The organism is Actinoplanes sp. NPDC051494 (assembly GCF_044454705.1).
GTDB lineage: Bacteria > Actinomycetota > Actinomycetes > Mycobacteriales > Micromonosporaceae > Actinoplanes.
In genome coordinates this window covers 1-55,409 of record NZ_JBITDZ010000013.1, presented here as the reverse complement: position 1 = coordinate 55,409, position 55,409 = coordinate 1, and the positions used below count along the sequence as shown (strand labels likewise).

Here is a 55,409-nt window from a genome sequence, read left to right as displayed (position 1 = left end):
CGGCCACTGCTACGAGGGCGGGTTCATCGCCGCCGGCACGGTGCTGCAGAACCGCACCAGCACGCGTACGGGCACGCTGCTCAACAGCAGTGGCGCGGCGCTCGGCCGGGTCCGCGCGGACCGGGTGCTCTACGCGACGATGACCGGCACCGACGTCACGCTGTACCGGCTGACCTCCACGTACGCGGCGCTGACCAATTCGTACGGCGTGACCGCGCTGACGATCTCCGGCAGTCACCCGGTCAGCGGCAGCGCCATGGCGATCCCGTCCAGCTACTGGAAGGAGATCTGGAACTGCTCGATCAACGGTTTCGTGCCGACGCTGCGCGAGGACGAGTGGACCTGGAAGGACTCGATCCGGTACAGCACCGGCTGCGACACGATCCCGGGCACGTCCGGGTCACCGATCGTCGACACCGCGTCGGGTCAGGTTGTCGGCATCAACAACACCGGTAACGAGAGCGGCGAGATGTGCACGCTCGACAACCCGTGCGAGGTGGCCGCGGACGGCACCACGACCGTGATCGAGGGACAGAGTTACGGCCAGGAGACGTACTGGTTCACCACCTGCCTGACCTCGGCGAGGGTGATCGATCTGACAATCTCCGGGTGCCTGCTGCCCAAGCCGTGACGCTTTAGGGGGAATCGTGGGGTGCCTTCGGGCACCCCATTTTCGTGTTCCGGGGATCGTCTGTCACGCTGGCCCGCACAAAGATCAACATCATGACGTCCGGTGATTCCCGGATCACCGGATGGATAATGCATCACGGAGGACACCACCATGGCTGACATCGACGGCGCGCTCAAGGAAGCCATGACGATCGCGGGGGCCATCGGTGTCGCCCTCGTCGACTACTCCAGCGGCCTCACCCTCGGCGCCCTCGGCGGCAGCCCCACGCTGGACATGCAGGTCGCCGCCGCCGGCAACACCGACGTGGTCCGTGCCCAGCTGCGCACCCAGGAGATGATCGGGCTCGTCGACGCGGTCGAGGACATCCTCATCACGCTCGGCGGCGAGTACCACCTGATCCGCATGCTCCAGCCGCGCCGGTCCGGCGACTCGTTCTTCCTCTACCTGGCGCTGGACAAGAACCGTGCCAACCTCGGCCTCGCCCGCTTCCAGCTGCGCCGCATCGACGCCGACCTGACCATCTGAACGGTCAGGCCCGCCCGGGCACCGTCCACGCGAAGGTGAAGTCGCAGCCCACCATCGTCAGGTGGTGGTCCTCGGGCCGCGGCGCGAACTCGTCGGGGATCACCAGGCAGAGGCCGGTCTCCGGGCTGACGATCGACCCGTCCTCGCGATAGTGGTACTGCTGGGTGTCCGACTCGTTGCAGAGGAAGATCCGGGTCGTGTTCTCCCCGGGGACCGCCTTGTTCGGGCCCATGTCCAGACACAGGTCGCCCTGCTGAAATCCGTCCCACGAGGTACGCACCCACCGCTGCGCCGGCGAACCGTCACAGGCCGCGACCTTTGCCTCGGCCAGCAGCTCCCCGCCGTCCGGCATCGCGATGCACAGGCTGCCACTCCGGTCACTGATCGCCCCACCTGCGTTCCCGTCTCCTGCGGTCCCGTCCTCCGCGGCCCCGTCCTCCGCCGCATCGTTCTCCGCCGCATCGTTCTCCGCAGCCCCGTTCTCCGCAGTCCCGTCCTCGGTGGCCGGTTCTGTCCCCGGCTCCGTTTCCGGCGCGGGCGGGGGTGCGGCGGCCTCAGGTCCGGTGCCGGCCTCAGGCCCAGTTCCGGCCTCGGTGCCGGTGCCGGCGGCTGTGGCGGCGGTGGTCGTGGCGGTCGGGCCGGTCGGGCCGGTCGCCGCCGGTGTGGCATCGTCGTCCCCGGCGAACGCCTGGGTGATCACCACCACGAGCAAGCCGATGATCAACAGTCCGGCCCCGCCGAGCAACGCCAGGACCCGGCCGCTGAGCCCCGCCGGACCACGCCCGCCCGCCGCCGAAGGGCCAGAAGGTATAGGCGAGGGCGGTCCCACCGCGAACTGCGTGGCCGCCGCCCCGGTGGCGCCCGGCCCGTAAGCGCCCGGCCCTGTGGTGCCCGGCCCATAGGCGGTCGGCCCGCCATGGCCCGCGGCCGGGCCGAACGTCGTCGTCTCCAGCGAAGGCTTCGAAACGGCGGCCTCGCCCAAGCCGGACTGCGCGGCGCCGGGGGCTGGTTGGACGGCCGGGATCAGGCTTGTTGCCTCTGCGGCGTCGGCGTCGGCGGCGGTGGCTGGGGTCGGGGGTGGGGTGCCGGGGGACTGGCGCAGACAGGTGTCGATGATCGCGTCCGGGTCCGGTCGCTGTGCGGGGTCGACGGCGACGCACGAACGGATCAGCGTGGCCAGGCCCGGGTCTACCCCGGCGAGGTCGATCTCGCCGGTCATGGCGCGCATGGTGATGGCGGTGAACGTGCCGGTTCCGTACGGGGCCCGCGCGGTCGCCACGAACGCCACGGTCACGCCGAGCGCGAACACGTCCGACGCCGGGCCCACCTGGTTTGCCGTGAGCACCTCGGGTGCGGTGTATCCGGCCGTGCCGACCGCGTGCCCGGTCCGGGTGAGGCCGGTCTGCTCCTCGCCGCGGGCGATGCCGAAGTCGATGAGGCGTGGCCCGGTCGCCGACATGATCACGTTCTGCGGCTTGAGGTCACGGTGGCAGACGCCGCGGGTGTGGATGTCGGTGAGGCCCTCGGCCAGGGCGGCGAACAGCGCGTAGCAGGCGGCGGTCGAGAACGCGCCGTTGTCGCCGACGGCCCGGTGCAGCGTGGGGCCGGGCAGGAACTCGGTGGCCACCCAGTACGGCGCCTTCTGCGTCTCGCTGTCGATGAGCGCCGCGGTGTACGCGCTGTGGACCGTGCGCAGCGTCTCCACCTCGCGGCGGAACCGGGCCAGCGCCTCGGGGTGGTGCTGGAAGCTCTCGTGGACGACCTTGATCGCGGCGGGCCGCCCGCCAGGGGAGAGGCCCAGGTAGACGCTGCCCATCCCGCCGGCCCCGAGTCGTCCGGTGAGGCGGTAGCGACCGATGGTCGCCGGGTCGGACGGCTGAAGCGACTCCACGGAACGGTTCCCTGTCACGAGGCGGGCGGGACGACGCGCACATGCTGTCATAGCCGCCTATGGCGTGAAGTAGGCTCCCCACGCTCTGCTGTGGATCACGCGAGGGGAACAATGGACGACGACCGTACGGACCGGACCCTGGAGATGTTCCTGCCCGCCGTGGTCTCGGGCCCGGTGCCGCAGCACGGCGGTGCCGAGGTGGTCGAGGTCGCCGCGTACCGGGGCGCCACGTCGGTCGGCCGTGAGGTGGTCGAGAAGATCGCGTCCGCCGCGGCCCGTTCGGTGCCCGGGGTGGCGGAGCTCGGCGGGGACGTCGCCCGGTTCTTCAACGCGGTGCTGGACAAGGTCGGTCTCGACGAGGTCGGTGACGCGACCCGCGGGGTGTCGGCCCGGGTCGAGGGCACCACCGCCGCGATCACCGTGGTGCTCGTGATCGCGGCGGGCGAGGTGGTCTCGGACGTGACGGCGGACGTGCGTACCAAGGTCATCGAGGCCGTGGAGAACTACGGCGTGCAGGTCACCGGCGTCGACGTGAAGGTCGACGACATCCGGATCTGATCAGCCGGTGACCGAGAACGAGTTGGTGACGAAGTCCTTGCCGCCGGCCGACGAGGTGATCTCGTAGCCGAGCTGGACGTCGCCGATCGTCACGTCACCGAACCAGCCCTGGGCGCGGATCCACTGGGCGATCGCCCGGATGTCGACCGTGCCGGAGCTGGTGTTGATGGTGCGCACGAACGAGTACACCTGGTTGGAGCCGTTGGAACCGCGGTGGATCGCCCACGTGTGGCCGCCGACCGAGGTCGTCGTCTGCAGCGTGCCCAGCGGCCCGACCGCGCCGTACTTGTTCATCCAGAGCATGATCTCGTGCGCGTGGTCCGAGCTCCAGATGTCGTACGCGGTGGTGAACGCGACGCCGCTGGTCGGCACCGTGACGTTGAAGCTGCTGGTCGTGGTGCCCAGCGCGCTGACCTTCTTGCCGATGTACTTCGTGGCGTTGGGGTACGACTTGATGCCCCCGGTGTTCGGGTGGTTGGCCCAGACACCCCAGTTGGAGGCCGAGTTGGCCCAGATCGTCTGCGGCCCGTAGCCGGAGCCCCACACGTTGTTGTAGAGCGTGTACCCGTTGCTGGTCCAGGTGCCCCAGCGGTCGGTGGACGACCAGACGGCGGCCTCGGCGGGCGCGGCGACGGTCATCAACGATGCCGCGGCGACCACGACGGCGGTGAGGATGCGGACGGCGATCTTCATGAGGGGTCCTCTCGTCACTGGACGGGGTTCCAGCCGTCGGATCCGGCCAGGTACTTCTGCGCGGTGTAGTTCGCCGCGGTCGAAGCGCTCATCTGCGGCCGGTCGCCGGTGCCGGTGGAGGCACCCGCGCCGGTGTTCGCGTACTCGGTGAAACGGCACGTCTTCCACGAGAACCCGCTCATGTCCTGCCACGCCCCGGCCTGGCGGATGTGCCCGCCGAGGATGGACTCGCGCACGAGCACCTGGCCGATCGCGTCCGCCGCACCGCCGGCGTGCCAGCACCGGCCCAGCGCCACGGTCTGCGCCGCGGACGGCCCCTGCAGCGTCGAGCGGGTGATGAGGATGCCGTACGGGTTCGAGGAGTGGGTCGCGGCCGCGGTGATGTAGCCGTTGTTGCTGCTGCCCCGGTCGAGCGACTTGATCGTCGTCGAGTCGATGACCACCGCGCCGTTGCCGTAGATGAAGTCGACGGCACCCTCGATGTAGCTCTTGTAGACGTACTGCCGGATCTGGGAGCTGCCGGTGCCGCCCCACGACAGGAACGTGTCCTGGTACCCCTTCATCTGCACGTTGCGGTACGTCTGGCGGTCGCCGGCGGCGTACAGCGCGAGCGCCTGGCTGCCCTCGCCGTACGTGTTCTGCATGGTCAGGCCCTTGATGGTGGTGTTCGCCGCGAGGTTGTAGACCGTGGCGCTGCCGGCCGTACCCGCGGTGGACTGGGGTTTGTTGCCGGTGATGACGATGTCGCCGGAGGTGCCGGTCGAGCCCTGGATGGTGATGCCGGACTTGCTCGCCGGGATCTGCACCTGGCCCTGGTAGATGCCGGGCTTGACGGTGATGACCGTGCCGGTGGTCGCGGCGGCGACGGCGGCCTGGATGGTGGTGTAGTTGCCGCTGCCGTCGGCGGCCACGGTGATCGCGGTCGCCGCGAACGCGGGGGCACTCAGCAGCGGAGCGGTCAGGGCGGCTGCTGCTGCCACCAGTCCTGCCCGCCGGACGTGGGATGGGGACATGCGCCGAACCTCCCGTACGTATTTATGAGCTTCGATATTTTTGGCATGTTAACGGTCACTTCCTCCGAGGTGCAAGACGGCGTGCAGAAGCCGGGAATTCGCTATGACTTCAGTCACCCGGACAACCTTCCGGGCTGCTCCGGCCACTAGTGGGGCGTGACCGCGTGCGGCGGTGACAATGCACTTATCAGGAGGAACCCGACGTGGAACGCAGCGCCGCTGGTGCCGGATGCGAGTGATCGATCCGGCCGCCGGTTTCCCGTATCCTGCGGCCCACGTGACGACACGCCCCCACCCCGGATCCGTCCGGAGCGGGGCCCGGGTCGCTCAGGGTGCCCACCGATCCGTACCAGTCAGAAGGGTGTCGATGCGCGACACCGCCTTCCGTGCCTATTTCGACGTTCACCATGCCTCGTTCGCCCGCCTGGCGTACCTCATGACCGGTGACGCGTCGACCGCCGACGACCTCGCCGGGGACGCGTTCGCCGAGATCTGGCGACGCTGGGAGCACGCCTCCCGGGAACGCGACCCCGCCGGGTACGGACGGGCGGTCGTGCTCGGCCTCGCCCGCCGGCGCGTACCCCGGGGATTGCTCCGGCTGCTGCGTCGCGGGCCGGCCGCCGACGTGCCCGGGGCCCTGCTCCGGCTGCCGCACCGGCGCCGGGCCTGCGTGGTCCTGCGGTACGCGTTCGACCTGTCCGAGCGGGAGATCGCCGGGATCCTCGGCACCTCCGTGACGGCGGTGCGCGCCGAGATCACCCGCGGTGCCCGGCAGCTGGGCGACCTGCTCGGCGGCGACCTGACCGCCGTCGACGGCTGGGGGACGGCGCGATGAGGCTCACCGAGGAGACGGTCCGCGCGGCGGTGCGCGCCGAGGCCACCGGGTACCGGCCGGACCGCGACGCGATGCTCGACCGGGTGACCCGGACGGTGCTGCGCGACGAGGTGGCCGGGAAGCGGTCACCCGTACGGCTGCGGATGGCCGGCGCGGCGGTGGCGATGACGGCCCTGCTCGGCGGCGGTGGCATCGCGCAATGGGCGCTGGCCGCGGACGGTGACGGGCAGCCCGTGCCACCACCACCGGTGGTGACCGCATCGCCATCGCCGACGGTCACCGCGCCGGTCGTTCCGGACACCAGCAGCCCGGCCCCGGACACCACGTCGTCGTCGACACCCCGCCCGTCGCGGACCACCTCGCCGTCCTTGTCGCCCCCGGCGGCCACGACCGGTCAGGCAACCCCGGCCGGACCCGCGCCGATCACCGCGGACGGCTCGGTCGACCCCACCAACGGCGATACCCAGGGCAACAGCGTCGTGACGTTCACGACCACCGAACGGCTGACCGCTTTCCAGGTGGAGATCAAGGTGACGCGTACGCCGGAGCTCGCGTCCCGCGGCGGCAGCCGCCAGGTCCCGGGCGCCAGCGTCACCACCTCGGTGTCCGAGGAGCCGGACGCGCTGATCTACCGCTTCGAGATGTCGTCCGGCGACTCGGTCGGTCCCGGCACGTACACGTTCTTCGCCCGGTACACCTACGCCTCCGGCGGACGGGACGCGACCGGGGACGCGTACGCGATCACGGCCGTCACCGAGAGCGGGGCCCGGGTGAACGTACCGGGGGATTTCGAATGAAGGCCGCGGTCAGAGCAGTGAGAGTGCGCTGACCGCGCCCTTGCGTGACGCTTTCTGCGTGAACGTGACCGTCTCGTCCGGGGCGGTCACGGACACCACGACCCAGCCCGCCTCGATGACGAGCGTGGTGACCGACCCGCTCGGGTCGACGCAGCTCGTGGCGTAACCGACGCCGTCCAGCGGGGCGGCCATCTCGGTCGAGCAGCCGCCACTGCGCGCCTTGGCGTCCGTGAGAAACTTCTCCGGGGTGTCGGCCGGCCAGTCCGGCCGGTAGAGCACAACCCGCAACGTCGCGCCCGGGGCCTGGGCCTCGCACCGGCGCTCGCCCGGCTGGGTCTCGTCGCCCACGCCGGCCGGCTTGACCCATGCGATGCCGGTCGCCCGGGCGATGGCCCTGGCCACCTCCGCACAGGTCTTCCCCGGCGGCAGCCCATCCACGGTCCCGTCATCCGAGCCGCTCGCGGTCCCGCCTCCCGCGTCGGTCGCGCTCCCGCCTCCCGCGTCGGTCGCGCTCCCGCCTTGCGCGTCGGTCGCGCTCCCGCCTTCCGCGTCCGAGCTGGCTCCAGCGGCCGCGCTGACTCCGGTTTCCGGGGCGGCTGTCGCCCCCGCGGCGCTCGCCCCCGCGGCGCCGGTGTCCGTGTTCCTGGCGGGGGCCCCGCCACCGCAACCGGCGGCGGCGATCATCGCTCCGGCCAGGACCGCCGCCAGCCGTACGCCCGTTCCCGTCGTGTATGCCGCCTTCGTGTCGATGACGCAAGACGGTACTTCACGCACCTACCTACCGCCGGTAGGTACCGCTACTCATGATGATCGTCCGGCATTCGCGCAGGCTGGACCCCGTGCCCCGCACCGTGCGGGCCGTCACCACCCCCGGAGAGTCCCATGGCGAACCACCCGTCGTCCTCGACCAGGCCCACCCCCGCTTTCGTCGGCGCGTCCTGGGCCGTGCTCGTCCTCGGCTTCGTCTCCTACGCGGTGGGCCTGTGGAACGCCGAGATGACCAAGAGCGAGAAGGGCTTCTACGCCGCCGTGCTGCTGCTGGGCGTGTTCGCGGCGGTGTCGCTGCAGAAGTCGGTCCGGGACAAGGCCGAGGGCCTGCCGGTGTCGGCGCTGTACCTCGGCCTGTCCTGGTCGGTGGTCGCGCTCGGCGCCCTGATGCTGGTGATCGGCCTGATCAACAGCGGCATGGCGGCCAGCGAGAAGGGCTTCTACGGCCTCGCGTTCACCATGACGCTGTTCGCCGCGGTCGCGGTGCAGAAGAACGTCCGCGACACCCTGCAGTACCGGATGCCCGCCCCGGCCCCCGTCCCGGCGATGCCGCCGATGTACTCCCACGAGCAGATCATCGGCTGACGACGCGCACCGCGACGCCGGCCCGGGCGGTGAACGTGCACCGGTCCGCCTCGACCGTGTGCGCGACGTCCATCCGGTAGTGGCCCTCGAACAGCGGGCTGCGCACCGTCACCTCGCCGGTGTGCCCGGCCAGCAGCGTGATCTCCCGGGCCGTCCCGCCGGACCAGGTGATCCCCACGGTCAGGTCGCCGCGGGCGCGCAGCCCGGTGACCCGCCCCCGGGGCCAGGCCGACGGCAGGGCGGGCAGGATGTGCACCTCGCCGGCGTGGCTCTGCAGCAGCATCTCGGTGATCCCGGCGGTGGCCCCGAAATTGCCGTCGATCTGGAACGGTGGATGGGTGTCCCACAGGTTCGCCAGGGTGCTGGTCCGCAACTGTTCGCTGAGCATCAGGTAGGCGTGGTCGCCGTCTTGCAGCCGGGCCCAGAAGTTGATTTTCCAGGCCTTGCTCCACCCGGTACCGCCGTCACCGCGGGCCCGCAGCGACACCTCGGCCGCCCGGGCCAGCTCCGGCGTCGCGGCCGGGGTGATCTGCCGGCCCGGGTGCAGCGCGAACAGGTGCGACACGTGCCGGTGATCGTCGGCCGGGTCGTCCCAGTCGCCCTTCCACTCCTGGAGCTGCCCCCACGAACCGATCCGGGTGCCCGGGTCGAGCCGGGCCAGCGCGGCGGTGACCTCGCGGCCCAGCCCGCGGTCGCCGATCAGGGCCGCGGCCTCGGCCACATTGACGAAGAGGTCCCAGACGATCTGTTGCGACATCGACGCCCCGGCCGAGAAATCGCCGTGCTCGGGCGAATAGCTGGGCGAGACGACCAGGCGCCCGTCCCGCGGATCGACATGCAGCTCGTCGAGCCAGAAACGGGCCACCTCGCGCAGCACCGGCCACGCCCTCGTGCGCAGGAATTCCCGGTCGAGGGTGAAAAGATAATGGTCGTACAGGTGCCGCGCGATCCATGCCGCGGCCTCCGGGAACCAGAACGCGGTCGGCCAGTCGTGCACCCCGGTGAACGCGAACGCATTGGTCTCGTTGTGCACGACCCAGCCACCCGCACCGAACATCTCCCGCGCGGTGACGGCACCCGGGCGCCGCAGCGCGTCCACGAAATCCACCAGCGGCGCGACGGTTTCGCCGAGGTTGGTCGCGTCCGCCGGCCAGTAGTTCATCTGCAGATTGATGTTCACGTGATAATCGGCGGACCACGGCGCCGACGGATAGGGATTCCAGATGCCCTGCAGATTGGCGGGCAGGGGAGTGCCGGAACGCGAGGACGCGATCAGCAGGTACCGCCCGTACTGGAAGAACAGCTCCTCCAGTGCGGCCGGATCACTCGCAGGACCTCGTCGGTCGGCCGATCCGGCAACCGCCGCCCGAGATCCAGCTCGACCCGGCCGAAAAGCGCGCGGTGGTCGCGCACGTGCGCCGCTTTCAGCTTTTCCTGGGTACGGCCGGAAGCGCGCTCGACCGTCTCGGTGACCCGGGCGTGGGGATCGGTGCCCCGATACGCCGGATAACGGTCGGCGTAATCGGTGCCGGCGGCCACCACGATCGTCGCACTGTCGGCACCGCTGACGGTTACTGATCCGTCCGCATTGTCCGTACGAGAGCCGCCCCTGGTGTTGATCTGGGCCTGGGCCTCGTATTTTAGGCCGTTGTCGGCGAGCGCGCCGGCGAGGGTGATCCGGCCCCGTGCCGAGGTGGCATTGCCCAGGCTCGCCGTGAAAGCGACCTGGCCGGGCCGGTCGGCGCTGATCCGCACGACGACGACCCGGTCCGGGTGGCTGACAAAATACTCCCGGGAATGGTGCACCCCGTCCGCGACATAATCGACCCGGGCGATGGCCTGCTCGATATCCAGTTCGCGGCGATAGTGTTCGACATCGGTGGTCACGTCGGTCGTGAGCGTGAGGGTGCCGAGCGGCTGATAGCTGCCGTACCCGTTGCGGGCCTGCCCCAGCGCGGCGGCGACCTCCTCGGGGGCCAGCCGCTCCCGCTCGTCGATCGCCCGCTGCACCCCGGCGATCGCGCCCGGCCGGTGCCAGTTCCCGAAGTTGTATCCGGGCGACCCCGGCCCACCGGTCCACAGCGTCTTCTCGTTGAGCAGGATCCCGTCGTCGGCCACGCCCCCGAGGATCGAGGCGCCGAGAATCCCGTTCCCGATCGGCAGCGCCCGGCTCTCCCAGTCCGTCGCGGGCTCGTCGTACCAGAGAATCAGCTTGCCGGCCGCGGTGCGCTCGCCTCTTCCCGGTGTCGCTGTGGTTTCCGGCCCGGCCAGCGGCACCACCGTGGCCGCCCCCATCCCGGCAAGCACCGTCCGACGATCCACGACATCCCCCAATGATCGACAAGCATCGATAGACTCTGGGACCGTACGGCCGCCACCCACCTCCAAGCAAGCGCTTACCTTGATGGTGATCGCTAAGGTGACGCCGTGAAATCGGTACATGTCCGGCTGGCCGGCGTCCTGGCCGTCGGTCTCATCCTGGCCACCGCCCTGGGCATCCGGCTCCTGGCCGGCGACAACGGTGTCCTCGACAGCTCCGGCCCGCTGGCCCAGTACTCCGGAACCGCCCTCTACGCCTCGATGATCTACGCCGGCGTCTACGTCCTGGCCCCGGCGACCCGCCCCTGGCCGGCCGGAGCGGTAGCCGTGGTCTTCTGCTGGGCGGTCGAATGCTTCCAGCTCACCGGCCTGCCCGCCCGCTGGTCGGCCCACAGCGCCCTCTCCCGCCTGGCTCTGGGCGTCCAGTTCGACGCTGGCGACCTGGCCTGGTACACCGTAGGAGTCCTCCCGCTGGTGGCGCTGCACACCCTGGTGCGGTGGCGAGCCCGCACCCGGGAACCCTCATCCTGAACGACCGGCTGCCGATGGCAGGACATGCGGCCGGCCTCCCGCGCACTGGGCCGAACCGCGGTTCCGCACCCCTCGGTCCAGTGAGCTCCGCCCAGGAGACGCACCATGCCCCACCAGCCGCCCCCCGCACCCCAGCCCTCCTCCTCCTCCTCCTCCTCCTCCTCCTCCTCCTCCGCAGACTGGCCCCTCGCCGAACAGCAGCTCGCCGGCCAGCCCATTGCCGGTCGCCCTGTGGCCGGTCACCCCGTGGCCGGCCGGTCGCAGCCGGCGCTCTTTCGCCAGGCGCCGCCCTTCCCGCTGCCACCGGCGTTCCCCCAGCCGCTCCCGGTCCAGGAAGCCGACGCTTTCCCGGTCGAGCGTGCCGATCTGTTCCCGCAGGCCTCGCCGTTCGATCCGGCTGATTCGTCCGCCCGCCCCGGACCGGTTCGGCAACCTCAGCTCTTCTCCCCGGCCGCACCGTCACCGGACGAGGCCGCCGTCGTCCAACGCGGACCGACGGAAGCGATACAGCCGCCGCTCTTCCCGCAGGCCATGCCGTTCCCGCAGGCCTTGCCTTTCGCCCCGGCCGACTTCGCGTCACAGGCCGGGTCCTTCCCGCGACCAGAGCCATTTCCGCAGGCCCAGTCGTTCTCTCAGGCCGAGTCGTTCTCTCAGGCCGAGTCGTACTCTCAGGCCCAGTCGCACTCTCAGGCCGAGTCGTTTTCGCGGGCCCAGTCGTTTTCGCGGGCCGAGTCGTACTCTCAGGCCGAGTCGTTCTCGCGGGCCGAGTCGTTCCCGTCGGTGGAGCTGTTTCCGCTGTCACCGCAGGTCGATGCGTTTCCGCGGGCCTTCTCCGAACCCCTCGCGCAGGATTTCGGGGGGTGGAATTCGGTGCGGTTGCCCGGGCCGGAGTCGACGGAGCTGGACGAGTCCGGAGGTGCCGGGGGCGGGGAGTGGCCGGGGGCCGGGGTGCAGGGGGCCGGGGTGCAGGGGGCCGGGGTGCAGGGGGCCGGGGTGCAGGGGGCCGGGCCGGTGGTGGAGCCGGTCGGCCTGGGTCTGTCCCGGGCGTCATCCGGGCCGGCGTCGGCCGGTTCCTGGGTGCTGCTGATCGCCGGGGGTGCCGGGATCCTCGGGTCCTTTCTGCCGTGGGCGACGTTCAGTACGCAGGATGGGCGGGAAAGTGTGTCCGGGATCGTTCCCGGTCCGTTCGGATGGGTGAGTGCCGGTCTCGGACTGGTTCTGGTTCTCTGCTCGGTGCTGGGATTATGGGGCCGGCCGCGGGCTGCCGGCGTGGTCTCGGCCGGTGGTTCGGTGGGGTTGATCGGACTCGCGGCCTGGAAGATCACCGCGCTGGTGAGGTCGGGATCGGACCTGGCGGAAACGGGTGCCGGCGCTATCCGGCTCGGGGTCGGCGCGGGGCTCTGGATGATCGCCGCCGCCGGTCTTGCCGCAGCGGTCGCCGCAGTCGCCACGCTGACTCGCGCCCGGTGGCGCTGACCCGTGCTTGGTGGCGCTGACCCGTGCTTGGTGGCGCTGACTCGCGCCCGGTGGCGCTGACTCGCGCCCGGTGGCAGTGGTCGGAATCAGCGCGGCGGCGGGCCGGAATCAGCGCGGCGGTGGCCGGGACTAGCGCGGCGGCGGGCCGGGATAGGCGGCGGGGCTGGGATCGGGGGCGGGGCTGGGATCAGTGGGGAGGTGGTCGGTGGGGAGGGTTCGGTCGCCGGGGGTGGTGGGGAAGTGGGGGATGGGGCCCGGTAGCGCGGTCACCAGGTGTGTTGCGCCGGCGTCGGCGGCTTCTAGCTGGGCGCGTACCACCAGGTGGGCGGCCAGCTCGGCGGGGGCTCCCGGGACCGTGCCCAGGGCGGTGAGGCGGGCGGTGTGCGGGTGGTCCGGTTCCCGGGTGACCACGGCGTGGCCGAGGGTCCGGGCGTCGGTGGTGTGCTCGACGGCTCGGAGCCATGCCAGGAGGTGGCCGTTCCACGATGCCCGCCGGCCGGCTGCGATGTCCAGGCCTTGCAGGGTGAGCCGGATGCCGGCGCCGAGGCCGGGTGGGAGGTCGGTGACGGAGAACCCGGACGGTTCGGCGGGTGGCGGGTGGTTCAGTTCCACGTAGCCGTCCCGCGGGGTCCGCAACCCCCAGCGTACGAGCCCGTTGGACAGTTCCTCGGACAGGAAGCCGCCCCATTCTGCGACCCATTCCTCGGCGGAGTCCATGGGGAGGCCGGTCCAGGGGCCCTCCGGTGTGTCGTCGGGCCACGGCGACCGTACGGCGAAACGGGTCGGGTTCTGTCGCCAGTTGAAGATCACCGGGAGGTGGTCGTCGTCGGCCTCGATCGCGACCACCTGGCCGTTCTCGATGCGGAGCCGGGTGCGGGCGAGGTCGGCCAGTGTCGATGCCGGCCATGGTGAGGGCACCCGCCGAGTGTGGCAGGTGGTGGAATCCTCGGGTGACATTGCTGCGGATGCTGACCCTGAACGCGCTCATGAAGGATGACGTCCGGGCCCGGTTGCGCCTGCTCGGACCGATCCTGGAGGCCGCCGATCATGACGTGGTGTGTCTGCAGGAGGTCATGTATCGCGCGAACGCCGGGCTGATCGGCAGTCTGGCTCGCTCGCACGGATATCGCGCCCACACCGGCGCGGTCGTGCTGGCCGGTGGCCTCGTGACGTTGTCGCGGCTGCCGGTCAGCGGGGTGCGGTTCGAACGGTATCCGGTCGGCGGGCCGGTGCGGCCGGAGCTGATCATGCGCAAGGGGGCTCAGGTGCTGGTCGTCGGGACGGCCGGCGGGCCGGTGGCGGTGGTCAACACGCATCTGTCGGCGAACCGGGACGACGACTGGTCGGCGGGCAACCGGTACACCCGGGTCCAGCGGGCCGAACTGCGCCATCTCGCCGGCATCGTGACGGCGATCGATCCGGCGCTCCCGGTCGTGGTGGCCGGGGACCTCAACGTGCCGCGGTCGTCGCCGGTCCTGGCCGAGTTCCTGGCCGCGGCCGGGTTGCTCGACACCCGGGCCGGTGACCCCGAGCCGACCTACCGGCCGACGGAGCAATGGCCGTCGCCGCCGGCTTTCGATCACGTTCTGGTACGCCCGGGACTTGCCGCGCGTACCCGGCTGGTGTTGCGGGACGCGGTGATCCGGCCCGGCGGCGAGCCGGTGTTCCTGTCCGACCACTACGGCATCGAAGCGCGCCTGGACGTCAGTCGAAAGTGACGAGGTGGCGCTAGCGGGCGTGGGTCAGGTGCAGGCGCATGGCCGACTCGGCGCGGTCCGGGTCGTGGTCGTGGATCGCGGCGGCGAGGTCCTGGTGCTCGTCGTTGGTCACGGCGGTCTGCGCGTACGGGAAATAGCGCCGATGAAGGTGCAGCTGCGCGTGCAACCGGGTGATGCTGTCGTGCAGCAGCAGCGGGCTGGCTGACGCCGCCGCGACCAGGTCGTGCAGCTGGGCGTCCAGGGCGGTGAACGCGGCGTGCCAGGTGGGGTCGTCGCCGCCCTCGATCGTGCGCGCGGCGACGTGCACCAGCTGGTCGCGTTGTTCGTCGGTGGCCCGGGCGGCGGCCCAGCGGGCGGCGGCGCACTCCAGCAGCAGGCGCATGTCGAACATGTCGTTGAACTCGGCCCGGGTGAGCAGTGGGCTGACCGGGTAACCGGCGAGGGGGCGTTTGCGGACCAGCCCCTCGGACTTCATGCGGGCCAGTGCCTCGCGGACGGGTGTGGGGGAGACCGCCAGCTCACGGGCCACGGAGTCGATGTTGACCCGGTCGCCCGACGGGGCGAGCGTGTGCTCGAGCGCGCGGCGGCCCGGGTGGCGGCCGAGTTCGGCGGCATCGACATCCTCGTCAACAACGCCGGGATCAGCGCGGTCGGCACGGTCGAGGCCAACGACGACGCCGAATGGCAGCGCGTCCTCGACGTCAACGTGATCGGTGTCGCCCGGACCACCGCGGCGGTGCTGCCCTACCTGCGGCGCAGCGACCACGCGGCGATCGTCACCATCTCCTCGATCGCGGCCACCGCGGGGCTGGTGCAGCGCGCGCTGTACTCCGCCTCCAAGGGAGCGGTCCACGCCCTGACCCTCGCCATGGCCGCGGACCTGGTCGGCGACGGCATCCGGGTCAACTGCGTGGCACCGGGCACGGTCGACACACCGTGGGTGGCCCGGCTGCTCGCCCGTACCGGCGATCCCGAGGGTGAGAAGACCCGGCTCGCCGCCCGCCGGCCGACCGGCCGCCTGGTCACCGCGCGGGAGGTGGCGACGGCCGTCGCGTACCTGGCCTGTCCGGACAGCTCCGCGACCACCGGCATGTCCCTCGCCGTGGACGGCGGCATGTCCGGCCTGCGCCTGCCCCCGCGCTGCGCCTGCCCCCGCGCTGCGCCTGCCCCCGCGCTGAGCCTCCCCCCGCGCTGAGCCTGCCCGTTTCGTTTTCCGGCGGTGAGTCAGTCGCGGTTCCAGGGTGACGCCGCCTGCCAGGCCCGGATCTCATCGATGAACCGCCAGATCAGGCCGCCCAGCACGGCGGCGACGAGCAGGCCCCCGAGCACCCACGGCCAGGCCCGGGGCCCGATCGGGAACGGCGGACTGCCGTCGCGGGTGATCCCGGACGCGATCGCCAGATCGGCGACGTCGAGGCCGGTGATCTCGTCCGGGACCTCGAACGCCTCGGACGCCGTCGGCGCCCCGGGGGCCAGCAGCAGAGCCCGGGGCGGGGCGCTCGCCTGCGGGTTCTCGTAGGTGGGGTAGCCGTAGACGAACACCAGCGCGGTGCCGTTCGGGCGCCACCCGAGGATCCCGCCGCCGGTCACCGTGCCGGTGACAGCGGGCAGCACCGGGCCGGTCACCTCCTGACCGGTGGTGGCGTCGAACCAGCGCAGGGACCAGGCCGTGGAGTCCGTCGGGACCGTCGCGAACGCGCTCCCGTCCGGCAGCCAGGCGCCCTTGCCGGCCAGCGCCGAGGTGCCGGGCCGGGTGAACGACACCAGCTGGGTGCCCGCTTCGTCGACGACCTGGACCCGGCCGGACCGTACGAATGCCAGCCGCCGCCCGTCGGGTGACCAGGCCGCCGAGATCGACCGGTCCGGGACGCCGAGGTCGACCGAGGTGCCCGGTCCGACCGAAATGCCATGGTCCAGGTCGGCGATGGCCAGCCGGTCACCCGCGGTCAGCAGCTTCCGGCCGTCCGGTGACCAGGCGATCGGCGTACCCGGTGACGGCGTGGAGTCCCCGGTGCGCAGATCGACCAGGCTTTCCGAGGTCGCGACGACGGTGCCGTCCGGCGACAGCAGCGCCGGCCCGTCGGTGGTGTCGGCCCGCAGCGTGCGGTACTCGTCGGAGGACGAGCCCACCAGCGCGTACCGGTCGGTGTCGCCCAGGCCGCCGGCAAAACGCATGCCACCACCGGTGAACAGCATCGACGCGGCGCCCAGGAACGGTTTCGCGGTGGCGTCGGCGGACCCGAACGCGGGCACCCCGACCCGGTCCGGCAACGACCAGGTCACCCCGTCGGCCGGGACGACCGGCTGCGCGCTCGGGTGCGGCAGGAACGGCACGGCCAGCGCGAAGGCCGCGACCACGGCCGCCCAGGACACCGCCGTACGGCGACGGGTGCGCCGTGCGGTGGCGAGGCTACGTTCGTACACGTCGTAGGTCTTGGCCGCGCCGGCCTCGCGTCGCAGCTGTTCGCGCAGTCCAGCGGTCATCGCGCGGTCCTTTCCCCGTCGTCGAGCAGATCCGGTGCGATGTCGCGCAGCCGGCGCAGAGCGTCATGGGCGTGCCGTTTCACGGTGCCGATGCGGCAGCCGAGCACGTCCGCCGCCTGCGCCTCGGTCAGGTCGTCGTAGAACCGCAGCACGATCACCGCCCGCTGTTTCGCGGTCAGCTGTCCCAGCGCCTGGGCTATACTCAGCCGCAGCGCCGTCGCGTCCGAGGGGTCGGCCTGCGGGGCCTGCCGCGGCGCCGCGAACAACTGCTCCCGTACGCGTTTCCGTCGCCACCAACTGATGTGCTGGTGATACATGGCCTGCCGCAGGTACCCCTCGGGATTGGTGTCCCGGACCCGCCGCCAATGCCGGTATGTGCTCGCCAGTGCGCTCTGCAACAGGTCCTCAGCGAGCTGATGGTCTCCGGTCAGCATGTACGCGTGGCGGGACAGCGCTGGGGTACGTTCCCGGACAAACTCTCGGAAATCGTCATGATCAGCCATCCGCCACCTCCCTCGACGCTTAAGGACGCCGGGGTTGCCGAGAATGGTTGAGGCCGGGCCGCACAAATTTTACGGCGCGCGGCAACAGCGGTGTGTCCAGGAGCAGGACCCCGGCCGCCCCGATCACGAAACGTGCCCCGCTGACCGCGGCCGGCACCCCCGGGAAGCCTCGAAACGTTCGATGGCGAGCAACGCGTCGAAGGCGCCCCCGCACGCGATGATGCCCAGCTCGACCACGATCACCAAACCCACCCCGACGACCACCGGCCCGCCTGGCCACCACCGGCTCGCCTGGCCACCACCGGCTCGCCTGGCCACCACCGGCTCGCCTGGCCACCACCGGCTCGCCTGGCGAACCGAGCAGACCACCCCGAACGCAAGGCCGTACCGTCAAGCCAAGTTCCCCCGACGCCAGCACGGCGAGCAGAGGCACCGTAGCCATGGAACCGCAACGGTGTTCCAGAACAACGGCCGCGGTACCCGGCCCACCCCGCCGACCCGGTCGACCCGGCCCCGTCGGGGAGCGGCCGCCTCGGCATGGTCAATCCGCCCGACCGCCACCGCCGATAAATGGAACCCCGCGGCGTTGGCGACAGCGGTGACCACCGGACCGAGCCCCGTCATGGCCGCACCACCCGACGTCGTCCCGATCATGGTGGTCGACTCGGTGCGCACGTTTCCCTCCAGCAGCCGGTCAACCGAAAGCCCGACTCGCCGACCGGAACGTGGTCCCGGCCGCCGAGCTGACCCACCGAGACGTACGCGACAGGAATCTCATCAGTGCGAGAAGGCGCACAACATCGGTGACGACTATGACCGCTTCTCGGCCCGGCCGCCCACCCCAAGGCTCCAGCGGAAGCGCGACCAGCGCCCCACCGGCACCCCAGCCGAGGCCAGGACTGACATGGCCGCCGGTCCACTGCCGAGCACCCGGATCGCGATCAACGGAAATGCCCGGATCCCAGCCACGTCCCCACCGTCGAGGCCGCGAACGCCACCCACGACCATCGAAACCTCCGCCCCGCACCGCGCTACCTCCGCGAAGCGACGGAAGGACAGCACCGCCGCTCGCCCCGGCACCAACGACCGCCCACCCGGCTGAGACTGGGCGTTGTGGCTGCGGGACGGACAAGAACTGGTGGTGGTTCGCCGGGCGATCACTCTCCCGGCACCCAGCAACGGATGGCGACCCCTCACTCACAGCGACGCCGTTCAGTCGTGGGCCGGTAAAGCGAACGGTGTAGCTCCTGATCAAGGAGCGATGCCCTGACAATGACAATGGCAGCCGTGGATGCTCCAGCGGGGTGGGCGCTCAACTGGCCGCCCGGTTGGTCGAGCAGGCCGGTGCCGCGGGCCTACGTCTGGCCGCGATGTCGATCTGCTGCAACACCTGACCACATGCGTGATCGAGCATGCCCCGGGCGGCGGGATCACCGGTCACCTCGTCCATGACAAGGGCGACCCAGCCGGCAGCAACGGTGACAATTTCCGAAACGGCGCCCGGGGCAAGACGGTGCTGACCTTCGAGGGCCGCCTCACGGAGACCCGCTTATGGACCTCAACACCCACAGCTACACCGCTCGTTTGACAGTCCCGTGCGCGGTGCGCGGTGCGGGGTGCGGCGGTGCGGGGTGCGGCGGTGCGCGGTGCGGGGTGCGGGGTGCCGGGGTGCGGCGGTTCGGGGGGTGCGGCGGTGCGGGGTGCGGGGGTGCCGGGGTGCCGGGGTGCGGCGGTTCGGGGGTTCGGCGGTGCGGGGGTTCGGGGTGCGGGGGCACAGGGGCGCGAGCGCAGCGTGCGGAGGTGTGAGCTGCGTGGCGTGGCTGTCTCTTGTCGGGAGCGCGGGCATCGCGCGTGGTCGCGGCGCACGGTGTTGTGGCACGCGATGACGTCTGGGATTGCGTGCTTTCGTTTACGCCCAATTCGTGCGGGTGGTCAGATGCGCAGGTGGTAGAGGTTGCGGCGGGGTTGCTGGGTCGGGTCGATCGTGTACGGGGGAACGAATTCGGGAAAGCTGTCGGGGCTGAGTCGGATGGTCCAGTCGGCGGTGGGGTGGTGGATGAGTCGGTGGTGGTGCCTGCAGAGCAGGACCATGTTGTCCAGACTCGTGCTGCCTCCGTCGATCCAGTGCTTGATGTGATGCGCGTCCGTCCACCGTGGCGGCCGATCACAGCCGGGGAAAGCACAACCACGATCACGCAGGTGCAGGGCGCGGCGCACAGCTGTGCCGGCTGTTCGGCTGCGTCGGCCCATGTCGAGGATCTGCCCAGCACTGCCGAGGATGGTGGGCAGGATCCGGGCATCGCAGGCCAGCCTGCGGGCAGTCGCGGCGGACACGCGCTCACCGGTGTCAGTGGTAGCCGTGCCCAAGGCGCACGTGAGCGGGTGGTAGGCGACGGTGATGGCGAGTTGTGGGGGTTCGCCGCCGTCGTCGGGTAGCTCGGTGGTGCGTAGGGCGAGGGCGCAGACACTGATCAGGGCGTCGGCGCGGCGTTGGGCGGGGGTGCGGGTGTCATCGTGGACGGGTTTGCACAACGGGTGCAGGGCGGCGTTGATGGTGGCGGCTTCTTCGGCACCGAGCAGGCCGGAGACCCGGACAAGGCCCTGCACCGGCAGGGAGAGGGTCAGACCGCGGCGGCGGTGGTTGCGGGCTTCCTGCCGGATCAGGGCGGCTTCGTCGGTTTGGTCGGCGAGGTGGGGGGCGGCGTGGGCGAGGATACGTTCCCCGATACGGCGTAGCTGGTAGGCGGGGAACTGCCCGGCATGCGTGAGCATGATGGTCTCGGCGTCCTGCACGACCTTCGGAACATTCACGGCACCGGGGATGGCGGCGAGGTCGTCGGGGATGGCCTGCACGGTGGTGGTGATCACCGCGGCTTGGCGCATGTTGAGGTGGCCGTCCAGGACGGCCTGCTCGATCACCGGGGTCGCTTGGGTGGCGAGTTCACGCGCTTGGTGCGGGTCCAGCAGCAGGATGTGTCGTAGCCATCCACTGAGGGAACGAGCGCCCTGCGTCTGGGGCAGCTTACGGATGTCGGCCTCGTGGGCCAGGCGGGTCTGTAGGACGATCGCGACCTGCTCCAGGTGATGCGCCGCGCGGAGCAGGCCGACGATCTCGTGGTCCAGCGGTGAGCACAGCGGGGCCGCGGCGAGTTCCGCCGCTTGTTTGACCAGCTGTTGCACGTCGACCATCACGGGAACAACTTAGAACAGGTGTACGAGAGCCTGGAAATTGATCAAGGGCTGCAGAGATCCATGTTCACCATCTGAAACCGGATGCGGTGCCGGCCGTGACCGTGCTGGGGTTCCCCGGGGCCGAGTGGGGCGTCAGTGGACGGGGGTCTTGCTGCGGCCGGCTGCGGGGGCCAGGACCGCGGCTGCCGCGAGCAGGATGAGGACGACGACCATGGCTCCGCGCAGGCCGTAGTGTTCGCCCAGGAAGCCCAGTGCGGGCGGGCCGACCAGGAACGCGACGTAACCTACCGTCGCGACCAGCGACACCCGGGCCGCCGCGTTGTCGCCGGATTCACCTGCTGCGGAGAGGGCCACCGGGAAACCCAGGGCAGCTCCGAGGCCCCACAACAATACTGCCGCGCCCGCGACGATCTGGTTGTCGATGGCGATGACTGCGGCCAGGCCGATGCCGCCGATGATGGCGCCGCCGCGCAGGACCGTTCCTCGGCTCCAGCGGGCCAGGAACCAGCCGCCGGCGAAGCGTCCGATCGTCATCGCCGCGGCGAACACCGCGTAGACCGCCGAGCCCAGGGCCGGGTCGAGGTCGTGGCCGTCGACCATGAGCAGCGGCAGCCAGTCGTTGGCCGCGCCCTCGGCCAGGGCCATGGCCAGGACCAGGACGCCGATCAGGAGCAGGCGGGTGTCGCGCCAGACCTGGGTGCCGGCCGACGTGCTTTTTTCCGTACGGGCGGAGCGCCCGACCCCGGACGGCAGGAACCGCATCGCCGTGCCCGAGGCGACCAGCGAGATCGCGCCGACGATGAGCAGGTGCCAGGTCACGTTGAAGTCGATGACCGTCAGGGCCATGCCCGCGAGGGCTCCCGCGACGGTGCCGAGGCTGAAGAAGCCGTGCAGCGTGGGCAGCACCGGGCGGCTGATGAGGCGTTCGACGTCGGCGCCCTCGATGTTCATGGCGACCTCGCCACCGCCCATGCCGGCCCCGAACAGTGCCAGACCGGCCGCCACCACCAGGCTCTGGGACAGAGCGGCGCCGATGCCGATCGCCGGCATGCTCGCCACGATGCAGGTGGTTCCGGCCATGACCACCGGTTTGGTGCCGAACCGGGCTACGAGCGCACCCGAGCAGAGGATGCCGGCCATGGATCCGGCGCTGAGCCCGAACAGCACCAGGCCCATCTCGGCGGTCGACGCGCCCAGCATGTCCCGGATGGCGGGGGTTCGGGTCACCCAGGACGATATGCCCAGGCCGGGGACGAAGAACAGCACGAACAGCGCCGTACGGCGGTGTCTGGTTTCAAGATCCATGGTGGGACCAACGTACCTGCCATGGATCGTGCGGGTTTGCCGCTATCGACCGGGACGTTTGAACACGAATACGCCGATCGCGATGAGAACGGCGCCCAGGATGCCGCCGAAGAGGTCGGCCCGGAAGATGCCGGCGACGAGCATCAGCACGCCCAGGATGATCGCCAGACCGGCCAGGAGCTCGACGACGTACATGAGGACCGACTTAGCTTTGACATCCACCATGGACGGTGGCATACCCGGTGCGCCGAAGCCGCAAACGACGTGCGCCGACAGCCATCGAAACGTCGGCGGTTATCATTTCTCCCGTTTGCCGTGCCGGGACCCGGCCCGGGACCTGGGGAAGAAGGCTTCGCACGGTGGCTCAGCTGCACTATCGGCACGCGGCGATGAACAGTGGCAAGAGCACCATGGTGCTGCAATACCGGCACACGTACGCGTCGTGCGGTCGTAACGGTCTGTTGATGACCCGGCTCGACCGGGCCGGCACCGGGATCGTGTCGTCGCGGATCGGGCTGGCCGCCGACGCGCTGGAGATCGGGGCGTCGACCGACCTGATCGACCTGGTGCTGTCGCAGCCCGGCCCGCGGGTGGACCACGTCATCCTCGACGAGGCTCAGTTCCTCGCGCCGGAGCAGGTCGACCAGCTCGCCGCGCTCGTCGACGACCACGACATCGACGTGTTCACGTTCGGCCTGCTGTCGGACTTCCGGGGGCTGCAGTTCCCCGGTTCGGCGCGGCTGGTCGTGCTCGCCGACATCGTCGAGGCGCTCCAGGTGTACCCGATGTGCTGGTGCGGTCAGCCGGCCCGGATGAACGCCCGGGTCGCCGGCGGCTCCATGGTGCGCGACGGGGACACGGTCGTGCTCGGTGACACCGGTGCCGACGTCGGTTACGTGGTGCTCTGCCGGCGGCATCACCGGGCCGGTCAGCCGTACTCCCCGGTTCTTGAGGCCGCCGCCTAGAGTGGGCTGATGTTCGTGAAGCGAGTGGGCCTCGTGCTGGCCGGTGCGCTGGCCCTGACCGGTGTCTCCGCCTGCGGGAAAGAGGCGGAGCCGGCGACCGTCGCGGTGCCGCCCGCGATCGCCGCGACCGGCAGTGCCCCGATCACCGGCAGTGCCCCGGTCACCAGCGATGCCCCGATCGCCAGCGATGCCGCCGGGCACGCGGTCCAGGTGGACGGCCGCACCATCGGCGGGGTCGCTCCCGGGCTCGACCTGCCGCCGGGCAGCAAGGTGTCCGACGCGTTCGCCGCCGGTGCGGGGGCGACGGTCATCCTCACCGAGCCGGAGCCGAAGGCGGTGCTCAGCTACTACCGCGAGAGCGGTCCGTCGGCGGACTACCGGGCGGTCACCGACACGAGCGGGCTCCTGCTGCTCGAGGGCGAGACCTGGTCGGTGACCGTTGTCGCCCAGTCCGGCGACTCGACCCTCACGTTCCAGCCGCTGGCCGCCGCGAGCAGCGAATCCCCGGCGGCGGTCGCCGGGCCGGAGGCGCTCACGCCGGTCGAGGTCGGTGTCCGGTATGTGCCGGCGAACTTCCGGTTCCCCCCGAACGCCGAGGTGAGCGACCGTGACGACAAGCCCACCGGAGCGTCGTTCGTGCTGACCGCGCCGGATTCGCGGACCACGGTCGCGTTCTACCGCAAGTGGCTCCCGATCGGGTTCTTCACCGTCGTCGGTGACCGTGACGAGGGCGGCGCCACGACGATCGCGTTCACCGACGACAGCGGCTGGGCGGGCACGATCTTCGCGACCAGGAACCGGGTCGCGGTGACCTTCAAGCACTCCTGACCGTGCCGGCGAGGTTGGCCACCAGCAGGTGGGCCGTCGCCTCGAGGTGGGTGCGCATGGCGGCCTCGGCGGCGGGGCCGTCGTGGGCCAGGACAGCCGTGACGATCGGTTCGTGCTCGGCGTGGATCTCGGCCAGTGTGCGGCCGCTGGCCGTGGTGGGCGGGCCGAGCAGCGCGGTGGTGCCGCGCAGCCGTTCGATGATGACCGCGGTGCGGGGCCGGCCCGAGGCGCGCAGCAACAGGTCGTGCAGGGACCGGTCGGCGGCCCAGAACGACGCCTCGTCCCCGCGGGCGGCCGCCGCGGCCATGGTGCCCAGCGCCGAGGAGATGGTGGCGTGCTGCTCGGGGGTGCCCAGCTCGGCGGCCCGGCGGGCGGCGGGTGCCTCGAGCGCGAGCCGGATGCCGATGATCTCCTCGATGTCGTCCGCGCGCGGGGGCAGGACCCGGAAACCGCGGTTGCGCAGGATCTCGACGAGCCCCGCCTCGGCCAGGCGCAGCAGGCCCTCGCGGACCGGGCTGCGGGAGACGCCGAGCAGGTCGGCCAGCTGATACACCGAGTACGTGGTGCCGGGCGCCAGCTCGCCGGCCGCGACCCCGGTGCGGACCGCCTCGACGACGGCGTCGGCGAGGGAATCCGCCTCCTGCGGCAGCACAAGCTCAGGCATGCGTAACATGTTACCCATGACCGAGCAGCTCAGCACCGAGCAGGCCAGCAGCCAGCAGGGCAGCACCGTGGTGTCCGCCCTGGAGAAGGCCGGGCTCGAGGTGCGCTCCGATGCCGGCACCCGCGGCATGTACGCCTCCGACGCCTCGCTGTACCGGATCCCGCCGCTGGCCGTGGTGCGCCCGCGGCACGTCGACGAGGTGGCCGCGGCCCTCGCCGTCGCGCGCGAGACCGGGGTGCCGATCACGTCCCGGGGCGCCGGCACGTCGGTGGCTGGCAACGCCGTCGGGCGGGGCATCGTGCTGGACTTCTCCCGCCACCTCAACCGGGTGCTCGAGATCGACCCCGGGGCGCGCACCGCGGTGGTCGAGCCCGGCACCGTGCACGCGGTCCTGCAGAAGGCCGCCCTGCCGCACGGCGTCCGCTTCGGGCCGGACCCGTCCACCCACCCGCGCTGCACGATCGGCGGGATGATCGGCAACAACGCCTGCGGCTCGCGCTCCCTGGCGTACGGCCGGACCTCCGACAACGTGGCCGGCCTGGAGCTGCTGACCGCGGCCGGGGAGACGCTCACCACCGGCCCGGACGGCGTGACCGGGGGCGACGGAGTGCTCGACGAGCTGCGTACCGTCATCGGGGGTCATCTCGCGACGGCCCGGACCGAGTTCGATCGCTTCGGCCGGCAGGTGTCCGGCTATGCCGTGCAGCATCTGCTGCCGGAGCGCTTCGACCTGACCCGGGCGCTGGTCGGCTCGGAGGGCACGCTCGCGGTCATCACCCGGGCGAGGGTGAAGCTGGTCGTCGACTCCCCGGTGCGGGTGGTCGTGGTGCTCGGCTTCCCGGACATCGTCGCGGCCGGCGAGGCGGCCCCGGCCGTGGTCGCGCACGGCCCGACGTCCTGTGAGGGGCTCGACTCCCGGCTGCTCGACGTGCTACGCGCGCGGCGGGGCCCGGACGCCGTACCCCCGCTGCCGCGTGGGGGTGCCTGGCTCTTCGTCGAGCTCGCGGGCGACGACAAGGGTGAGGTCACCGAGCGGGCGCGGCGGCTCGCCGCCGACGGTATCGCCCTGGACGCGCTGGTCGTCACCGATCCCGGCATCCAGGCCCGGCTCTGGCGGATCCGCGAGGACGGCGCGGGGCTGGCCGGCCGGGCGCCGTCGGACAAGCCCGCGTGGCCGGGCTGGGAGGACGCCGCGGTCCCGCCCGAGAAGCTCGGCGCCTACCTGGCCCGCTTCGACGAGCTCGTCGCCTCGTACGACATGACCTCCGCGCCGTTCGGGCACTTCGGTGACGGTTGCATGCACGTACGTCTCGATCTGCCCTTGGACCAGCCCGGCGGCACGAAGATCATGCGGGATTTCCTCACCGACGCGGCCCGTCTCGTCGGTGAGTTCGGCGGGTCGCTGTCAGGGGAGCACGGCGACGGCCGGGCCCGTTCGGAGCTGCTGCCGCACATGTACTCCCCGGACGCGATCGCGCTGTTCGGCGGGATCAAGCGCGCGTTCGACCCGGGCAACCTGCTCAACCCGGGCGTGCTGGTCGACCCGGACCCGATCGATGCCGACGTGCGCCCGGCCGGCCGGTTCCCGATCAAGCACCTGGCCATGGCCTACCCGCACGACGGCGGCGACCTCGGCCAGGCCGTGCACCGCTGCACCGGGGTCGGCAAGTGCCGCGCCGACAACTCCGCCGCCGGTGGCGTGATGTGCCCGTCGTACCTGGCCACCCGCGAGGAGAAGGACTCCACCCGCGGTCGGGCCCGGGTGCTGCAGGAGGTCGTCCGCGGCGAGCTCGCGTTCTCGGACCCGTCGGTGCACGACGCCATGGACCTGTGCCTGTCCTGCAAGGGCTGCGCCTCCGACTGCCCGACCGGCATCGACATGGCCACGTACAAGTCCGAGGTGCTGCACCAGAGCTACCAGGGCAAACTGCGCCCGCGCTCGCATTACACGCTGGGCAAACTGCCGCTGTGGGCGCGCCTGGCCGGCTGGACCCCGCGGCTGGCGAACCTCGCCACCCGGCTGCCCGGCATCCAGGGACTGGCGTTGTGGCTGGCCGGCGTCGACAAGCGCCGCTCGGTCCCGGCGTTCGCCCGGCGCCCGTTCCATCGCGGCTTCGTGCCAGAGACGGTCACGACCCGCACACCCGTGGTGCTCTTCGCCGATTCCTTCTCCGACGCGTTCTCACCCGAGGTCGCCGACGCCACCGTACGGGTCCTGCGCGCGGCCGGCTACGAACCGCGCCTGCCGTCCGGGTCGGTCTGCTGCGGCCTGACCTGGATCACCACCGGACAGCTCGACAGTGCCAAGAAGATCCTTTCCCGTACGGTCGCAGCGCTCGCCGCCGACGCCCGGGCCGGGATCCCGATCGTCGGTATCGAACCGTCCTGCACCGCGGTGCTGCGCTCGGACGTCCAGGAGCTGCTCCCCGGTGACGCGGACGCGGTGGCGGTCTCCGGTGCGGTGCACACCCTCGCCGAACTGCTCGCGAAGACCCCCGGCTGGACCCCGCCCGACCTGTCCGGCGTCGAGGTCGTCGCCCAGCCGCACTGCCACCATCACGCGGTCCTCGGCTGGCAGGCCGATGCCGACCTGCTGGCCTCGACCGGCGCCCAGGTGAAGCGGCTGGCCGGCTGCTGCGGCCTGGCCGGCAACTTCGGTGTCGAGCTGGGCCACTACGAGGTCTCGGTGGCGGTCGCCGGACAGAACCTGCTGCCCGCCCTCGACGCCGCGCCGGACGCGCTGGTGCTGGCCGACGGCTTCTCCTGCCGCACCCAGGTCGCCGACCTGCGCGACCGCCCCGCCGTCCACCTGGCCCAGCTCCTCGACCGCTGAACGCCGCGCGGTCTGCCCTTCCGGATGCCCTTGCGGCCCTTGCCCGCGCGGCCCGGCCGAGTGATCGTAGAAGCGTTTTCTGTTCATGACGGGGAGGGAGTCGGGCATTGCGGTCGCACAGCCAGGACAGCCGGCAGACCGGAGCTCCCGGGAGGGGCGGTTCGGGCACGACGCCCGCCCGTGGCCGGCCGCTCGGCATGCTGGAGCTGCAACGGCTCGTCGGCAACGCCGCCGTCACCTCCCAGGTCGCCCAGCGCAGCCCACTCGGCGAGGCCGTCATGCGCGCGCCCTCTGAGTCCGCGCAGACGCTCCTGCACGGTGCTGGCGCCTCGGCCCAGCAGGGCCCGGTCGTGCAGCGCGCCACCAGCTCCGCCAAGATCGGTTTCGAGTTCCAGCAGTTGAACAGCGACGTCAGGGTCACCAGTCCGGCGCCGGCCCGATCGCAGAGCGGATCGGACGACGGCTTCACGTTCGGTAACGACTCCGAGTCCTCCAGCTCCTCGTCCAGCTCGGACGGTGAGTATTACGACCTGCGCGGACGGTTTCCGCACTACGGCCCCAACGGCTGGTGGGTCGTGCAGGACGGCCGCAACCTGGAGTTCGTGACGTCGCCTATCGCCACCGGGGGCGACGTGGCGGCCATCATGGGTGAGATCAGGAGTGCCGCGAATTTCTTCCGTGCGAAGTTCGCGGAGGACCGGGAAGGATCGGACAGCGAGGAGTTCACCGAGTTCCGCATCGGCACGGACCGCCTCGTTGTCCTCCGACCGGACGACCGGGGGCAGCCACAGGTCAACCCGGACATCCCACTCGACGCGCTGACCACGCTCTATCAGCAGTCGGCGGGGGACTTCGACACCTACCACAGCGCCGACAACGCCACGACCGGCGGCTTCTGGGAGCAGGACGCGACCCGGCAGGAACTCGCGACGGGCGCCGCGGTCGCCGGGCGGGTCGGCACCCTCGCGGAAACCGAGCTGCGGAAGGCCTTCAAGATGCCCGAGACCGCGACCGCCGCACAGGTCGCCGACGTCCGGGGACTGCTGCAGGCGATCGCGGCGGGCATCGTGCACAAGGTCGCGCACCCGACCGGGCTGCCCAAGGACATGCCCATCCTGCTCAAGACAAGCTTCCCCCGGCTTATGAGGAGCCTGCTGGAGGCGGAAGCGATCGCGGCCGGCATCAAGCTGGACGACGTGGTCGACCTGGTCGCAGAGGTCTGGCCCGATCTCCTCGACGACGAGCGGGGCCGGGCCAAAGCCAAGAACTTCGTCGGTGAGATCCTGCGCGGCCAGGACCCGGTCTGGGGCAGCACCAAGGACCCGGTCGACATCGGAACGGGCGAGAACGAGGAGGAGCGTAAGCAGATCCTCATCGAGCTGCGGCGCAACCCGGTCATCCCGATCGCACAGTGGCCCGGCTTCGCCCAGGGCGCGTTCCAGAAGTTCATCGGTGACCCCGACGGCACGTACAGCTGAGCGGTTGCTGTGCCACTGATGGGCCGCGCTTGTGCCCGCCTTCGACGACGATGGTCCGATGCCGAGAATCCTGGTCGCTTCCTTACCGTTCGCCGGGCACGTCACGGTGCTGTCCGCTGTCGCGGTCGAGCTGGCCCTCCGGGGGCACGACGTGGTCGCCTACACAGGGGCGAAATATGCCGGCCGGTTCGCCGGGGCTGCCTGGTTACCGTGGGAGCGGGCAACCGATTTCGATGACGCGGATCTGTCGGCGACCTTCCCCGCGGTCGGCGACGGCAAAGGCCTGCGGGGCGGCCGGGCCAACGTCGAACACGTCCTGCTGGGCACCGCCGCGGGGCAGGCCGCCGACATCCTCACCGCAAACACCGGTCAGCCCTTCGACGCGGTGGTCGGCGACCAGCTGGCATTCGGTGCCGCGACCGCCGCGGAAGCCCTGAAGATACCGTGGGTGACGGTGGCGGTGACCCCGTTGCAGCTGTCCAGCCGGGACCTGCCGCCGCCGGGAATGCCGTGGCCGGTGGGGACCGGGCCGGTCGGCCGGTTCCGGGACGCGACGGTGCGCCGGATCGTGTCCGGGGTGTCCCGGCGGGTCCTGGACCCCCGGCTGAACGCGATCCGGCGCACCGCGGGGCTCGGCCCGGTCCCGCCCGGCGCCTTCTTCGACGCCCTGCACTCACCACAGCTCGTCCTGGCGCAGGGGGTGCCCGGCCTCGAGTACGTCCGCGGCGACCTGCCGGAGCACGTGCACTTCGTGGGCCGGATGGCGGCGGCCGGGCCGGTCGGGGAGCTGCCGGGGTGGTGGGCGGACCTGGACGGCGGGCTGCCGGTGGTGCACGTGACCCAGGGGACACTCGACACCGACGCGGACGATCTGCTCCGGCCGGCACTCGAAGCACTGGCGGACGAGCCGGTGCTGGTCGTCGCGACCACCGGTGGGCCGGCGCTCGCCGGGGCGGTGCCGGCCAACGCCCGGGTGGCCGCATTCGTGCCGCACGACCGGTTGCTGCCGCGGGTGGACGTCATGGTGACCAACGGCGGGTGGAACGGGGTGCTGGCCGCGGTGGCCGCCGGGGTGCCGCTGGTGGTCGCGGGCGGGTCGCTCGACAAGCCCGAGGTCGCGCGGCGGGTGGCCCGGTCGGGGGCCGGGATCGACCTGCGGACCCCGAAGCCGTCGCCGGAGCGGATCCGCCGGGCCGTGCGTACCGTGCTGGACCATCCGGGGATGACGGCTCGCGCCGCCGAACTGGGCTCGGCCATGGCCGCGGCGGGCGGCACCGCGGCCGGCGTCGACCTCATCGAGAACCTGCTAGTCCGATGAATCCCCGTCGCCGGCCGATGACGCGGTGGCAGGTGGGGCGGTGGCAGGTGGGGCGGCGGCAGGTGGGGCGGTGGCGGCGGGTTGAGCGGATGGCGTCGCGGGCCCAGCGGCTGCTCCGACTGCGGCTGCTCCGGCTGCGGGGGCCGGGGTCGCGGGGTCGGCTGCGGGGTCCACATCGGACTGGTCGGGGTCCGTGGACGGTTCGGGGTCGTCGGGGGCGGGGCCGACCGCGGCGGCGATGAGGGCCGAGTTCGGGATGTTCAGCGGGCCGTCCTCGGTCTCCAGCACGCTGTAGAGCAGGCCGGCCGAGACGATGGTGCCGGTCAGCGGGCCGTTGAGGGCGCCGGACATGACCCGGACCCGCTGGCCGGGCACGTAGGGGCGGGCGAACAGCAGGACCAGGCCGGCGAAGAGGTTGCTCAGCACCGGCTGGGCGGCCAGGCCGAGGATGACGCCGGTGACCGCGCTGCCGACCAGCAGGTGCTCGAGTCCGAGGCCGATCAGGTCGAACACCGAGAACGCGCAGATCAGGTAGCCGCCGAGCAGTGTCAGCAGGCGCAACGGGGTGGCCGCGGCGGTGCCGGCCCGGGAGATCGTGACGCGGTGCACCTCACGGGCGGCGGTCCGGCTGGCGGCCACCCCGAGGATCGCGGTGAGCAGGGCACACCCGTACGCGATGAGGCTGCGCTTGAGCCCGTCGTGCGGGTCGCCCAGCTCGGAGCCGGCGATCAGCGTGACGAGGGCGAGCAGCCCGAACACCACCGCCTTGCGGAAGTCGGCCTTGAAGTGTTCCTCGATCAGCCGTGTGCGCCGCCACATCGTGGTCGTACCTTCCCCGAGTCGATCATCTGGGGCGAGAGGTTACCGTGGCGGTATGACCATCGCGGACGGGCCGGGCTGCGCGGTGACCGTGTGCCGGGAGTGCGTGCCGGTCGGGCGCCGGCGGGTGGATCCCGGGCGGCAGATCGAGCGGCTGCGGGCGGCCGGGCACCGGGCTCGCGGGAGCCGGTGCCTCGACGTGTGTTCGCAGGCCACCGTGATGGTGGTGCATCCGGCTCCGGCGGCCCGCCGGGGTGGTGCGCGACCGGTGTGGCTGGGGCTGGTGCTCGACGACGACATCGTGGACGACATCGCCGGGTGGGTGGCCGCCGGTGGTCCCGGCGTCGCATCCCTCCCGGCGATGCTGGAGCTCTGCGAGATACCGCCCGGCGTCAGGAAGCTCTGACGCCGGGGGCTTCACCAGCCGTTCCCGATCCGTACGGGCAGTGCGGCGCTGTATCCCCGCTTCGACTGCCCGGGATACAGCAGCAGGTACCCGTTGGCGTCCCGGGCGACGACGTCCTGGTGGCCGTCGCGGTCCCAGTCGGCGACGTCGGCGAAGGTGAAGGGCCCCCAGCCGTTGCCGATCCTGACCGGCGTCGCGGAGCTGTAGCCCCGCTTCGACTGCCCCGGGTACAACCAGAGGTCACCGTTCCCGCCCCGGGCGACGATGTCCTGGTGGCGGTCCTTGTCCCAGTCCGTCACCCCGGCGAACGTGAAAGGACCCCAGCCGTTGCCGATCTGTACGGGCGAGGCCGAGCTGTAGCCCCGCTTCGACTGCCCCGGGTACAACAGCACGTTGCGGTTGGCGTTGCGGGCGACGATGTCCTGGTGTCCGTCGCGGTCCCAGTCGGCGACGTCGGCGAAGGTGAAGGGCCCCCAGCCGTTGCCGATCTTCACCGGTGTGGCGGAGCTGTAGCCGCGTTTGGACTGACCGGGGTACAGCCACAGGTTTCCGTCGTTGTTGTTGCGGGCGATGATGTCCTGGTGGCCGTCGCGGTCCCAGTCGGCGACGCCGGCGAACGTGAACGCCTGCCAGCCGTTGCCGATCCGGACCCGGTTCGCCGAGCTGTACCCGCGCTTGGACTGCCCCGGATAGAGCCACAGGTCCCCGTTGGTGCCTCGGGCGACGATGTCCTGGTGCCCGTCGCGGTCCCAGTCCGCCACGCCGGCGAACGTGTAGGCCGGCGTGTAGGCGGCCGCCGGTGCGGCGACGCCCCCGACGGCCGCGACCACCATCGCCAGCGTGCTGACGATCGATGTCCCTTTCATGATCTTCCCCCCGTGGTAGGTCGGTGCGTGACGACTACCGAGGGTATTCAAATGCCGATAAATAGCGACATTTGTGTCGGGTTCCGGTCAGGTTCGTCATAGCCGTACGAAGTCCTCGCCGAGCAGTTCCCGCAGCCGGCCCAGCGCGCGCATGCTCTGCCCGGGAGCTCGGCGAGCACCGTCTCGGTGGTGCTGCGCCGCTTGCGCTGGTCGAACACCGCGTTCATGAGCACCCGGCGGCTGTACGCCTCCAGGTTCGCGGTGCGCCGGATCCGGGCCCGGGACGCGTACATCCGGGCCAGGGCCAGGTGGGTAGGGTCAGCTGGGTAGGGTCAGCTGGGTGAGGTCCTGCGCCAGGTGCCAGTTCCGGCACATGAGGTACGCGGTGCGCCGCAGCCGGGGCGTGGCCGCGGCCACGAACGCGGCGAACTCCTCGTCGCGGGCGTGACGTTGCTTGCGCCGCGTGAGGGTCCAGCCGGGGGAGGACGACACGGTGCCGGTCACCTGGTGGCCACGGGGCAGAGCTGGCCGACGATGTCCTGCACGCCGGCGTAGTCGCGGAACCTCGCCTCGAACGCCGGGTACCCGGCCGGGAACGTGGTCAGCATCCGGAACGACTCGGGCAGCTGGGAGGCGTCGGCCGAGGCGACGAACCGGACATCGCGGACCGCGGGGCTGTCGGTGAGCGCGGACCGCAGGGTGGGGCGCTGCGCGTCGGTGACGTCGTCGGCCAGGAAAATGGAGACCTCCGTCCTGCGCGGGGTTCCCGGGCAGCGGGACGGGCTCGTCCTCGAGGGCCCGGTCGAAGAGGTCCTTCAGGTCGTCCATCGCGTGCTCCCGGTGTCCGGTGGGCATTCACCGAACATGACTGCCTGGACCACCGGATCAGTCACGCCGGTTGATCCCGGCGCGGCTCGGGAAGCCGCGCCGGGATCCGTTCGGCTACAGGGAGAGCTTCCAGTTGTCGATGCGGCCGGTGTCGATGGATGCGGCGTCCTGGACCCGCAGGGTCCAGACCCCCGCCTGGGTCTCGCCGGACAGGTTCACCGAGTAGGTCTGGTCGATGTTGTCCGTGCTGCCTCCGGTGCGGTTGTGCAGGACGTAGGCGGTGCCGTCCGGGGCGACAAGGCTGACAACCAGGTCACCGATGTACGTGTGCACGATGTGCACCTCGACCGCACTGGTCGCGGACGGCGTGGCCGCGCAGGTGCTCAGGTCGATCGTGCTCGTCACGGTCGTGTTGTCCGGGATGGCGACGTCGTTCTCGTTCGCGCCCGAGCATCCGCCCGAACTGCTCACGGTCAGCGTGAAGATCGTCGAGTGGGCGACCGACGGGGACGTGGCGGTCAGCGTGATCGGGTACGTGCCCGTGCCGACCGTGTCGGTGGTGCTGACGGTCACCGTGGTGGACTCGCCCGCGGTGATCTCGGCCGGCTCGAACGCGACCGTGATGCCGGCCGGCAGCGCGCCGGTGGTCAGCGCGACCGTCTCCGGCGTGCCGTTGGTGACGGTGGTGGCGAACTCGGTCGTCGCCACCTCACCGCGGTCCACGGCGGCGCTCGCCGGGGACACCGCGACGCTGAAGTCGTGGTCGGTGGGGCAGTAGTCGCTGCCGGCCACGTTGACCGCGGACCAGGCGGCCTGCACGGTCTTGTACTCCGTACCGCAGAGGCCGTAGAGGTCGGCGGCCGCGGACAGCGAGTAGGCCCGCGCGGTGTTGGACGGCGTCGCCGTGTTGACGTACCGGGTGTTCGACACGAAGTACGTGTCGAGCGCCCGGAACCAGATCTTCTCGGCCTTCTCCCGGCCGATGCCGGTGACCGGCTCCGCCGCGCCGCAGATCGGGGACGTGCCGTAGGCGGTCGTCCCGGTGCCCTCGGCGAGGTTGAAGAAGAAGTGGTTGGCCACGCCGCTGGAGTAGTGCACGTCGACGCCGTTGGTGGCGGTCGACCAGCAGGAGTGCGACGACCCGTCGAGCGACGGGTTGTACATGTAGCGCAGCGGCGCGCCGTTGCCCCGGATGTCGATCTTCTCGCCGATGTCGTAGTCGCCGGCGTCGCTGGTGTTGTTCGCGTAGAACTCCACCATCGAACCGAAGATGTCACTGGTGGCCTCGTTCAGGCCACCGGACTCCCCGGAGTAGGTCAGGCCGCCGGGCACCACGTTCTCGGTGACGCCGTGCGACATCTCGTGGCCCGCGACGTCGATGGCGACCAGCGGCTTCGCGTTGCCCGCGCCGTCGCCGTAGGTCATCTGCGCGCCGTCCCAGAACGCGTTCACGTACGCGTTGCCGTAGTGCACCCGCGACGGCACACCCGCGCCCGTACCGAAGATGCCGTTGCGTCCGTGCTCGTTCTTGAAGTAGTCGAACGTGACGGCGGCGCCGTAGTGGGCGTCGACCGCGGCGGACGCCCGGTCGCCGGTGGTGCCGGTGCCCCAGACGTTGTCCGCGTCGGTGAACGTGGTGCAGGTGGAGGTGCCACCGTTCAGGTCACAGGTCCGGCCGTTGCCGCGCTCCGGGTCGACGAGGCTGTACGTCGAGCCGCTGAGCGTGGTGTCGACCTCGACGGCGCCCGAGTAGATGCTGTTGCCGGTGCCGTCGGCGGTCTCGATCTCGTCGAACGAGCCGCGGACGGCGCCGGTGGCGGCGTCGGTGATCACGTGCAGCTTCGACGGGGTCTGCCCGTCCTTGGCCCAGCCCGAGACGACGGTCTCCCACGCGAGCGCGGGGGTGCCGTCGCCGGCGTCGACGAACAGTTCCGGCGTACCGGTCGCGGTGATCTTCCCGGAGAACGCGGTCCTCGCGGTCTCCTGGGCCTTCGCGGCCTTGACCCTCGGCGTCACACCGAGGGCGAGCGGCTTCTGCAGGCCGACCGAGCTGCCACGGAAGGCACCGTTCGCGCCGGTACGGACGATGAAGTCACCGCCGTACACGCGCAGCCCGCGGTACGTCCGGGTGTAGCGCACGACGCCGGTGCCGTCAGCTTCGCTCTTGCTGCTGTGGACGGCGTACCGGTCCTCGGCGGATGCCCGGATCGCCGGGGCGTGCTCCTTGAGGGCCGCGCCGGCGGCGGCCAGCGGTGAGGGTGCCGGCGTGGGTGCCGGTGCGGCGGAAACACTGGTGGCGGTGACCGCGAGGCCGCTACTGACCAGCAGGGTGATGCCGGCCAGTGTGAGAGCTCTTCTCAACCCGTTCCTCCCCAATTCCCCGGATGCGGGTGCATCCATTGGTATCGATATCAATACGGGGAGCTTGAAGGTTTGAGAAGGTTTCCGGCCAGAAATTTACACCACCGACATCGATGTCAATGAATCGGACCCGGCGGTGCTAGGTTGGTTGGGTTGCCGTATTTACGCGGACAACCCGGACGAGTGTGTGTCGTACCCGGCCTGACAAGACGACCGCTGTCAAAGGTGGGTTCGTCATGGCCTGGTTCGTTCTCGTGCTGTCCGGGGTCCTCGAGTCGGTGTGGGCGATCGCGCTCGACCGCAGCGCCGGCTTCACCCGCCCGCTCCCGACCGCCGTTTTCGGCGTCGCGCTCGTGCTCAGCATGGCCGGCCTCGGCTATGCGCTGCGTACCGTCCCGGCCGGCACCGGGTACGCCGTCTGGGTCGGCATCGGCATCGTGCTCACCGCGGGGGCCGGCATGGTCGCGTTCGGCGAGGCGGTCACGCTACCTCGGGTGATCTCCCTGCTGCTCGTGGTCGCCGGTGTCGCCGGGTTGAAGATCTTCCACTGACTCAGAGCGCGTACGCGGATCGGAACAACCGCTGCGGGTCGGCCGCCGCCCGGACACGCCGGAGCCGGGCCAGGTGCCGGCCGTGATACCGGGGGAGGGCGGCCGGATCCGGCTCCAGGTAATTGACGTAACGCCCGGCCGACCAGCGCGCCATCGCCCGGTGTCCGCCGTCGATCCACGCGTACGCGTCCCGGGCCGCCGCCGCGTCCGCGGTGGGCGACTCTACCAGCCACTGCAGCATGGTCCGCACGCCACGCCACGGGAACGCCGTCGCGTCCACGGCGACCCGGGACTGGGCGCCGGTCATCCGCTTGAACTTGGCCACCCCGGGGCGCCGCGCGCGGGCCCGGCGCTCGACGACGGCCAGCAACGCGGCGATCCCGGCCGGTGGCACCACGGCCGAGAAGACCTCGCTGCCGACCAACTCGGTGGAGCGCACCGCGCAGGACGCGGTGTCGTCGCAGCCGGCCCGGTCCCGCACGACGTCCAGGTACGGGCGCCGGTCCAGCGTCGCCGCGGACGGGTCCCGCCCGATGGCCGCGACGATCGCCGCCGCCTCGGCGTCCGCCCGGCCGTCCAGCACGAAACCGGAGACACGGACGCCGAGCCGGCCCTTCGCGTCGCTGGTGAACTGACAGGTCGACCACGTCTCGTCGGGCGCCGTGGCCAGCCGGGCCTGCCAGCCGGCGGCGACCCGGGCGGCGTCCGCCCACCGGAACGACAGCTTGAACGTGCCGGCCGTGGTGGCCGGGTGGGTGCGCATCCGCCAGCCCGTGACGACGCCGAACTGCCCGCCCCCGCCGCCGCGCAGCGCCCAGAACAACTCCGGTTCGCGGCCGGCGTGCACGCCGCGCAGCACCCCGTCGGCCGTGACGAGGTTCGCGCCGACCACGGCGTCGCAGGTCAGGCCGTACGCCGACGACGCCATCCCGACGCCGCCGCCCAGGGTGATGCCGCCGATGCCGACACTGCCGCAGGATCCGGAGGGTACGGACACCCGGGCCGCGCCCAGCGTGGTGTACACCTCCATGAGCCGGGCCCCGCCCCCGATCGTCGCGGTGCGGCTGCCGGTGTCGTACGACACGGCGTCCAGGGCGCGCAGATCGAGCACGATGCTCCCGGTGCCGGTCGACGCGCCGACGTACGAGTGCCCGCCGCCCCGGGTGATCACCGGCAGCCGCGAGCGCCGCGCGAACCGGATCGCCTCGGCGACGTCGCCACCGTGCGCGCACCGCACGACCGCGGGCGGCCGCACCCCGTCGAACCGCGGGTCCACCAGCCGCCGCGCGTCGTCGTACGCCCCGGTCCCGGGCAGCACGACCGCCCCGTCGACCGCCGCCGCCAGCGCCGTCCAGTCCGGCCCGGCACCACGCCCCGGCCGTCCGGCGCCGCGGGCGGGCAGCCCGCCGCCCTGCTCGGGCATTCCGCCGCCCTGCTCGGGCAGCCCGCCGCCCTGCTCGGGCAGCCCGCCGCCCTGTTCGGGCAGTCCGGCCAGGGGGAGGGCGGCTCCGGCGCGGATCAGGGTGCGACGTGACGGCGACATCCGGTCATAGTCGCACAAAACGCCATAAGCGGGCGTACAGGCGAGCCGTCCGCTCGTCCCCGGCGGCGACCGACGCTACGCCGAGGGCGGCCGGGGTAATTTCTTCCATGATCGACAAACGGGTAACGTGAGGGCTGGGGAGACAGATGGAAGCGACCTGGGCACTGCGGCCCGCGCGGCTCGAGACGGACGGTCCGGCGGTCGCCGCGCTGCTGGCGGAGTATCTGGACTGGGCCATCGCGACCCTGCAAGCGACCTACGGCGTCGAGGACTCACCGACCGACGTGAGCGAGATCAGCCGCTCGCTGCCCGCCTATCTGCCGCCGGCCGGCTACCTGGTCGTCGCCGAGAGCGGCGGTGAGCTGGTGGGTACGGGGGCGCTGCGCACGCTGGAGCCCGGGGTCACCGAGGTCAAGCGGATGTACGTCACGCCCGCGTTCCGGTCGCGGCGGCTCGGCTCGGCGATCCTCGACCACCTGCTCGACACCGCCGCCGGGACGCTGGGCGCGGGCGTCGTGCGCCTGGACACCTGCCGCTTCATGACCGACGCGCAGCGCCTGTACGGGTCCCGTGGGCTGCTCGAACGCGACCCGTACGAGGGCACCGAGATCCCGCCGCACCTGCAACGGTACTGGCGGTTCTTCGAGAAGCGTCTCTAGTGGACGGTGGTCGGATGCGCCGCAGGAAGCTCGTCGGCACAGCAGCCGTGGTCCTGGTGATCGCCCACCGCGGGGTGGCCCAGACGTTCCCGCACGCTCGCGGACCTGCGCCGGCTCCCTGCTCGACGGCGACTGGTCGGAGGGTTTCGACCGCCCCGCGGACCTCGACGCGGTGCCGGACGGCCGGCCCGGCTGGATCTGGACCAACCGCGCCGACGTGGTGACCCCTCTGGTCCCGTGAGGACGATCAATGTAACCTTCGCCGGGCTCCCGTAAACCTGGAAGGTTCCTCACGTCGTGCGCGCGTTGTTCGTGATCGCTGTCGCTGTGCTGGCAGGCTTCGTTCTCAGTCCGTTGATGCGCGCCGACGCGGGCTGCACACCGGCCCCGGCGGCGTCGGCTCCGGTGCGGCCCGCTGTGGACGGATGGAGCAGGGAGAAGGTCGCCAACGCGCGGCTCATCGTGAGCATCGGCACCGAGCGGCGGGTGCCGGTCCAGGGGCAGGTCATCGCGGTCGCCACGGCGTTGCAGGAGTCGGGTCTGCGTAATCTGCGCGGCGGTGACCGGGACTCGGTGGGGCTGTTCCAGCAGCGCCCGAGCCAGGGCTGGGGCACGCCGAGGCAGCTTGCCGACCCGGCCTACCAGACCCGGAAGTTCTACGACAAACTGCTCAAGGTCGACGGGTGGCAGAAGATGCGGCTCACCGAGGCCGCTCAGGCCGTGCAGATCTCCGCATACCCCGAGGCGTACGCGAAGCACGCCCCGGCCGCCACCCGGCTCGTCGGGGCGCTGGGCGTCCCCGCGGTCGCCGGCTGCGAGGCTAGCGACGCCGGCCCGCGCAGCTGACGCAGGTCTGCGCGGCCGGGCGCACGGCGAGCCGCTCGGGGTCGATCGGCTCGCCGCAGCTCTCGCAGATGCCGTATTTTCCCTGGTCGTAGCGGTCGAGGGCGGTGCGGATCTCGGTGATGCGCCGCCGGGCCGCGTCCAGGGTGGCGCTCAGCTGGGCCCGCTCGAACCCGATCGTGGCGCCCTCGGGGTCGTGCTCGTCGTCGGCGTTGGACGACCGCGACGCCTCGAACAGCGCGCGCAGGTCCTCGTCCAGCCCGGCGGCCTCGGCCTGGGTCCGCGCCAGCAGCCGCTCCAGGGTCTCCCGCACCCGACCAATCTAGCGGGCGTGTGGTCTCATGCGGTCTCCTCGAGGTCGAAAACGCCCGCGAACGGGTCGGTCAGGGTGGTCCAGCCGTCGAAGCCGTCGGCCAGCTCGGCGTCGGTCAGCAGGCAGGCGGTCAGCCGGTCGTGCAGGGCGTCGTGGTCGAGGCCGAGGCCGATGAGTGCGAGGACGGTCCGCCGGTCGCCGTAGTACGGGTCCCAGTCCAGGTCGGCGGCGATCCGGCGCAGGTCGCCGGCCTCGTGCCGGCGCTCGGGCTCCAGTGCGGCCAGCCAGCGGCCGAGGCTGCTCAGCGTGACGCCGCCGCCGGCCGACTCCCAGCCGATCGCGGTGTCACTCTGGCTGGCGATCCACAGCTGGCCCCGGCCGCGCAGTGTCTCGCCGGTGAGTTCGCCGAGCGCCTCGTACAGGCGTTCCGGGTGGAACGGGCGCCGGGAGCGGAACACCAGGGAATTCGCGCCGTGCTCGCCGGCCGGGTCGTCGACGCCGATGGAGAAGCCCGCCAGGGCGCGGCCGAGCATGCCCGGGCTCTGCGGGTCGTGCCGGGCGGTGCCGCGCAGCCGGGTGGACAGCTCGGTGCAGTCGACCGTCGCGGTCTCGCCGACCCGGACGTGGGTGGCCCAGGGGGCGAGCCGGTGCAGCAGCGCGGTGAGCCGGGCGTCGTCGAGCGCGTCGTAGCGGGGGCTGCCCCACACCACGATGGTGTCGGCGTACTCGACCTGCCGGACGACGACGTCGGCGACCCCGCGGCGGTCCTCGTCGGCGGCGTGCAGGTCACGGTCGCGCAGGTCGTCGGTACTGTCCAGGTCGTCGAGGAAGCCGACGGCCTCGACCACCGTCACGTACGAGTCGAAGCGGACCACGTCGGTGAGGGCGACCCCGTCGACGGCGCAGTGTGCGCAGGCCGCGGCGACCGCCTCGGGCTCGATGACGGTGGGCAGGGCGAGCAGCAGGTCGGCGCCGGGGCGTCGCCGGGCCAGCCGGACGAGGGTGGGCAGGACGTCGTCACGCAGCGTGCAGGAGACGCAGCCGTGGACCAGCTCGACTACCACGTCCTCGAGGACGGCCCTGGCGGTGCGCACGGTGCGGCGCACGATGCCGTCCCGGACGCGCCGGATGTCGTACGACACCAGCAGCAGAGCGAGGGCCGCACCGTGCGGCGGCCCCGTGGCGTCCTTCGCGTATTCGGGCTCTCCCGGATCCGGTTCCGCGCGACGGCCCTGCGTGGCGAGCTTCCCGGGGTCCGTGAAGCGTCCTGGTGAGGTACGCCCGGGCCGGGTTCGGTGCCCGGCCCGGCGCGAGGTCCCCGTCCGGAAACATGGGTGGGTTACCTTCTGGCCCTGATGCGCATTCTTCTCGTGGAAGACGATCACCGGATCGCTTCTGTCATGTCGTCCATGCTGCAGCGCCGGGGCTACGACGTGGAGCACGCCGCCACCGTCCGGGCGGCCCTGTCCGCGGCCCCGTGCGACCTGGTGCTGCTCGACCTCAACCTGCCCGACGGCGACGGCATCGACGTGTGCCGCACGCTGCGGGCCCAGGACGCCAACCTGGGCATCATCGCGGTGACCGCCCGCGGCGAGGAACGCGACCGGGTGTCCGGGCTGCGCTCCGGCGCCGACGACTACGTGGTCAAACCGTTCTCGATGGCCGAGCTGCAGGCCCGCATCGAGGCCCTGCTGCGGCGCTCCGCCCGGCCCGGTCCGCCGGCCGGCACGATCGTCGAGATCGGGCCGCTGCGCATCGATCACGCCGCGCGGACGGTCCGGACCGGGTCCCGCGACATCGCGCTCACCCGTAAGGAGTTCGACATCCTGGCCTCGCTCGCGCGGCGCCCGGGCGAGGCGCTGTCCCGCGAGCGCATCCTGCTCGACGTGTGGCAGACCACGTGGTCCGGCAAACACACCCTGGAAGTGCACGTCGCGTCGCTGCGGGCCAAACTCGGGCACCCCGACCTCGTGCAGACGGTACGCGGCGTGGGTTACCGTCTGCGCTCCGACTGAGGCTCACACGACGGGGAGGCGGCTTGCGCAAGCGACTCGTCACCACGTACGTGCTGCTGCTGTCCATGGTGTTGCTCGCCCTCGAGGTGCCGCTCGCGGTGGCGCTGACCAACCGGGAGACCCAGCGGGTCGTGGCCGACCGGCTCGCCGACGCCACCCGCTTCGCGTCGCTGGCCGCACCGGCCATGCGCACCGGTGAGCTGGAGGCCGTCACCGACGAGCTGCGGCGATACCACGGGCTGTACGGGATCGGGACGATGCTGGTCGACCAGGACCAGAACGTGCTGAGCGTGTTCGGCGGCCCGGTCGACGCCGGCCCGGCCATCCGCGTCGCCCTCGCCGGCCGGCAGGTGAGCACCCCGGGCACGCTGTGGCCGTGGCAGGCGCAACCCCTGGTGGTGGCCGTGCCGATCAGTGACGGCGGTGCGGTCCTGGGCACCGTGCTGACCGTCTCGCCGACCGTGCGCAGCCGCCGCGCCGTCACCCGGCAGTGGCTCGAGCTCGGCCTGGTCATCCTGATCGCGCTGGCCGCCTGCGTGATCGCCGCGGTGCGGCTCGCGAACTGGGCGCTGCGCCCGGTCACCCGGCTCGACGCGGCCGCCCACGAGATCGCGGCCGGTGCCGACGGGGCCCGCGTGCAGCCCGGGCTCGGCCCGCCGGAGCTGCGCCGGCTCTCGGCCAGCTTCAACGAGATGGCCGACGCGGTCGCCGAGTCGCTGGAACGGCAGCGCTCGTTCGTCGCGTACGCCAGCCACCAGCTGCGCAACCCGCTCACCGTGCTGCGCCTGCGCGTCGAGGACCTCGGCACCCGGCTGGTGGGCGACGGCGCGGTGGAAGACCACGCGATCGCGCTCGAGGAGATCGACCGCCTCGCGAGCGTGCTCGACGGGCTGCTCGCACTCGCCCGGGCCGAACGCGGCCAGCACCGGGTCGAGGTGGTGGACGCCGCCGCGGTCACCCGCAACCGGTCGCAGGCGTGGAGCCCGCTCACCGAACGCCGGCGCATCGAGCTGGTCACCACCGTCCCGGACGACCCGCTGCCCGCCCGGATCGTCGCGACCGCGCTCGACCAGTCGCTCGACGCGCTGATCGACAACGCGATCAAGTTCACCCCGGAGGGCGGCACGGTCGAGGTGACGGCCCGGCCCCGGGACGGCGGGGTCGAGGTGACCGTACGCGACACCGGGCCCGGGATGACGCCGGAGCAGTGCCGCGAGGCGACCGGCCGGTTCTGGCGGGCCCCCGACGCGCAGAACGTCGACGGGGCGGGCCTCGGCCTCCCGATCGTCGCGGTGCTGGTCGAGGCGTCCGGCGGCCGGTTCGAGCTCGCTCCCGGCCCGGCGCGCGGGCTGTCCGCGCTGATCTGGTTCCCGGCGGCTACGGCTTGACGGTCTTGTAGTACCGGGCCGCCCCGGGATGCAGCGGTACGGGCAGGGTCGCGATCGCCGACCGGACGTCGAGCCGCTCGGCCGCCGGATGCGCGGCCGCCAGCACGTCCCGGCGCTCCAGCAGCATCCTGGTCAGGTCGTACGCCAGCTGGTCGTCCATCGACTCCGGCACCACCAGCAGGTTGGGTACCGCGACGGTCGACACGGCCGGCAGCTGGTAGGCCGACAGCGGGACGTCGCGGACCACGTACACGTCGCTGTAGTCGCGGCGCAGGTCCCGGGCCCACTGCGACAGGTCCACGATCCGGACCGGCGCCTCGGCGCTGAGCTGGCGGATCCCCGCCACCGGCAGCCCGCCGGAGAAGAAGAACGCGTCGATCGCGCCGCTGAGCAGCGCCTCGATCGAGTCGTCGAGGTTGAGCTCGCGCCGGTCCACCAGCGCGGGATCACCCATCCGGGCGGCGGCCAGCAGCCGCCCGACGGTCACCACGGTGCCCGAGCCGTGCGCGCCGACCGACACCCGGCGGCCCTCCAGGTCCGGCAGTGCCCGGATCGGGCTGTCCGCGCGCACGACCAGGTGCAACAGGTCGTCGTACACCCGGGCCAGGGCGGCCAGCGCCGGTGCCGGACCGGCGCCGGTGACCAGGATGTCGGACTGGGTGAAACCGATCTCCGCCGCGTCGGTCAGCACCTTCTGCACGTTCTCCGCGGAGGCGGCGGTGACCAGCACGTTCGCGTCGAATCCGGGCATCTCCTGCTCGATCAGGCCGACCATCGCGGTGCCGACGGCGTAGTAGACCCCGGTGGGACTGCCGGTCGCGATCCGGATCCGGCGGCGCTGCGGAGTGTCAGCGGCACAGCCAGTGACGAGCACCACCAGCCCGGCGAGAAACGTCCGGCGTGGCAGGACGTTGTGCCGGTGAACTCTGGTGTGGGGGGTCACCCGTACCCCTCGGCTAGAACGAGACCCGTACGCACAATTTTTCCTCAAGACCTTCCGCTGCATGTACCGGCCGAACGGTTCGATCGGCCACGGTATCCACAGAAGCGGAAAGGGGACCCACGATGACCTACGTACAGGCCCGCGCCGTCGTCCTGGCCGACGCGCTGCCCGCCGCCTTCGAGTCGGCGTGCCTCGTCCGCTGCACCGACGTCACCCGCCGTCCCGGCCGCCGCCGCCCGGAATGGCACCACTCCCCGGTCCTGGACCCGCTGATCGACACCGCGCTGGCCGAATTCAATCAGAAGGACGCCGCCGCGCGGCTGGCCGCGCTGCTCACCGGGCTCGGCTGCGCCGCGAGCCACGGGGTCCGCACCGGCGGCGGCCGGCGCCGCTACGACGTCCAGCGGATCATCGTGCCCGACCCGCAACGCGTCGCGGCGGCCCGGATGCTCGACGCGGCCTGGCGCCAGGGCCGGCAGTCACTGTTCAGCACCGACCCGCTCGGCCCGTCCGCGCCCCGGCACGCCCAGCGGACCACGCTCGCCCGCGCGGTGTGGCGCGCGGTCCTGCTCGCCGGCGGCCGCCGGATCCGCGCCGAGGTGCTCCTGGTCCGCCTCGGTGACCACGAGATCGCCGCGGTCCTGGTCCGGGCGGCCCGCCTGCTCGGTGTGACCGCCGAGGTGGCGCGCCGCCCCGGCTGCTTCCTCATCACCGTTCCCGCCGACGCCATGCCCATGCTGCTGGGCACCGCCACCACCGGTCAGCCCAGGCTCGTCGGCCGTTGACCGGCTCGCGGGCAGTCGTCCAGCCGGTCGCGTGTGGTCATCGGGGGCTCGCGAACAGCTGGTGACCGCCCGCGAGCCCGCTGCCTTTCCCGCCAGGACGGAGCCGTTTCCCGCCACGACGGGGTCCGTGGGACGCATTGACATCCGTGTCGATTGTTGCGAATGTTCGACCGTCATGTTTCGTGTTCGTTTCTGTTGTGGTCGGAGCATCTATGTTTCGTACGCGATGGCGCGTTCTCGCGGTCTCGTTCCTCATAGCTCTCACTCCCGCGGTGCCGGTCTCCGCCACCGGTAAGGCGCAGCCCACCGACACCTCCTGCGCGACCACCGGCTCCGTCGACTTCGGCGTCGACCTCGCCGGGCCCGGATGGCGCTTCCGGACCGGGGACGACCCGGCGTTCGCCGATCCCGGGTACGACGACAGTGCCTGGACCGCCTGGACCGTGCCCGACAACTGGGGCGCCTCCGACCTGTCCACCTACGACGGCTTCGCGTGGTACCGGCGCACGTTCACGTTGCCGCAGCGCCCGGCCGGGGTCCCCGACGCCGCGGTCGTCGCCGCGCTCGGCCAGCTCGACGACGCCGACCAGAGCTTCCTCAACGGCACCGAGATCGGGCGTACCGGTGGGTTCCCGCCCAGCTTCGACTCCACGTGGGAGGTGCCGCGCGAGTACTACCCGGCCGACGGTCTGCTGCGCTGGGGTGCCACGAACGTGATCGCGATCCGGGTCTACGACGGCACCGGCGGCGGTGGCCTCTACCAGGGCCCGATCGGGCTGTTCTCGAAGTCCCGGCTGCGCCCGGTCACCGGCACGCCCGCCACCACGAAGCAGCTGGCCCACGCCTGCGCGATCCTGAACCGGCAGCACCGCGCCATCGCCGCCGGTGACCTGCGCACCTACGCCGCGACCCTGGCGCCGGACTTCTTCCACCAGGGCGACACCACCGCCCGGCGCCTCGCCGAGGTGCGCGGCTCAAAGACCCTCAAGGACGAGCAGGTCGAGGTGTTCGTCGACACCCAGGGCCGGCTCGTCGCCGACACGATCCGCAGCTGGGCGGGCCTCCAGCCGCCCACCCGCGAGCTGCTCTACCTCGACCCGCGCAGACCGCTCGAGCTGGGCGACCACGCGCGCTTCTTCCGCGACAGCTACCCCTCCACCGCGATGGGCCGCCGGGTCCAGTTCACCATCTACCTCCCGAGGAGCTATACACGTACGAACGCCAAGCGGTTCCCGGTCGTCTACATGCTCAACGGCTTCAACGGCAGCAACGTCGAGTGGGAAGCCCGTGACATGGACACGGTGCTCGACAAGCTGACCGTCGACGCCGGGCTCGAGGAGTCGGTCGTGGTGTTCCCCGACGGCGACAGCGGCTGGTACGTCGACACGTCGGCCGGAAATTTCAAGTCCATGATCGTCAACGAGCTGGTGCCCCTGGTCGACCGCGCCTACCGTACGATCCCGGACCGCGAGCACCGCGGCATCAGCGGCGTCTCCATGGGTGGCCAGGGCGCGTTCACGCTCGGCCTGACCCGCCCGGACCTGTTCAGTTCGATCGCCAGCCACATGGGCGCCCTGAGCCTCGCCCCGCTGGCCGGCACCGCCCAGGAACAGGCCGCGAACGCCGGACTGCGACCGCTCACCCTGGTCGCCGGCCGGTCCGCGGCCGAGCTGAACCGGCACACCTACTACTTCGACGGCGGAGACCAGGACGACTACCGTTTCGGTACGGCGGCCCAGCAGATGAGCGTCGCGCTCGCGTCCAAAGGCGTGCGCCACGACTACCAGCTCGGCGCGGGCCGGCACGACGACGCCTACTGGATGCCCAAGCTGGACCGCTCGTTCGGCCTGCACACCGCCCAGTTCCGGGCCCACCCGTTCCGCCAGCCGCGCGAGCCGAGGCCGACCCGCTCACCGTACGTCTGGCCCTAGGTTCCGGTATTCCCACAGCCGGTTGGTGGTGACATCGTCAAGGTCGCGGCCCGCCTCGACGCTCGTCGTGAACGGGCGCGAGGTGGTCGCGGCCGGCGCCCACGGGGTCACCGCGTTGAAACCCGCGCCGATCAGGCTGTCCCGGATGACGAGCTGGCCGTTCGGGGTGACGCCGGGCAGGTAGCCGGTCGCGCTTGCCCCCTGGTCCCAGGCGCGGCCGAGATAGCCGGTGGGCGCGGCCGCGTACCCGTTGTCGGCGGTGATCAGGGAATGCGTGACCAGGAAGCCGTACGGAAAATGGGGGTCGGTGTTGGGTGCGAAAACGACGCCGCCGGAGGCCTTGCGGGACGAGACCAGGTGGAACCGGGTCCGCTCGAACACGGCGGCGGCCCGGCCGAAGACGAAGTCGGTGTCACCCTCGATGTAACTGTCCCGCACCGACACCCGGGCGATCCGGGCGACGTCGTCGGCGTTGGCCATGAACGTGTCCTGGCGCCCGATCAGCCGCATCGCCTCCAACTGGGTCCGGTCGGCGTCGGTGCGCAGGGCGAGCGCCTGGTGGGTGCCGCGGTCCACGGTGTCCAGCAGGGTGTTCGTGATGGTCAGATTCTTGAGCTTCAGGCCGGGACTCTGCGACCAGACGACGGTGGCACAGAGGCCGGCGGTGGCGCTGGTCCGGTTCGCGCACGCCTGGAACATCGGCCAGGCCGGGTCACCCTCGGCGTACCGTCCGTCCGCGTTGACCAGGGCGGCCCATGCGGCGGGCGTGAGGGTGGCGTCGACCTGGAACTCCAGCCGGACCTCCCCGGGCCGCCCGGCGCCGTACACGGTCAGCGGGGGAGTGCCGGCCGGGATGAGAACGGTTCCGGTGTAGGTGCCGGGCAGGATGGCGATGGTGCTGGGCTCGCCGGCCCGGTAAGCGGCGTTGACAGCTTCCTGCACGCTCCCCAACCGGCCCGGTCCCACCACGAAGTCCGGCCGCCCACCGGTCCGGATCGGCCCGGGCGCCCACGGATCGTCAACCGGGGCGTCATACCGTCCCGACCACCGTAGGTAATGGGCCGGCGTGAACGGCCGGGCCTCGGCCCACGACAACACCGGCCGGGTCACGGTGCCCGGAGCCCGAATGGCCGCCGTGGGTGCAGCCACCGCCGTTGGCGGGGCTGCTGCTGCGGCCGGTGTCGCTGCGGCCGGTGTTGCTGCGGTCAGGGTCGCTGCGGTCAGGGTTGCTGCGACCGCCGCTGTCATCCATCGTGCGAGCTTCATGATCACTCCTCAGGAATGCGCTTACCTCAGGGCTTTCACGCAGCATAGAATCGAGAGAGATCGATAGCTATGGGTGGGCGCAGATCACCGGTCAAGCGTCACCCCGGGCGGGTGGCTTTCAGCTGAGGAAGTCGGCGAGGGCGGGCCGGGTGCCTTCGGTGTGGGCCGTCAGCAGCTCCGCGAAGCGGTCGGCGGCCATGATGGTCAGGCCCAGGTCCTCGGCCTTGGTGGCCTTGGAGCCCGCGCCTTCGCCGACCACGACCAGGTCGGTGCGTTTGGAGACCGAGCCGGAGGACTTGCCGCCCAGGGTTTCCACGGCCTCGTTTCCCTCGGTGCGGGTGAGGCCGGGCACCGAGCCGGTCACCACGACCGTCATGGGAGTGCCGTCCTCGCGGTGCAGGGGGAGGGTCGCCGTGGGGGCCGGGTCCCGGGGGCGGTCGGCGTAGGCGGTCACGCCGGGTTCGATCATGTTGACGCCGCGGGCGGTCAGTTTGGCGATCACCGGGGCGAGGTCGGCCAGTTCGGCGGCGATGGTGGTGGCTCGTTCCGGGCCTACCGCCTCGACCTCCTGGAGTTGCTCGACGGTGGCCTCGGTCAGCGCCTGCATGGAGGCGAAGTGGCGGGCGAGGCGGCGGGACATGGAGCGGCCGGTCATCCGGACGCCGAGGCCGGTCAGGACCCGGGACAGGGGCTGGGTCCTGCTCGCCTCGATGGTGGCCACGAGCTTGGTCGCCGAGGTGCGGCCCAGGCGGTCCAGTTTCTCCAGGGCGTCTGCTTCCAGGTCGTACAGGTCGGCGGGGTCGGTGACCAGGCCGGCCGCCACCAGGGAGCGGATGACCTTGTCGCCGAGGCCTTCGATGTCCATGGAGTCGCGGGCGGCGAAGTAGGCGAGGGACTCGACCGCGCCGCAGGCCCGGCCCTGGGTGCAGCGCCACCTCTTCTGGGTACGGTCGATGGCGCCGCCGCAGCGAGGGCAGACCCCGGGCGGGGTGAAGGGCTGGGCGTCGGCCGCTCGTTCGTCGAGCTTGGCCCCGGTGATCTCGGGGATGACGTCGCCGGCGCGGCGGACGAAGACGGTGTCGCCGACGCGGACGTCGCGGCGTACGAGATCGTCGAAGTTGTGCAGTGTCGCGGAGGTGACCACGACGCCGCCGACCTGGACCGGCTCCAGGACCGCCACCGGGGTGATGACGCCGGTGCGGCCGACCTGGACCTCGATGGCGAGCAGTCTGCCGGTGCGGGTGTCGGCGGGGAACTTGTGGGCGATGGCCCAGCGGGGTGCGCGGCTGGAGGAGCCGGCGGCGTCGCGGTCGGCCGGGTCGTCGGCCTTGATGACCGCGCCGTCGATGTCGAAGCCGAGGGTGCCGCGCAGGGCGCCCAGGGCGGCGATCGCGGCCAGCAGGTCGTCGACCGTGGCGCAGCCGGGCATGCCGGCCGGGGAGCCCGCGGTGGTGGCGACGCCGAGGCCGGCGACCATGGCCATCGCGGCGGAGTGGGTGAGGCCCTCGCCGCCGGGCAGGTCGTGCACGGCGTAGGACAGGAACGACAGCGGTGCGGTGTACGCCCGGTCCTGGGCGCGCAGGGTGCCGGCGGCGGCGTTGCGGGGGTTGGCGAACGGCTTGCCGTCATGGGCCGTACGCAGCTCGTTGGCCCTGGTGAAGTCGTCGTCGGTCATGAAGACCTCGCCGCGGACCTCGACGGTGACCGGCCGGGTGAGTTCCGCCGGAAGACCCGCCACCGCACGCGCCTGGGCGGTCACGTCCTCCCCGGCGCGGCCGTCGCCGCGGGTGGCGACCTGGACCAGCCGCCCGTCGACGTAGCGGGCCGCGATCGCCATGCCGTCGATCTTGGGCTCGACCGTGTAGCCGTTCGCCGGGCGGCCGAGGACCCGGTCCAGCCGGGTGGCCCAGGCGCGCAGCTCGTCGGCGTCGAACACGTTGGCGAGGCTCAGCATCGGGGTGCTGTGCTCGACGTCACCCGCGGCGACGGCCCCGGCGGCGACGGCCCCGGTGGGGGAGTCGGCGGCGGTCCAGCCGGGTTGCGCCCACTCGGTGGCGGTGACGCGGGCCAGCAGTGCGTCGTACGTGGCGTCGTCCATCGCGAGGTCGTCGCCGGCGTAGTACGTCGTGGCGGCGGCCCTGATCTGGGCGATCGCCTCGTGATAGGCCTCGGCGTGGTCGTAGGGAGCGGCATGCGCGGCGTCCACGACGGGAGCGGTCTCGGTGGTCGGCATGTGGCGCTCGTTTCTGTCGTCCCCTGCGGTGTCGGTGTCCTTGATACCGCAGAGGTACGACAGAAACGCCGGGAACCGGCGGACACCGGTGGAAAGAACGGTCGTTCTGCCGAGGGGGTGGGGCGGCGGTGGTCGCCCGGCGTGGGCGCGGGAGATCGGCATGGCGCGATGTGCCGATCACCGTCGGCTGATCGGACGCGCGTGTTACGACGTCATTCCATTGACATTAATCAATGCCCGGCGCAGCCTGGAAACGCTCCCACAGCGTTAGGAGACGCCCGTGAAGACCTTCGCCGTGATCCTCGCCATGAGCCTGGCCGGGATCCTGTACGCAACCCCCGCGCAGGCCGCGGTGGGCGCCCCGAACGACCCCAACATCGCCTTCCACGGCCGATGGGACACCACGGATCCGGCCGCCGTCGTGCCGAAATTCGCGGGCGCCTACTTCATCACCGGCTTCACGGGTACGCGGGTGTCGCTCAAGCAGCGCAACGCGATCGACCTCTACTACAGCATCGACGGCGGGACGGACGTCTACCTGCAGAACAAGAGCGGCACGGTCGGCCTCACGCCGAGCGCGCTGCCCGCCGGCAACCACACGCTGCGGGTGTCGTACCGGGTCGTCGCCGGGTCGTACCACGGGGACGCCGTCTTCCAGGGGCTGATCCTCGACAGTGGAGCCAGGACCATCGCCCCGGCGCGGCCGTCGCGGTTGTTCGAGTTCATCGGCGACTCCATCACCGTCGGCACGACATCGAGCAGGAACGCGCTCACCGCGTACGGATGGCTGACCGGGGAGAAGCTCGGTGCCGCGCACACGCAGATCGCCGAGGGCGGGGCCTGCCTGGTCAGTGCCGCGGACGGCTGCACCGGCATGGCCGACCGCTTCCTGCGCACCAGCCCGGTCGCCGGCTCGCCGCTGTGGGACTTCACGAAGTATCAGGCCGACGCCGTGGTGATCAACCTCGGCACGAACGACGTCGGGCACGGGGTCAGCACCACGACGTTCCAGACCGTCTACACCCAGCTGCTGCGCGACGTCCGGGCCCGGTACCCACGGGCCGCGATCCTGGCATTGCAGACCTTCACCAAACGGTACGCCGCACAGACGCAGGCCGCGGTGACCGCGACCGGGGACGCGAACACGTTCTACATCGCCACCGACGGCTGGATCCCGGCCGGTGGGCTGACCGACAACGTCCACCCCAACGACGCGGGTCACCAGGCGATCGCGGCCCGGCTCGCACCCCTGCTGGAAGCCAAGACCGCCGCCGCCACCGCGCTGTGCCCGACCCCCGCCACGACGTCGGTGCGCGCGGCCGCCGTCACGGTCTGGATGGCCGGCGACTCCACCATGATGAACCCCCAGGGCGGGGTCTGCCCGGCCGGCTGGGGCAGCCAGTTCGCCCCCTACTTCACCAGCGACGTCACCGTGCAGAACAAGGCCGTCGGCGGGCGCAGCGTCCAGACCTGGCTCTACGAGGGCAACGTCACGGGTACGAAGGACGCGGCCGGCGAATGCGTCGTCAGCCCCAACACGTACAGCTCACGCTGGACCGCGACGCTCGACGGCATGAAATCCGGTGACTACCTGTTCATCCAGTTCGGCATCAACGACGGCGACTCGGCCTGCCCCCGCCACGTCGGCGGCGCGCGTTACCAGCAGCTGCTCGGCGCCATGGTCCAGGCGGCCAAGGCCAAGGGCGCCAAGCCGGTCCTGGTGACCCCGGTCGCGGCGATCACCTGCAGCGGCAGCACCGCCGTCGGCAACCGTGGCTTCCTCACCGAGACCCGCAACGCGGCCACGGCCACCAGCGTCCCGGTGATCGACCTGCACGCGCGCAGCGTCGCGCTCTACAACACGTTGAAGCTCTGCCCCAACAACGGCGACTACACCGCCGGTGCGGTCGGTGCCTTCTTCTGCAACGACCACACCCACTTCGAGATCGCCGGGGCCCGCCAGATCGCCGGCCTGATCACCACCGCGCTGCGCGAGCAGAACATCCCCCTGGCCTCCTACCTGCGCTGACCACTGGTGGTGGCGGCCCGCCGCGCGGTGACGACCGTTTCCGCGTGGCGGACCACCTCGGCGATGTGCCGGCGATCCGCGGTCAACTCGTCGGCGTGCCGGCGCACCAGAGCGGTCTGGATCGTGGCCTCCGCCGCGGTCAAGCTCTCGACCAGCCGGGTCGAACGCTTGCACCGCACATCCAGCAGGGCCACATCGCGGCTGGTCGCCGTGTCCACGGGCAGGGCTCCGGCCGGGAACCAGACGTCATCGACACGGCTGACACCGTGGGTCGCGAGACACGCCTTCCAGTCCGTGAGTGCGGTCCGGCCGACCGGGGAGCCGAGCACCGCGTCGTACGACTCCCGGCCGAGACGTTGCGCCAGCGGAGGGGCGAGGGCGAGCTCACGGATCGCCGGCTCCGCGCCGCACCTCGCGAACGTGGCCGCCTCGTCGCGGCCCATCGCGCGACCGTTGAGTCGTTCTTCGCGCTTCTGTGCCGCGGTCGCCGGCGGAAGGGCGTAGCCGTACCGAAGGGCTTCCGCCTCGTCCGAGATCCCGTACCGGCGGTCGGCGGTCAGGGGTTCGCCGACCCGGTCGACGACGTCCATGGGATGACCGCCGGCCCGCATGCAGCCGGCGAGGAGCAGGTTGACGGCGAGGTCGACGGTGCGGCTCTCCTGGACGGAGAGACCGAAGGCGTCCAGCGGGAGCACGATGCGCCGGCCGGGGGCGGGCACGTCCGCCGGGACCGGACCGGCTCCGGCGCCGGCGAGGATCCCGGCGGACGCCGCCACCACCGCGGTGGCGACGCCCACTGCCGGCAGGAACTTCCTCACGGGCAGAACTTGTGGCTGCTGATCCGGTCCTGCCAGTTCTGACCGGCGTAGGCCCCGTTGAAGCCGACGCCACCGCCGTTCGACAGCTTCGGATCCTGATAGTTGTAGTTGTCGGCGACCCGGTTGAAGAGGATCGCCGGTCCGGTGTGCTGGGCCCCGTCGAACAGCGCCACGGCGCAGGAGTTGCCGTAGTTGCGCACCGAGTTCGCGCCGTTGTTGATGCTGTACGTGGTGCAGGTCGACCAGACGATGGTGTTGTAGTCGTACCCGGTGTTGGTCATCCCGCGAAAACAGCCGGAGTAGTCGTTCTCGCCCCACAGGCAGACCTGTCCGGGCGAGCACTCCGACAGTGCGGCCTCGGCGGGCGCCGTGGCCACCAGGCTGCCGGCGATGCCGATCGTCAACGCGACCAGCCATAGTGCGATCCGTCTCATTGCGGCTCCCTCCACTGTGACACCGCGTTGCCGTCGGTGCCGATTGGGGGAAGTCAACCGTCGATGGGACAGCGGGCCACAGTGCAGGGCTGCACTGGCCCCTCCCCTCTGGTCACTAAAGGTGACCGTAGGGATGTTCTCCGTCGCTGTCCGCGGGACGACCATGACACTGATGTCGCATCGATCCGAACCCCGTCCCGCCGTCGCGGGCGACGTCCTCATCCAGTTCGGTGGGGAACGCTGGCTCGTGCCGCGCGGTGCCGAGGTGACCATCGGCCGCAGCCGGGCCAGCATGGTCCGGCTGCCCGACGACGACCATCTGTCGCGCCGGGCCGGGCTGTTACGGGTCCTCGACGACTGCGTACTGGTACGCAACGAGTCACAGCACAAGCCGCTGGTGGTCCGGCCACCCGCCGGCGAGGACCGGGTCGTCGAGCCGGGCGCCGCGACCACCTCGCTGCCGTTCCGCCGGTTCGCCGTGGTGCTGGCCGGCAGCGGTGGCGCCACGGTGCGCATCGACGTCGACGCGGCCCGGGTGACACCCGGCGCCGCCGGCGATCCGGAGACCCGCGCACCACAGACCGTGACCGACCCGGTCAGCCTCAGCGGCACCCAGCACCGGGTGCTCGTCGCGTTGTGCGCACCGCTGCTCACCGAGTCCGGGCCGCGGGCCGCCCCGGCGACGTACGCGCAGATCGGGCACCGCCTCACCCTGCGACCGCAGTACGTCCGGAACGTGGTGAAGTCACTGCGTGAGGAGCTGGCCGGGTACGGGATCGGTGGCCTCACCCGTGACGACCGTGCCGCCACCCACGACGACTTCCGCTGGGCGCTCGCGCGCTGGGCGGTCCGCAGCGGCTGGGTCACCCCCGATGACGTGCGGGCCGATCATGACGCCTGACGCCGAGCCGCCCACCCGAGGGGGATACGAACTGCCGCCCGCGCCACCCGACGACCCCGCGTTCGCCGGCCCGGCCGAGGACCCCGACCGCTACGAGCTCGTGGGCGCGGGGATCACCGGCGGTGAGGGCACGACCTGGCGCGCGCGGTACCGCGGCCGGCTGCGTGCCCCGTTGCCGCTCGCCGTCAAACTGCTGCGACCGCCACCCGGCGCCGCACCCGGCTGGCCGTCAGCTGCGGAGCGCCGTCGCTGGCAGGACCAGGCCGCCCTGCTCCGGCATCTGCGCCTGGACCACGTCGTACGGCTGCACGAGATCTTCTCCGGCCCGCCGCCGCACCCACCCGGCACCCCGGGCGACGGTCCCGTCATGGCGTACCTGGTCATGGAATGGATCGACGGGCCGACCCTGAGCCGGCTGTGCCGGGGCATCCCGGCGGGGCGCACCACGGTGGCGGCCCGGCTCCGGTATGTGACACAGGCCGCCACCGCGCTGGCCGTGCTCTCCTCGGACACCCTGACCGCGGGCAACGCGAGCCTGCACCGCGACGTCAAGCCGGGGAACTGCATCATCGCCCGCGACCGGGGGCTGGTGCTGATCGACGTCAGCACCCTGCGCCCGATCGACGACGGCTTCGACTCCGTCGGCCTGCACACCCCGCAGTACACCGCACCGGAGGTACGGGCCGCACCGCACCGGCCGCGTACCCCGGCGGCCGAGGCGTACTCGCTCGGCGCGCTCACCGCGTACTGTCTGACCGGTCAGGACCCGGGCCCCGCGCCGGACCTGCGGGCCGAGCTGGTCGCGGCGGCCCTGGCCGCCGAGGTGGCCGGCCCGGAGGCGCTGGCCGCGCACATCCTGACCGCGCTGGATCCCGATCCCGGCCGCCGCCCCACCGACCTGGTGCGATGGGGTGAGCGGCTGGAACGGCTGGGCCGCAGGCGGCAGCGGATCCCGGCGCTCCGTCTTCTGATCGCGCTGACGGCGATGCTCGCCCTGCTCGGCGGATCGCACAGCCGGGGCCACGGGAAACCGCCGGCGCGCCCGGCTCCCGGCACACCGCCGGGCTATGCCGGGGCCATCCGGTCCCCGGCCGACGGCGGACATGCCCGGCAGTGCGAGTACTTCACCGGCACCGCCGTCGTCCCACCGGGTATGACGCTGATCCTGGCCATGCGCAACCTCGACAACGGCGACCCCGGCCGGTACCCCGAGGTGGTGCATCATTTCGACGATCCGGCCCGGCTGCGTGACTGGCGCGGGGCGCAGTACTTCGGGCGCGAGGACGCCACCGTGGGCCAGCGGTACCAGGTCCAGCTGCTGGCGGTACGGACGGCGGCGGCCGTGGCCTGGCGGGCGGACGACGCCGAGGGTGCCGGGACGAGGCTCGCCGCGGGCGGGGTCCCGCTGGACACGGTCACCCTCACGCGCATCCCCGGACCGGGCCCGAGCCCGGGTTGTGAGGGTGACTAGTTGTGATGTCCGGTGAGGTTGGTCAACCGTGTGATGGGTGGCAGGCCGCCGATGGCGGTGTGGGGTCGGTGATGGTTGTAATCGTGCAGGAAGGCC

At 71.7% G+C, this 55,409-nt stretch carries 52 protein-coding genes, 2 pseudogenes and 1 riboswitch (1 of these 55 running past the window's edge); of the genes and pseudogenes, 27 read left to right on the top strand and 27 right to left on the bottom strand.

Translation table 11 applies throughout. From position 1 onward, the window contains the following. On the top strand, positions 1 to 631 hold the 3' portion of the coding sequence (locus ACIA6A_RS34570; protein WP_396102190.1) for a serine protease. 194 nt of this gene lie to the left of the window's left edge; only the last 631 of its 825 coding nucleotides appear in the window; the start codon falls outside the window, past its left edge; its stop codon occupies positions 629 to 631. A gap of 150 nt (positions 632 to 781) precedes the next feature. Further along, complete coding sequence (locus tag ACIA6A_RS34565; RefSeq protein WP_396102189.1) at positions 782 to 1,156, top strand: hypothetical protein; 375 nt, start codon at positions 782 to 784, stop codon at positions 1,154 to 1,156. Positions 1,157 to 1,160: 4 nt separating this feature from the next. On the opposite strand, the gene ACIA6A_RS34560 is transcribed toward ACIA6A_RS34565, so the two are convergent. Then, the gene (locus ACIA6A_RS34560) at positions 1,161 to 3,047 is read right to left on the bottom strand and encodes a protein kinase (protein WP_396102188.1); all 1,887 of its coding nucleotides are present in this window, start codon (positions 3,045 to 3,047) and stop codon (positions 1,161 to 1,163) included. 111 nt (positions 3,048 to 3,158) lie between these two features. On the opposite strand from ACIA6A_RS34560, the gene ACIA6A_RS34555 reads away from it, so the two are divergent. Then, positions 3,159 to 3,605 carry an Asp23/Gls24 family envelope stress response protein gene (locus tag ACIA6A_RS34555; protein ID WP_396102187.1) on the top strand — a complete coding sequence of 149 codons (447 nt, stop codon included), beginning with the start codon at positions 3,159 to 3,161 and terminating at the stop codon, positions 3,603 to 3,605. Here the strand turns inward: ACIA6A_RS34555 and ACIA6A_RS34550 are convergent, their stop codons facing one another. Both ACIA6A_RS34550 and ACIA6A_RS34545 read right to left on the bottom strand, forming a co-directional pair. After that, a complete protein-coding gene (locus ACIA6A_RS34550; protein ID WP_396102186.1) occupies positions 3,606 to 4,298 on the bottom strand; it encodes a hypothetical protein in 693 nt (230 codons plus the stop codon). A 14-nt stretch (positions 4,299 to 4,312) separates the two neighbouring features. Then, the gene (locus ACIA6A_RS34545) at positions 4,313 to 5,311 is read right to left on the bottom strand and encodes a pectinesterase family protein (RefSeq protein ID WP_396102185.1); all 999 of its coding nucleotides are present in this window, start codon (positions 5,309 to 5,311) and stop codon (positions 4,313 to 4,315) included. Between the two features lie 367 nt (positions 5,312 to 5,678). Here ACIA6A_RS34545 and ACIA6A_RS34540 point away from each other — a divergent pair, with 367 nt between their 5' ends. Both ACIA6A_RS34540 and ACIA6A_RS34535 read left to right on the top strand, forming a co-directional pair. Next, positions 5,679 to 6,146, top strand: a complete 468-nt coding sequence (locus ACIA6A_RS34540) for a sigma factor-like helix-turn-helix DNA-binding protein (protein WP_396102184.1) — start codon at positions 5,679 to 5,681, stop codon at positions 6,144 to 6,146. Continuing rightward, positions 6,143 to 6,943, top strand: a complete 801-nt coding sequence (locus ACIA6A_RS34535; RefSeq protein WP_396102183.1) for a hypothetical protein — start codon at positions 6,143 to 6,145, stop codon at positions 6,941 to 6,943. The genes ACIA6A_RS34540 and ACIA6A_RS34535 overlap by 4 nt, the downstream gene beginning before the upstream one ends. Before the next feature lie 9 nt (positions 6,944 to 6,952). Here the strand turns inward: ACIA6A_RS34535 and ACIA6A_RS34530 are convergent, their stop codons facing one another. Then, the gene (locus tag ACIA6A_RS34530; protein WP_396102182.1) at positions 6,953 to 7,717 is read right to left on the bottom strand and encodes a hypothetical protein; all 765 of its coding nucleotides are present in this window, start codon (positions 7,715 to 7,717) and stop codon (positions 6,953 to 6,955) included. 108 nt (positions 7,718 to 7,825) lie between these two features. Here ACIA6A_RS34530 and yiaA point away from each other — a divergent pair, with 108 nt between their 5' ends. Continuing rightward, the gene (yiaA, locus tag ACIA6A_RS34525) at positions 7,826 to 8,296 is read left to right on the top strand and encodes an inner membrane protein YiaA (protein ID WP_396102181.1); all 471 of its coding nucleotides are present in this window, start codon (positions 7,826 to 7,828) and stop codon (positions 8,294 to 8,296) included. On the opposite strand, the gene ACIA6A_RS34520 is transcribed toward yiaA, so the two are convergent. Continuing rightward, positions 8,286 to 9,569 carry a glycosyl hydrolase family 95 catalytic domain-containing protein gene (locus ACIA6A_RS34520; RefSeq protein ID WP_396102398.1) on the bottom strand — a complete coding sequence of 428 codons (1,284 nt, stop codon included), beginning with the start codon at positions 9,567 to 9,569 and terminating at the stop codon, positions 8,286 to 8,288. The two genes, yiaA and ACIA6A_RS34520, sit on opposite strands and share 11 nt — an antisense overlap. Continuing rightward, complete coding sequence (locus ACIA6A_RS34515) at positions 9,569 to 10,618, bottom strand: glycoside hydrolase N-terminal domain-containing protein (RefSeq protein ID WP_396102180.1); 1,050 nt, start codon at positions 10,616 to 10,618, stop codon at positions 9,569 to 9,571. Before ACIA6A_RS34515 ends, ACIA6A_RS34520 begins: the two co-directional genes overlap by 1 nt. Positions 10,619 to 10,723: 105 nt before the next feature. Here ACIA6A_RS34515 and ACIA6A_RS34510 point away from each other — a divergent pair, with 105 nt between their 5' ends. After that, positions 10,724 to 11,146, top strand: a complete 423-nt coding sequence (locus ACIA6A_RS34510) for a DUF2809 domain-containing protein (protein ID WP_396102179.1) — start codon at positions 10,724 to 10,726, stop codon at positions 11,144 to 11,146. A 105-nt stretch (positions 11,147 to 11,251) separates the two neighbouring features. After that, positions 11,252 to 12,622, top strand: coding sequence for a hypothetical protein (locus ACIA6A_RS34505; protein WP_396102178.1), 1,371 nt, complete (start codon positions 11,252 to 11,254; stop codon positions 12,620 to 12,622). Positions 12,623 to 12,751: 129 nt separating this feature from the next. Here ACIA6A_RS34505 and ACIA6A_RS34500 read toward each other — a convergent pair whose 3' ends face one another. Beyond that, positions 12,752 to 13,540 carry a hypothetical protein gene (locus ACIA6A_RS34500; RefSeq protein ID WP_396102177.1) on the bottom strand — a complete coding sequence of 263 codons (789 nt, stop codon included), beginning with the start codon at positions 13,538 to 13,540 and terminating at the stop codon, positions 12,752 to 12,754. 32 nt (positions 13,541 to 13,572) lie between these two features. Here ACIA6A_RS34500 and ACIA6A_RS34495 point away from each other — a divergent pair, with 32 nt between their 5' ends. Then, the gene (locus ACIA6A_RS34495) at positions 13,573 to 14,340 is read left to right on the top strand and encodes an endonuclease/exonuclease/phosphatase family protein (RefSeq protein ID WP_396102176.1); all 768 of its coding nucleotides are present in this window, start codon (positions 13,573 to 13,575) and stop codon (positions 14,338 to 14,340) included. A gap of 10 nt (positions 14,341 to 14,350) precedes the next feature. Here the strand turns inward: ACIA6A_RS34495 and ACIA6A_RS34490 are convergent, their stop codons facing one another. Further along, a complete protein-coding gene (locus ACIA6A_RS34490) occupies positions 14,351 to 14,869 on the bottom strand; it encodes a GntR family transcriptional regulator (protein WP_396102175.1) in 519 nt (172 codons plus the stop codon). Positions 14,870 to 14,908: 39 nt separating this feature from the next. Here ACIA6A_RS34490 and ACIA6A_RS34485 point away from each other — a divergent pair, with 39 nt between their 5' ends. Beyond that, positions 14,909 to 15,535: an SDR family NAD(P)-dependent oxidoreductase gene (locus ACIA6A_RS34485; protein WP_396102174.1), complete on the top strand. Its 627-nt coding sequence runs from the start codon at positions 14,909 to 14,911 to the stop codon at positions 15,533 to 15,535. Between the two features lie 29 nt (positions 15,536 to 15,564). On the opposite strand, the gene ACIA6A_RS34480 is transcribed toward ACIA6A_RS34485, so the two are convergent. From ACIA6A_RS34480 to ACIA6A_RS34460, 5 genes are all read right to left on the bottom strand, one after another. Continuing rightward, the gene (locus ACIA6A_RS34480) at positions 15,565 to 16,824 is read right to left on the bottom strand and encodes a TolB family protein (protein WP_396102173.1); all 1,260 of its coding nucleotides are present in this window, start codon (positions 16,822 to 16,824) and stop codon (positions 15,565 to 15,567) included. After that, complete coding sequence (locus tag ACIA6A_RS34475; protein WP_396102172.1) at positions 16,821 to 17,327, bottom strand: SigE family RNA polymerase sigma factor; 507 nt, start codon at positions 17,325 to 17,327, stop codon at positions 16,821 to 16,823. The genes ACIA6A_RS34480 and ACIA6A_RS34475 overlap by 4 nt, the downstream gene beginning before the upstream one ends. A 1,932-nt stretch (positions 17,328 to 19,259) precedes the next feature. Next, positions 19,260 to 20,516, bottom strand: a complete 1,257-nt coding sequence (locus ACIA6A_RS34470; RefSeq protein ID WP_396102397.1) for a DUF222 domain-containing protein — start codon at positions 20,514 to 20,516, stop codon at positions 19,260 to 19,262. 135 nt (positions 20,517 to 20,651) lie between these two features. Continuing rightward, positions 20,652 to 21,824, bottom strand: coding sequence for an MFS transporter (locus ACIA6A_RS34465; RefSeq protein ID WP_396102171.1), 1,173 nt, complete (start codon positions 21,822 to 21,824; stop codon positions 20,652 to 20,654). Positions 21,825 to 21,866: 42 nt separating this feature from the next. Further along, complete coding sequence (locus ACIA6A_RS34460) at positions 21,867 to 22,049, bottom strand: hypothetical protein (RefSeq protein WP_396102170.1); 183 nt, start codon at positions 22,047 to 22,049, stop codon at positions 21,867 to 21,869. Between the two features lie 134 nt (positions 22,050 to 22,183). Here ACIA6A_RS34460 and ACIA6A_RS34455 point away from each other — a divergent pair, with 134 nt between their 5' ends. Then, positions 22,184 to 22,789 carry a thymidine kinase gene (locus ACIA6A_RS34455; protein ID WP_396102169.1) on the top strand — a complete coding sequence of 202 codons (606 nt, stop codon included), beginning with the start codon at positions 22,184 to 22,186 and terminating at the stop codon, positions 22,787 to 22,789. A gap of 9 nt (positions 22,790 to 22,798) precedes the next feature. Further along, on the top strand, positions 22,799 to 23,617 hold the full coding sequence (locus ACIA6A_RS34450; RefSeq protein WP_396102168.1) for a hypothetical protein: 819 nt from the start codon (positions 22,799 to 22,801) through the stop codon (positions 23,615 to 23,617). On the opposite strand, the gene ACIA6A_RS34445 is transcribed toward ACIA6A_RS34450, so the two are convergent. Next, the gene (locus ACIA6A_RS34445) at positions 23,604 to 24,281 is read right to left on the bottom strand and encodes a GntR family transcriptional regulator (protein ID WP_396102167.1); all 678 of its coding nucleotides are present in this window, start codon (positions 24,279 to 24,281) and stop codon (positions 23,604 to 23,606) included. The two genes, ACIA6A_RS34450 and ACIA6A_RS34445, sit on opposite strands and share 14 nt — an antisense overlap. 16 nt (positions 24,282 to 24,297) lie before the next feature. Here ACIA6A_RS34445 and ACIA6A_RS34440 point away from each other — a divergent pair, with 16 nt between their 5' ends. From ACIA6A_RS34440 to ACIA6A_RS34430, 3 genes are all read left to right on the top strand, one after another. Then, entirely contained in the window at positions 24,298 to 27,114 is a 2,817-nt protein-coding gene (locus ACIA6A_RS34440) for an FAD-binding and (Fe-S)-binding domain-containing protein (RefSeq protein WP_396102166.1), read from the top strand. Positions 27,115 to 27,221: 107 nt separating this feature from the next. Next, positions 27,222 to 28,592 carry a hypothetical protein gene (locus tag ACIA6A_RS34435; protein WP_396102165.1) on the top strand — a complete coding sequence of 457 codons (1,371 nt, stop codon included), beginning with the start codon at positions 27,222 to 27,224 and terminating at the stop codon, positions 28,590 to 28,592. A gap of 58 nt (positions 28,593 to 28,650) precedes the next feature. Beyond that, positions 28,651 to 29,910 carry a nucleotide disphospho-sugar-binding domain-containing protein gene (locus tag ACIA6A_RS34430; protein WP_396102164.1) on the top strand — a complete coding sequence of 420 codons (1,260 nt, stop codon included), beginning with the start codon at positions 28,651 to 28,653 and terminating at the stop codon, positions 29,908 to 29,910. On the opposite strand, the gene ACIA6A_RS34425 is transcribed toward ACIA6A_RS34430, so the two are convergent. Continuing rightward, positions 29,899 to 30,729, bottom strand: a complete 831-nt coding sequence (locus ACIA6A_RS34425) for a mechanosensitive ion channel domain-containing protein (RefSeq protein ID WP_396102163.1) — start codon at positions 30,727 to 30,729, stop codon at positions 29,899 to 29,901. The two genes, ACIA6A_RS34430 and ACIA6A_RS34425, sit on opposite strands and share 12 nt — an antisense overlap. 55 nt (positions 30,730 to 30,784) lie before the next feature. On the opposite strand from ACIA6A_RS34425, the gene ACIA6A_RS34420 reads away from it, so the two are divergent. After that, positions 30,785 to 31,135: a hypothetical protein gene (locus ACIA6A_RS34420; RefSeq protein WP_396102162.1), complete on the top strand. Its 351-nt coding sequence runs from the start codon at positions 30,785 to 30,787 to the stop codon at positions 31,133 to 31,135. A gap of 11 nt (positions 31,136 to 31,146) precedes the next feature. Here ACIA6A_RS34420 and ACIA6A_RS34415 read toward each other — a convergent pair whose 3' ends face one another. The 4 genes and pseudogenes from ACIA6A_RS34415 to ACIA6A_RS34400 all read right to left on the bottom strand — a co-directional run bounded on the left by ACIA6A_RS34415 (position 31,147) and on the right by ACIA6A_RS34400 (position 35,190). Next, positions 31,147 to 32,001 (bottom strand): FG-GAP repeat domain-containing protein, encoded by an 855-nt coding sequence (locus tag ACIA6A_RS34415; RefSeq protein WP_396102161.1) that lies wholly within the window; start codon positions 31,999 to 32,001, stop codon positions 31,147 to 31,149. A gap of 318 nt (positions 32,002 to 32,319) precedes the next feature. Beyond that, on the bottom strand, positions 32,320 to 32,493 hold the full coding sequence (locus ACIA6A_RS34410) for a hypothetical protein (RefSeq protein WP_396102160.1): 174 nt from the start codon (positions 32,491 to 32,493) through the stop codon (positions 32,320 to 32,322). Between the two features lie 152 nt (positions 32,494 to 32,645). Continuing rightward, positions 32,646 to 32,741: pseudogene (locus ACIA6A_RS34405) on the bottom strand (hypothetical protein); the annotation flags it as partial. 202 nt (positions 32,742 to 32,943) lie between these two features. Beyond that, positions 32,944 to 35,190, bottom strand: a complete 2,247-nt coding sequence (locus tag ACIA6A_RS34400; protein WP_396102159.1) for a M4 family metallopeptidase — start codon at positions 35,188 to 35,190, stop codon at positions 32,944 to 32,946. Between the two features lie 151 nt (positions 35,191 to 35,341). Beyond that, positions 35,342 to 35,410: riboswitch (guanidine-III (ykkC-III) riboswitch) on the top strand. 16 nt (positions 35,411 to 35,426) lie between these two features. On the opposite strand from ACIA6A_RS34400, the gene ACIA6A_RS34395 reads away from it, so the two are divergent. Continuing rightward, complete coding sequence (locus ACIA6A_RS34395) at positions 35,427 to 35,741, top strand: DMT family transporter (protein WP_396102158.1); 315 nt, start codon at positions 35,427 to 35,429, stop codon at positions 35,739 to 35,741. Position 35,742: 1 nt separating this feature from the next. On the opposite strand, the gene ACIA6A_RS34390 is transcribed toward ACIA6A_RS34395, so the two are convergent. Further along, positions 35,743 to 37,284 carry an FAD-binding oxidoreductase gene (locus ACIA6A_RS34390; protein WP_396102157.1) on the bottom strand — a complete coding sequence of 514 codons (1,542 nt, stop codon included), beginning with the start codon at positions 37,282 to 37,284 and terminating at the stop codon, positions 35,743 to 35,745. A gap of 146 nt (positions 37,285 to 37,430) precedes the next feature. Here ACIA6A_RS34390 and ACIA6A_RS34385 point away from each other — a divergent pair, with 146 nt between their 5' ends. Together ACIA6A_RS34385 and ACIA6A_RS34380 are read left to right on the top strand one after the other, a co-directional pair. Continuing rightward, complete coding sequence (locus ACIA6A_RS34385; protein WP_396102156.1) at positions 37,431 to 37,943, top strand: GNAT family N-acetyltransferase; 513 nt, start codon at positions 37,431 to 37,433, stop codon at positions 37,941 to 37,943. Between the two features lie 297 nt (positions 37,944 to 38,240). Further along, complete coding sequence (locus ACIA6A_RS34380) at positions 38,241 to 38,789, top strand: peptidase M23 (protein ID WP_396102155.1); 549 nt, start codon at positions 38,241 to 38,243, stop codon at positions 38,787 to 38,789. Here ACIA6A_RS34380 and ACIA6A_RS34375 read toward each other — a convergent pair. Both ACIA6A_RS34375 and ACIA6A_RS34370 read right to left on the bottom strand, forming a co-directional pair. Further along, on the bottom strand, positions 38,764 to 39,099 hold the full coding sequence (locus ACIA6A_RS34375) for a TraR/DksA family transcriptional regulator (RefSeq protein WP_396102154.1): 336 nt from the start codon (positions 39,097 to 39,099) through the stop codon (positions 38,764 to 38,766). The genes ACIA6A_RS34380 and ACIA6A_RS34375 overlap by 26 nt on opposite strands. Before the next feature lie 26 nt (positions 39,100 to 39,125). Continuing rightward, on the bottom strand, positions 39,126 to 40,163 hold the full coding sequence (locus tag ACIA6A_RS34370) for a CobW family GTP-binding protein (protein ID WP_396102153.1): 1,038 nt from the start codon (positions 40,161 to 40,163) through the stop codon (positions 39,126 to 39,128). A 102-nt stretch (positions 40,164 to 40,265) separates the two neighbouring features. Here ACIA6A_RS34370 and ACIA6A_RS34365 point away from each other — a divergent pair. The 3 genes and pseudogenes from ACIA6A_RS34365 to ACIA6A_RS34355 all read left to right on the top strand — a co-directional run. Next, positions 40,266 to 40,373: pseudogene (locus tag ACIA6A_RS34365) on the top strand (30S ribosomal protein S14); the annotation flags it as partial. An 81-nt stretch (positions 40,374 to 40,454) separates the two neighbouring features. Beyond that, entirely contained in the window at positions 40,455 to 41,114 is a 660-nt protein-coding gene (locus ACIA6A_RS34360; protein WP_396102152.1) for a response regulator transcription factor, read from the top strand. A gap of 23 nt (positions 41,115 to 41,137) precedes the next feature. Continuing rightward, positions 41,138 to 42,502 (top strand): sensor histidine kinase, encoded by a 1,365-nt coding sequence (locus ACIA6A_RS34355; RefSeq protein ID WP_396102151.1) that lies wholly within the window; start codon positions 41,138 to 41,140, stop codon positions 42,500 to 42,502. Here ACIA6A_RS34355 and ACIA6A_RS34350 read toward each other — a convergent pair. Further along, on the bottom strand, positions 42,492 to 43,409 hold the full coding sequence (locus ACIA6A_RS34350; protein ID WP_396102396.1) for a TAXI family TRAP transporter solute-binding subunit: 918 nt from the start codon (positions 43,407 to 43,409) through the stop codon (positions 42,492 to 42,494). The two genes, ACIA6A_RS34355 and ACIA6A_RS34350, sit on opposite strands and share 11 nt — an antisense overlap. 158 nt (positions 43,410 to 43,567) lie before the next feature. On the opposite strand from ACIA6A_RS34350, the gene ACIA6A_RS34345 reads away from it, so the two are divergent. Beyond that, positions 43,568 to 44,230 (top strand): hypothetical protein, encoded by a 663-nt coding sequence (locus ACIA6A_RS34345; protein WP_396102150.1) that lies wholly within the window; start codon positions 43,568 to 43,570, stop codon positions 44,228 to 44,230. A 212-nt stretch (positions 44,231 to 44,442) separates the two neighbouring features. Further along, the gene (locus ACIA6A_RS34340) at positions 44,443 to 46,161 is read left to right on the top strand and encodes an alpha/beta hydrolase-fold protein (protein ID WP_396102149.1); all 1,719 of its coding nucleotides are present in this window, start codon (positions 44,443 to 44,445) and stop codon (positions 46,159 to 46,161) included. On the opposite strand, the gene ACIA6A_RS34335 is transcribed toward ACIA6A_RS34340, so the two are convergent. Together ACIA6A_RS34335 and ligA are read right to left on the bottom strand one after the other, a co-directional pair. After that, the gene (locus tag ACIA6A_RS34335) at positions 46,141 to 47,103 is read right to left on the bottom strand and encodes a pectinesterase family protein (protein ID WP_396102148.1); all 963 of its coding nucleotides are present in this window, start codon (positions 47,101 to 47,103) and stop codon (positions 46,141 to 46,143) included. The genes ACIA6A_RS34340 and ACIA6A_RS34335 overlap by 21 nt on opposite strands. A 442-nt stretch (positions 47,104 to 47,545) precedes the next feature. Beyond that, entirely contained in the window at positions 47,546 to 49,660 is a 2,115-nt protein-coding gene (ligA, locus tag ACIA6A_RS34330; protein ID WP_396102147.1) for an NAD-dependent DNA ligase LigA, read from the bottom strand. 280 nt (positions 49,661 to 49,940) lie between these two features. Here ligA and ACIA6A_RS34325 point away from each other — a divergent pair, with 280 nt between their 5' ends. Beyond that, positions 49,941 to 51,689: a GDSL-type esterase/lipase family protein gene (locus ACIA6A_RS34325; RefSeq protein WP_396102146.1), complete on the top strand. Its 1,749-nt coding sequence runs from the start codon at positions 49,941 to 49,943 to the stop codon at positions 51,687 to 51,689. Here ACIA6A_RS34325 and ACIA6A_RS34320 read toward each other — a convergent pair. Continuing rightward, complete coding sequence (locus ACIA6A_RS34320) at positions 51,677 to 52,507, bottom strand: hypothetical protein (RefSeq protein WP_396102145.1); 831 nt, start codon at positions 52,505 to 52,507, stop codon at positions 51,677 to 51,679. The two genes, ACIA6A_RS34325 and ACIA6A_RS34320, sit on opposite strands and share 13 nt — an antisense overlap. Next, positions 52,504 to 52,941, bottom strand: a complete 438-nt coding sequence (locus ACIA6A_RS34315; protein WP_396102144.1) for a peptidase inhibitor family I36 protein — start codon at positions 52,939 to 52,941, stop codon at positions 52,504 to 52,506. Before ACIA6A_RS34315 ends, ACIA6A_RS34320 begins: the two co-directional genes overlap by 4 nt. A gap of 172 nt (positions 52,942 to 53,113) precedes the next feature. On the opposite strand from ACIA6A_RS34315, the gene ACIA6A_RS34310 reads away from it, so the two are divergent. Continuing rightward, a complete protein-coding gene (locus ACIA6A_RS34310) occupies positions 53,114 to 53,842 on the top strand; it encodes a hypothetical protein (protein ID WP_396102143.1) in 729 nt (242 codons plus the stop codon). Continuing rightward, complete coding sequence (locus tag ACIA6A_RS34305; protein WP_396102142.1) at positions 53,832 to 55,313, top strand: serine/threonine protein kinase; 1,482 nt, start codon at positions 53,832 to 53,834, stop codon at positions 55,311 to 55,313. Before ACIA6A_RS34310 ends, ACIA6A_RS34305 begins: the two co-directional genes overlap by 11 nt. Positions 55,314 to 55,409: the final 96 nt, after the last annotated feature.

Bases quoted from the DNA above. Each gene is read 5' to 3' on its own strand.
- ACIA6A_RS34480 (WP_396102173.1), bottom strand. From the start codon at position 16,824: ATGACCGCTGGACTGCGCGAACAGCTGCGACGCGAGGCCGGCGCGGCC.
- ACIA6A_RS34425 (WP_396102163.1), bottom strand. From the start codon at position 30,729: ATGTGGCGGCGCACACGGCTGATCGAGGAACACTTCAAGGCCGACTTC.
- ACIA6A_RS34345 (WP_396102150.1), top strand. From the start codon at position 43,568: ATGACCTACGTACAGGCCCGCGCCGTCGTCCTGGCCGACGCGCTGCCC.
- ACIA6A_RS34360 (WP_396102152.1), top strand. From the start codon at position 40,455: ATGCGCATTCTTCTCGTGGAAGACGATCACCGGATCGCTTCTGTCATG.
- ACIA6A_RS34465 (WP_396102171.1), bottom strand. From the start codon at position 21,824: ATGGATCTTGAAACCAGACACCGCCGTACGGCGCTGTTCGTGCTGTTC.
- ACIA6A_RS34390 (WP_396102157.1), bottom strand. From the start codon at position 37,284: ATGTCGCCGTCACGTCGCACCCTGATCCGCGCCGGAGCCGCCCTCCCC.
- ligA (WP_396102147.1), bottom strand. From the start codon at position 49,660: ATGCCGACCACCGAGACCGCTCCCGTCGTGGACGCCGCGCATGCCGCT.
- ACIA6A_RS34315 (WP_396102144.1), bottom strand. From the start codon at position 52,941: ATGAGACGGATCGCACTATGGCTGGTCGCGTTGACGATCGGCATCGCC.
- ACIA6A_RS34450 (WP_396102168.1), top strand. From the start codon at position 22,799: ATGTTCGTGAAGCGAGTGGGCCTCGTGCTGGCCGGTGCGCTGGCCCTG.
- ACIA6A_RS34445 (WP_396102167.1), bottom strand. From the start codon at position 24,281: ATGCCTGAGCTTGTGCTGCCGCAGGAGGCGGATTCCCTCGCCGACGCC.
- ACIA6A_RS34310 (WP_396102143.1), top strand. From the start codon at position 53,114: ATGTCGCATCGATCCGAACCCCGTCCCGCCGTCGCGGGCGACGTCCTC.
- ACIA6A_RS34420 (WP_396102162.1), top strand. From the start codon at position 30,785: ATGACCATCGCGGACGGGCCGGGCTGCGCGGTGACCGTGTGCCGGGAG.
- ACIA6A_RS34460 (WP_396102170.1), bottom strand. From the start codon at position 22,049: ATGGTGGATGTCAAAGCTAAGTCGGTCCTCATGTACGTCGTCGAGCTC.
- ACIA6A_RS34415 (WP_396102161.1), bottom strand. From the start codon at position 32,001: ATGAAAGGGACATCGATCGTCAGCACGCTGGCGATGGTGGTCGCGGCC.
- ACIA6A_RS34305 (WP_396102142.1), top strand. From the start codon at position 53,832: ATGACGCCTGACGCCGAGCCGCCCACCCGAGGGGGATACGAACTGCCG.
- ACIA6A_RS34565 (WP_396102189.1), top strand. From the start codon at position 782: ATGGCTGACATCGACGGCGCGCTCAAGGAAGCCATGACGATCGCGGGG.
- ACIA6A_RS34545 (WP_396102185.1), bottom strand. From the start codon at position 5,311: ATGTCCCCATCCCACGTCCGGCGGGCAGGACTGGTGGCAGCAGCAGCC.
- ACIA6A_RS34470 (WP_396102397.1), bottom strand. From the start codon at position 20,516: ATGGTCGACGTGCAACAGCTGGTCAAACAAGCGGCGGAACTCGCCGCG.
- ACIA6A_RS34475 (WP_396102172.1), bottom strand. From the start codon at position 17,327: ATGGCTGATCATGACGATTTCCGAGAGTTTGTCCGGGAACGTACCCCA.
- ACIA6A_RS34505 (WP_396102178.1), top strand. From the start codon at position 11,252: ATGCCCCACCAGCCGCCCCCCGCACCCCAGCCCTCCTCCTCCTCCTCC.
- ACIA6A_RS34540 (WP_396102184.1), top strand. From the start codon at position 5,679: ATGCGCGACACCGCCTTCCGTGCCTATTTCGACGTTCACCATGCCTCG.
- ACIA6A_RS34555 (WP_396102187.1), top strand. From the start codon at position 3,159: ATGGACGACGACCGTACGGACCGGACCCTGGAGATGTTCCTGCCCGCC.
- ACIA6A_RS34395 (WP_396102158.1), top strand. From the start codon at position 35,427: ATGGCCTGGTTCGTTCTCGTGCTGTCCGGGGTCCTCGAGTCGGTGTGG.
- yiaA (WP_396102181.1), top strand. From the start codon at position 7,826: ATGGCGAACCACCCGTCGTCCTCGACCAGGCCCACCCCCGCTTTCGTC.
- ACIA6A_RS34550 (WP_396102186.1), bottom strand. From the start codon at position 4,298: ATGAAGATCGCCGTCCGCATCCTCACCGCCGTCGTGGTCGCCGCGGCA.
- ACIA6A_RS34535 (WP_396102183.1), top strand. From the start codon at position 6,143: ATGAGGCTCACCGAGGAGACGGTCCGCGCGGCGGTGCGCGCCGAGGCC.
- ACIA6A_RS34440 (WP_396102166.1), top strand. From the start codon at position 24,298: ATGACCGAGCAGCTCAGCACCGAGCAGGCCAGCAGCCAGCAGGGCAGC.
- ACIA6A_RS34340 (WP_396102149.1), top strand. From the start codon at position 44,443: ATGTTTCGTACGCGATGGCGCGTTCTCGCGGTCTCGTTCCTCATAGCT.
- ACIA6A_RS34385 (WP_396102156.1), top strand. From the start codon at position 37,431: ATGGAAGCGACCTGGGCACTGCGGCCCGCGCGGCTCGAGACGGACGGT.
- ACIA6A_RS34430 (WP_396102164.1), top strand. From the start codon at position 28,651: ATGCCGAGAATCCTGGTCGCTTCCTTACCGTTCGCCGGGCACGTCACG.